Genomic DNA, 57,671 nt, shown 5'->3' with positions numbered 1-57,671 from the left:
CCCCGCGCACGATGCCGGCCGCCGACGCCGTCGGCACGCCGTCCGGCCGCTCGCCGTCGCCGTCGCCGCAACCCTGTTCCTGACCGTCGCCGGTACGCCCGCCGAGGGCGCTCCCGCGAGCACCACCGACGTCGTGCGCATCCCGAGCGCCACCGACACGGCCGATACCACCGGCGACCGGCAACTGCGCGCCGACCTCTCCGCGTTCCTCCCCGAGGCCACGGCAGCCCTGGTGGAGGTCCGCACCGACGCAGACGTGCGCAAGGCCGCGGTCGGCCGCGCGGATCTGCGCACCGGGGCCCCCGCCCGCGCCGACGGCCGGTTCCGGATCGGCAGCGTGACCAAGTCGTTCGTCGCCGCGGTCGTGCTGCAACTCGTCGGCGAGGGCCGGATCGCGCTCGACGCCCCGATCGAGCGCTACCTGCCGGAACAGCGCGTACCCCGCGGCGACCGGATCACCGTGCGCCAATTGTTGAACCACACCTCCGGTCTGCACGACTACGCCGACTTCGACTTGAGCGATCCCGTCGACCTTCGAGACTGGATCGTCCGCGACCGGTGGATCGAGCACTCCCCACGCGACCTGCTCGACCGGGGTTTCGCGGGTGAACCGTACGGCGAGCCGGGCGAAACGGTGCACTACTCCAGCACCGACTACGTCCTCGCCGGCCTGCTGATCGAGAAGAGCACCGGCCACTCCTACCCGGACGAGATCCGGCGGCGGATCCTGCGCCCGCTCGGCCTTCGCGACACGTCGCTTCCCGGCCGCACGACGGACATCGCCGGACCACACGCCCGCGGCTACGCGCCGCTCTTCGGCCGCGTGTACGACGTCACGGCGGAGAACATGAGCTGGGGCTGGGCCGCCGGTGACATCGTCTCCACCACTGCCGACGTGAACCGTTTCCACGCCGCGTTGTTCGGCGGGCGGCTGCTGCGACCGGCCGAACAGCGTGAGTTGACGTCCCGGGCCACGACCACCGACGGCACCCTCGCCGGCGGGCTCGGCGTCGGCGTCGCCACGCTCTCCTGCACGACGCTGTGGGGGCACGACGGCGGCGTACCCGGCTACGAGACGCTCATGGTCGGTTCGGTGGACGGCAGGACTCGACTTGCGCTGTCGTACAACCCGTTCGGCGACGCCGAAGGGCTCCCGAACCTGGCGCGCAACACCAAGTCCCTGTTGGAACACACCTTTTGCCCAACTTCATGAAACCGATCCGCGATCGGCTGCGGGGGCAGCGGTCTGTTCGGCGGAGCCGCGGTTTTCGAGTCGTGCGGGAAAGTCTGTTGGTAGCTTTGTCTCATGAATTTCCGTCATCTTGGAAGCAGTGGTTTGATCGTCAGTCGGATCGCGTACGGAAACTGGTTGACCCGGAATTCCTCGAGAAACGAGGACACGGAAGTCGCCTGTGTACGAGCCGCGCTCGACGCCGGAATCACCACCTTCGACACCGCCGACATCTACGCGGACGGCGGTGCGGAGGAATCCCTCGGCCGGGCGCTGAAAGGAGAGCGTCGGGAGGGGTTGGAGATCCTCACGAAGGTGTTCGCGCCCGTCGGGCCGGGTCGGAACGACCTCGGACTGTCGCGCAAGCACATATCCGAGTCGATCAACCAATCCTTACGCCGACTGGGCACCGATCACGTGGACGTCTACCAGGCGCACCGGTTCGACCCGTCCACCCCGCTGGAGGAGACCATGCAGGCGCTGGCCGACGTGGTCCACGCCGGCAAGGCGCACTACATCGGGGTCTCCGAGTGGAGCGCCGACCAGATCCGGACCGGGCACGCCCTGGCGCGCGAGCTCAAGATCTCGTTGGTGGCCAACCAATCACAGTACTCGGCCCTGTGGCGCGTACCGGAGGTCGAGGTGATGCCCGCCTGCGCGGAACTGGGCGTCGGGCAGATCGTCTGGTCGCCGCTGGCCCAAGGGGTGTTGACCGGCAAGTATGTGCCCGGCCGGGACTGGCCCGAGGGTTCTCGCGCGACGGATTCCAACGACGGCTCGTCGGTGCTCGCGGACTGGCTGACCGACGATGTCCTGGACCGGGTGGGGCAGTTGCGGCCCCTGGCGGCGGATCTGGGGCTGACGCTCGCCCAACTCGCGCTCGCCTGGGTGCTGCGGCACCCGAACGTTTCCTCCGCCGTGCTCGGCGCGTCCCGTCCCGAGCAGATCACCGACAACGCCAAGGCCGTGGACGTTCGGTTGGACGAGGAGAGCGTGGCCCGCATCGACGCGATTCTCGACCCGGTCGTGAGCCGCGACCCGGCCGCCACCCGAGAAGCCAGTCCCGCCGACCCGGCCTGGCGGCTCGCCTGACGGCACGCACACACCGCAGGGGCCGCTCCGCAGACGTGGTGAACGTCTGCGGAGCGGCCCCTTCGACCTGCCCGCGGTCGCGTGAAATCACCAGGTGACCGGCAACCGCAACAGGCTGCGAACCTGCATACCGTCCTTCCATTCCAGCGATTCCACGGGGAGCGCACACCGCAGCTCCGGAAGACGAGTGAACAGTGAATTCAGGGCAATCGACAATTCGAGCCGGGCAAGCGGCGCGCCTACGCAGCGGTGGATTCCGTAACCGAAGCCCAGATGCGGATTGTGCTCTCGCGTCAGGTCGAACCGGTCGGCATTCTCGAATACCGATTCGTCGCGGTTGGCCGACGGGATCGCCGGCAATACGGATTCGCCCGCGCGTACGACGGTGCCGCCCACCTCGATGTCCTCGGTGGCATAGCGCGCGAAGGTCACGTGCGAGATGAGCGGCACGTAGCGCAGCAACTCCTCGACCGCGCGCGGCATCGACTCGGGCCGACTCTTGAGCCACTCGAACTGCTCGGGATGGGTGAACAGGACGTACAGCGAGTCGATCAGCTGTGCGGAGACCGTCTCGTGCCCGGCTATCAGCAGAACGCTCGCCAGTTCCACGAGCTCCGTCTCGGAGAGCTTGTCCTCGTCGTCACTGGCCTTGACCATCGCGCTGATCAGGTCGTCCTGCGGGTTCTCCCGACGGCTGACCATCAGATTCCGGATGTAGTCGTGCAGCCGCTCGGTATCGGCTTCGACCTCCTCCTCGGTCATGACGGTCGTGGCGGAGAAGGCGTCGAGCCAGCCGCGGAACTGCTCGCGGTCCTCGAACGGGACACCGAGCAGGTCACACACCACGGTGCCCGCGAACGGCACGGCGAAGCCCTCCATCAGATCGCCCGGCGCGCCCTCGGCGACCAGCGCGTCGATCAGTTGGTCGGCCTCCTTCTCGATGCGCGAGCGCAGGAGTTCGACTCGGCCCGTGGTGAAGACCTTGGTCAGCATCCGGCGCAGCCGGGTGTGATCGGGAGGGTCCATCCCCAGGATGCTGGTGTGGATGGGCAACGGGGTGAGCCGCGACTCGTCGTGCTCGGCGGCCCGGGCCCGGCTGAACCGGGTGTCCCCGAGGATCGTCTTCATGTCCGCGTACGTGGTCACCAGCCAGGCGTCCTCGCCGAACGGGCAGCCGACCCGGCTGACGGGATCCTCGACGCGCAGTTTCGCGAACAGCGGGTCGACGTCCAGGGCCACGGCTTCGTTGAACGGGTATCCGGGGGGAGTCGGTCGGTCGTTCATGCGGACTGAACCTCCGGGAGTCGGTGGTGGGCGACGAGGCTCTTGGGGCGCATGTCGGTCCAGTTCTCGTCGATGTACGCGAGGCACTCGTGGCGCGTGGCGGGGCCGCGAACGGCCGTCCACCCGGCGGGAACCGGGCTGAAGAACGGCCACAACGAGTGCTGTCCCTCGTCGTTGACCAGCACCAGGAAGGTGCCCTCGGTGTCGTCCCAGGGGTTGCTCACGATGTCTGTACCCTCCGATGGATGTGGTGGGCATGCCGGGCCGAGCCGCCCCGGCACGGTGGTGGGCCCGGCGCTCAGCGCGGGGCGGGAGGCGGGAAGAACCCGGACGCGACGAACCAGTCGGTGTAGCGGCGGATCAACGCGCCGTCCAACGGCGGGAAGGCCGGCCCCGAGTCCGCCAGTCCGGTGTCGGTGTTGGTCCGGTCGAGGTGGATCCGGCCCAGCCTGGCGAGCACCGGCAGCGTGTCGGTGAGCAGTACCGCGGCGTCCAGCACCGCGGAATCCGGTCTTGCGGTGCCCGGTCCCGCGGGGTCCGACGAGGGCGCACCCGTCGCGTGCGCCACCCCCGCCGCCGCGTCCGCGCGCGCCCGCAGCGTGCGGATCCAGTCGTCGAGATCCACGGTGTCCACGTGATACCCGTAGTCCCGCAGATGGCCCAGGACCGTGTCGAAGGGGAGCGGGGCCGGGCAGGTGAGGTGGTGCGCCAGGCCCCGGCTGCCCGGTCGCCGGGAGAGGTGGACGACGGCGGCGGCCGTGTGGTCGACGGGGATCAGGTCGACCACGGGCGGCGGGTCGGTCGCGTCGGCCGGGCGCGGTGCGGCACCCAGGACGAGCATGGCCCGGACGAGCTGCCAGAACACGTCCCGATCGGAGCCCGCCCCGCTGACGGTGTGTCCGCTGATCCGGCCGCACCGGTACACCGTGACCGGGAGGCCGCGGTCGGCCGCCGCCCACACCAGTTGCTCGGCCACCCACTTGCCGGCCGTGTAGCCGTCCGGCGGCACCGCCTCCGGGCGGATCCGGCGGGACTCGGCGACGGTGGCCGAGTCCTCGTCGACGCCCACCGACACGGCGGCCGTGGAGATGTGGTGCACCGGTGTGGGCCTCGACCGGGCGGCCAGCCGCAGCACCTCGCGAGTGCCGCCCACGTTCGCCGCCTTGAGCCGGGCGTACGGATCGACCGCGCTGACCCGCGCGCCGCAGTGGTAGATCGCGTCGAGCAGGCCCGCCAGGTGGTCGAAGTGCTCGGGGGTCAGGCCGAGCAGCGGCCGTTCCAGGTCACCGGGAACGGCGATGACACGGCTGCCGTCGCGGTCGTTCCACAGCCCGTACTCCGTCAGGCTCCGACGGATGCGCCGAACCGCCTGCGCGGTGTCGTCGGCGCGGACCGGACAGTGGATGTCCGCGTCGGTGCGATCGAGGAGTTCGCGCAGCAGGAACGAGCCGAGGAAGCCGGTGGCGCCCGTGAGCAGGATGTTCTCGCGGCCGGTCCGGTTCGGGGCGGGGGCCCGCTCCGGTCGCCGGGGGGCGACGGTGATCCCCGGGTCGAGCACGGCGTCCGCCGCGAGGTCCGCCGGCGTCGGCCCGTACGCCCCCGGGGCGACCGGCCCGTTCGGGTCGTCGACGGCCGCCAACAGCGCGACCACCGACTGCCGTTCGAAAAGCACCCGGACGGGCAGGTCGACCCCGAGGCGGCGGTTCATCGCACTGATCAGCCGGGGCGCCAGCAAGGAGTGCCCGCCGAGGGCGAAGAAGCCGTCGTCGATGCTCACCCGAGCAACATCCAGGACTTCGGCGAACAGCTCGCACAGGACGCGCTCGCGCGAATCCCGGGGCGCGCGACCGGCCGACTGCGCGCCGAAGTCCGGCGCCGGGAGCGCGTCCCGGTCCACCTTGCCCGCCGCGGTCGTCGGCAGGGCGTCCAGCACGAGCACGACCGCCGGAACCATGTACGCGGGCAGGAGAGCGGCCAGATGGGCACGCAGCTCCGGCCCGGTGGGACCCGTCGCGGCAGCCGTGGGTACGGCGTACGCGGCGAGCACCGTACCGCCACGCGTATCCGGGCGCGGGACGACGACGGCCTGGGCCACGTCCGGATGGGTGCCCAACGCGGCCTCGACCTCGCCCGGTTCGATCCGAAAGCCGCGGATCTTGACCTGGCCGTCGGCGCGGCCGATGAACTCCAACTCGCCGTCGGTGTTCCAGCGCACGGTGTCGCCGGTCGCGTACATCCGCGTCCCCGGCGCGCCGAACGGGTCGGCGACGAACCGCTCGGCGGTCAGCCCCGGCCGGCGCAGATATCCCCGGGCCAACCCGGCGCCCGAGACGTGGAGTTGCCCCGGCACGCCGGGCGGCACCAGGGCCAGGTCGCGATCGAGCACATAGGCGCGCGCGCCCACCGTGGGCCGGCCGATCGCGGGAGTGGCGCTGCCCGACAGCGGCGAACTGAGCGTGGCGCACACGGTCGTCTCGGTGGGGCCGTAGCCGTTGAGGAAGGAGCGCCCGGCCGACCATCGGCGCACCGTCTCTCCGGAGGAGGCCTCCCCGGAGACGATCATCCAGCGTAACGACGGGAGATCGCCCGGCTCCATCACCGCCAACGCGGACGGCGGCAACGTCGCGTGACTGACCCGATGCCGCGCGATCAGCGCGGCCAGGTTCGGGCCGGGGGCGGTGAACTCGGGCGCGGCCATGACCAACGCGGCGCCGGTCAACAACGCCCCGCACAGCTCCCACACCGCGGAGTCGAAGCTGTGCGAGGCGAATTGCAGGATCCGGCTCGCGGTCGTGACCCCGAACCTGCGCAGTTGCGCCTCGGCGACGGCGGACACCCCGGCGTGGGTGACGACGACACCCTTGGGGCGACCGGTGGACCCGGACGTGTAGACGACGTACGCGCAATGCCGGTACGTCAGCGGCCGCGGCCGCTCGGCGTCGGTGACATCGTCCGACCGGCACCGGCCGACGGCCCGCCGGGTCTCCTCCCGGTCCAGGACGACGTGCCGCAGGCCGGCCGGGTCGGGCAGCGACCGGGCCGTGGTGGAGTCCGTCAGCAGCAGCGCCGGCCGGGCGTCGTCGAGCATGAACTCAAGGCGCTTCGGCGGATATTCGGCGTCCAGCGGAAGATACCCGGCACCCGCCTTGAGCACGGCGAGCGTCGCGACGACCGAGTCGACCGTCCGCGGCAGGGCGATCGCCACCAGCCCCTCCGGCCCCACGCCGCACCCGAGCAGGTGGCGGGCGAGCCGGTTCGCCCGCGCGTTCAGCGCCCGATAGGTCAGGGTGCGCGTTCGCCCGGCGCCGTCGTCGTGGATCAGCGCGGTCGCGTCCGGGGTCCGCCGCACCTGAGCCTCGAACAGCTCCGGCAGCGGCAGCGGGGGCACGCCCCGATCACCCCCGCCGCTGCGCGCCAACAGCCGCTCGCGTTCGTCGGGCAGCAGCACGTCGAGGGTGCCCAGCCGTTGCCCGGGGTCGAGGGTGACCGCGTCGAGCAGTCGGCGGAAGCGTTCCACGACGCGCTCGACGCCGTCGCGGTCGAACAGGTCCGTGCTGTACTCGACGACCCCGTCCATGCCCTGTGGGCGCTGCTGCCCGTCGTGGTGTTCGCGCAGGCTGAGCGAGAGGTCGAAGCGGCACGTCCCGGTTCCCACGACCCGCTCCCACGTGGTCAACCCCGGCAGCTCCGGAGCGCCGCGCGGGGCGTTCTGCAACGCCAACATCACCTGGAACAACGGGTGGTGGGCAAGTCCGCGCACCGGGGCGAGGACGTCGACCAGCCGCTCGAACGGCACGTCCTGATGGGCGTAGGCGGCCAGGTCGGTCTCCCGCACCCGCACCAGCAGATCCCGGAAGGCGGGGTTCCCGGAGGTGTCCGTGCGCAGGACCAGCGTGTTGACGAAGAACCCCACCAAACCGTCGAGCGCGTGGTCGGTACGGCCCGCGACCGGGGTGCCGATCACGATGTCGTCGCCCGCGCCCAGCTTGGTCAGCAAGGCGGACAAGGCCGCGTGCAGCACCATGAACGGGCTCACGCCACACCGTGCGGCCAGGTCCACGACGCGCCGATGCAGATCCGCGTCCACGGCGAAGTGCAGGCTCTCGCCGCGTTGGGAGCCGATGCGCGGCCTGGGCCGGTCCAAGGGCAGCGCGATGTACTCGGGCAGCCCGGACAGCACGTCGGTCCAGTAGGCGGTTTGGCGAGAGCTCAGGCTCTCGGGGTCGTTCTCGTCGCCGAGCAGTCGGCGCTGCCACAGGGTGTAGTCGGCGTACTGAACGGGCAGTGGCGGCAGTTCGGGCGCCTTCAGGGCGCATCGCGCGGTGTAGGCGGCGGCGAGGTCTCGCCACAGCGGCGCCAGCGACCAGCCGTCGCACGCGATGTGGTGCACGACCAACGCCAGGACATGCCGTTCGGGGCCCGTGGCGAACAGGTGGGCCCGGACCGGGATCTCGGCCGCGAGGTCGAAGGGCCGACGGACGAAATCGGCCACCACCGCGTCCGGTTCCGCGGTGGCGATCTCGGTGACCTCCAGGGCCGGTCGCGCGGCGGCGCCGGTCAGGACGAGCTGTCGGGGCACGCCGGCCATCTCGGGGAAGACCGTCCGCAGGCTCTCGTGGCGCGCGACCAGATCGGCCAGCGCCGCCCGAAGGGCCGCCCGGTTCAGCGCGCCGCGCAGTTCCAGGACCAGGGGAACGTTGTAGGCGGCACCCGGCCCCTGGAGGCGATCGAGGAACCACAGGCGGTGCTGGGCGAAGGACAACGGCACTTGGTCAGGGCGATCCGTCGGCACCGGCGCGGGCCGGTCCGCGGCCGAGGCGTGTCGCACGGCGTCGGCCAGGCCCGCGACGGTCGGCGTCTCGAAGACGGCGCGCACCGGCAGTTCCAGGCCCAGCGACGAACGCAGCCGGGTGCTCAGACGGGTGGCGGAAAGGGAGTGGCCGCCGAGAGCGAAGAAGCTGTCGTCGATGGTGACGTGGGACACGCCCAGAATGTCGGCGAACAGCGCGCACAGCAGTTCCTCGAGCGGATTGCGCGGCGCCCGCCCGTTCTCGACGGAGCCGGTGTCGGGCGCGGGCAGGCGGCGCCGGTCGACCTTCCCGTTCGGTGTCAGGGGCAGCGTGTCGAGCACCACCAACGCGGCGGGCAACAGGTATTCGGGTATCCGTTCGCGCAGGAAGGAAAGGACGGAGGAGACCAGCGCGCCGGTGTCACGGGTGGCCGCGGGGGAGTTGACCAGGGAGGAGAGCGGCACTGCGGTGGGCCCCGGGGCGTCGCCGGGCGAGGTGCCGGGGCGGCGCGCGGTCAGCACGACGTCCAAGGCGTCCGCGTCGGTGGCGGACCAACTGTAGGAGGCGCGCAGGCCCAGCGTGCGGGCGAGGGCGTGCAAGCCGTCCGGATCGACGGAGTCGGCGTCGTCCCGGACGGTGGGCGGGTGTACCCGGCCGGGGTTCGCATCGCTTTCGTCCAGCGCCCGCAGGGCTTCGCGCACGGATGCTGTTCGGCGCTCCGGAACCCCGGTCACGCGAACGTCGGCCGGGCGGCGCAGGTCGGCGAAGCAGGCCGCCAAGTCCGACCCGGCCAGGTCCTGACGCCACCTCAGTTCCCGGATGGGCGGGGCGGGTTCGTCCTCGTGCGGCGATTCCTTGCGCAGAACCGCGTCGTAGCGGTAGCACGTCAACTCGTTGACGTGGCGACCCTGTTTGATCCGTACCTCGCTGCCGCCCAGCCCGGGCACCCGGTGCGCCAGTTCGGCGAAGTACGCCGGGTCGACGAGCAGTTCCTTCTCGCGGACCATGCCGTGCTCGATCGCCGCGCGAACGACGGCGGGGTCCGCGGACAGGTCGGGCCGGCGCAACCGGATGTTGGCGTGGAAGGGGCGCAGGAGCCGCAGATTGCGGATGTCGCCGACGAAGACCGAACCGCCGGGGACGACGAGGTCGACGGCCTTGGCCAAGACGTCCGTCAGGTAGTGCGCGTCGGGAAAGTACTGGGTCACCGAATTGATGACGACGGTGTCGAAGAGGCCGGTGGGCAGGCCCTCGACGTCGTCGGCGGCGCGGGCGCGCAACTCGACCCGGCCGGCGAGCGAGGGGTCCTCGCGCACCAGCCCGCGCAGCGCCTCGACGACCCGGCCGGACAGGTCGGTGCCCCAGTAGGCGGCGCAGTCCGGGGCCAGTCGGGACATCAACAGGCCGGTGCCGACGCCGATCTCCAGGATCCGCCGGGGGCGCAGTTCGCGGATCCGCTCGACGGTGGCGTCACGCCACTCGCGCATCTGCTCGGCGGGGATGGGCCGACCGTCGTAACTGCTGTTCCAGCCGGAGAAGTCCTCGCCGAAGGGCTCCTTGGCGACATCGCTGTAGAGCGCGTCGTAGATCTCCCGCCATTCGCCGACGACGTCGGAGCCGTCCGCGCGCGGTTGGGCACCGCGCTCCAGGGTTCCGTCCGCCCGGGCACCGGTTTGCCGGCCACCGGCCTGCGGGTCCTGGGACCGCTCGGCGGGAACGACGTAGCCCACGAGCCGCTTGTCACCGGGCCGGTCCTCGCGGACCACGACCGTTGCCCGCCCGACGCCGGGGTGTCCGGCGAGCACGGCCTCCACCTCACCGGGCTCGACCCGAAAGCCGCGAATCTTGACCTGGTCGTCGTCGCGGCCGACGAACTCGAGGAGCCCGTCCGGCGTCGACCGCACCAGGTCGCCGGTGCGAAACAGCCGGGCGCCGGGTCGTCGGCCCGACGGGTCGGCGACGAACCGCTCGGCGGTCAGCGCCGGTCGGTCGCGATATCCGCGCGCCAGGCCCGAGCCGCCGACGTACAACTCGCCGACCCCGCCCGGCGACACCGGCCGCAGATCCGGGCCGAGGACCTCGACGCGCATCCCGGCCATGGCGGCGCCGATGGGCACGACCGTGCCGAGCGCCCCGGCGTCGCCCACCCGGTGGCAGGTGGCGAAGGTGGTGGTCTCCGTGGGTCCGTAACCGTTGACGACCACCGTGCCGGGGCAGGCCCGCAGGACGCGTCGTACGGCCGGCGCCGAGACCACGTCCCCACCGGTCCACACCTCGCGCACACCGGCGAAGCAGCGCGGGTCCTCCTCGGCCAGCACCGCGAACAGGCCCGCCGTCACCCACAGTCCGGTGACGCCCGCGTCGGTGACGGCCGAGGCCACGCCGCGCGCGTCCAACTCTCCCGGGGGCGCCACCACGACCGTCCCGCCGCACAGCAGCGGCGCCCACAGTTCGTAGGTGGAGGCGTCGAAGGCGTGCGGCGAGTGCAGCAGCACGCGCTCGTGCGCTCCGCTGCGCCAGGTGGGATCGCCGACCAGGCCGACCACGTTCTCGTGGGTGGCCTCCACGCCCTTGGGCGTACCGGTGGAGCCGGAGGTGAACATCACGTACGCCACCTGCCGCGGGTCGGCGGGCAGGTCCGGGGCCGGCAGGTCGTCGTCGAGGCCCGACGCGTCGAAGGTCACCGGCAGGAGCCGAAGTCCGGCGCTGGGCTCCGTGCCGTGTGGGGCACCGGTCGTCAACACCACCCGGGCGCCCGTCCGGGCCAGGATCCACTCCGACCGGGAGGCGGGCAGCCGCGGGTCCAGCGGTACGTAGTGGCCGCCGGACTTGACGATCGCGAGCACCGAGACGACGAGTTCGGCCGAGCGGTCCATGCGGATCGCCACGGGGGTGCCCGGCGTCACGCCCTCGGCGGCCAGCCGCCGGGCCAGGCGGTTCGTGTGGGCATCGAGTTCCCGGTAGGTCAGCGAGATCTTCGTCGCCCCGGGTGTCTCCCTCAGCGTTCCGGCCACCAGCGCGGTCGCCTCGGGGGTGAGCGTCACCTGACGGGCGAACGCCTCCGGAAGCGTGGCGGGGATGGCGGCGCCGGCGCCCGCGGCCGGGGAGTTCATCGGGGTACCTACCGGGGTGCCTACGGCGGCCTGGGCCGGGACTGGGGCTTGAGCGGAGTGGTGCTGTGCGTGCACGCGTCAACAACTCCTCTGCGCAGGGTCCTTGCAGCACGACGATGCCAACACTCAGGCTGGTTACAACGCTTGAGTTGGTTACAAATGGCCGGACGGATCACCGGTCCGGCACATGCGCCCTCGAACAATGCGTGCAGATCCTGTCACAGCACGTGGCTCCGCGGTCTGCCCTCCTGCCTGTTTTCGGCCGTTCTCGGGTCATTATCGATCAACCGAGCCCGCCACAGCGGACGACACGGGACACAGTGTCGATTCGGGATCGCTTCCTTTTGCGACTCGGTCGTTTCACCCGGCAAACGGCGGTCCGAGGTCGGGTGGCCGTCCCTCCCGGCCCCGCCGAATCTTTGGCCGGAACACACACCGCCCGGCGAGTCCACGGGCACTTGTCACGTAAAGCGCTGACACGGCTACCGTGCCGATGAGACGATCGCGGCCGGCCGTAACCCTCGCTACGCACCGGGAGTCTCGATGAATGCCGCAAGCATCGGTGCCGGCGGTCAACCCCCTTTGCCGACCGCCGAGTTCCCGCCCGACACCGGGGTCGTCGCCGAGATGGTGGGGCGCCCACTGCGTTTCGAATCCGAGCGCTACGCCTCGACCGACAGCTACGCCGAGGTCGCCTGCGACCGGGTGTGGCGCGCCTACGAGAGCCTCGGCCTCACCGGCGAGACCCGCGCATCGATCGGCGTCCTCCTGCGGGAACTGACCGGCACGTGGGGCGAACTTCCGGTCGGCACCCCTCCCGAGCGCGCGTGCTGGGTCTCCATCGACGGCATGCCCTGCGAAGCGTCGGTCACGTGGCAGGACGGCAAGGCCGAGGTGCGCATATCGCTGGAGTCCCCGGGCGACGGCACCGCGCGGTCACGGGTCGAGGACGGGATGGCCTTCACCCGACGGCTGGCCGGCCGACCCGGTGTCCACATCGACCGCGTGCTGCGGATCGAGGACCTGTTCACCGTCGACGATCCGCAGGGATTCTTCGGCATCGCGCACGCGGTTGCCTGGCGCACCGACGGCCCGCCACAGTACAAGATCTTCCTCAACCCGGCCGTCGTCGGTCGGGAACAGTCCGCCGCCCGCGCCGAGGAGGCCATGCTCCGCCTCGGGTTGCAGCACCAGTGGCGCGCCCTGGCCGACCATCTCGGGGGCACTTTTACTCCGGCGCACGAGCCCGTCGCCCTCGCCCTGGACCTCGTCGGTGACGACGACTTCCGAGTGCAGGTGTACGTGGCGCACTCCGGGGTTTCCCCGGAGGACATCGACGCCAAGGCGGCCGTCGCCCGTGACCACGTGCCGGGCCTGTTCGCCCGCGCCCTGCGAGAGATCAACGGCCCGCACCAAGCGCCCGCGTGGCAACGGAAGCCGCCCGTCACCACGTTCACGCTCGACTCCCGGCACGACCTGCCGAGCGCGAGCATCTACGTTCCGCTGATCCCGGTCCACGACAACGACGCGGCGGCCCGCGATCGGGTGGCGACCTTCCTGCGCGCCGAGAACGTGGCCGCCGCCGAGCCCTACGTCCGCCTCCTCGACGCCCTCGCGGACCGGCCCCTGACGCGATCACTGACCCAGAACTTCATGTCCTATCGAGGCGGCGACGCGCCACGCTTCAGCGTCTACCTCGCCCCGGGCACCTACCACGCGGCCGACGGGCCCACTCGACCCGCCGACATCGGCCGGTGACGTCGGCCGGTGACGAGCACCCGAGGATGCCCGGCCGGCCGTACCCGATCGGCGCGACACCGGAGCCGGGTCGAGACCCTAGGGTGGACCGATGGCGTCGATCAAGAAGTTCCAAGTCACCTTCGATTGCGCGGAACCCGAGCGCGTCGCCCGGTTTTGGTGCGAGGTGTTGGGATACGTCGTGCCACCGCCGCCGCAAGGCTTCGCCACCTGGGACGAATTCGACCGCTCGCTGCCGCCCGAACGTCAGGGCGCGGCGTTCGCGTGCGCTGATCGCACGGGGGAGGGCCCGCGCTTGTTCTTCCAGCGCGTTCCCGAAGGCAAGGTCGCCAAGAACCGACTCCACCTCGACGTGCGGGTCGCCACCGGACTCGTGGGGGCGGAGCGCCTCGCCGCACTGGAGGCCGAATGCACCCGACTGGTCGCGCTCGGCGCGGCACGCGAGCGCCTGCTGCCTGCCGACGAATACAACGAGTCGTGCCTCGTGATGCGCGACATCGAGGGCAACGAGTTCTGCCTCGACTGAGCCGAGTGTCGGGCGCGCCGCGCGGGCCGGCGCGCTCGTGCGCGGCGCCGGCTACCGCGGTTCACCGACGTAGGGGTCGTCTTGGGGCCGAGCCGTCCTCGCGTCCTCTCGAAGCGAGCGCTGGTACTGACCGGGGGTCTGCCCGACGAGTGTCGTGAACGCGTCGATGAAGGCGCTCGGGTTCGCCCATCCGCAGGCGGTCGCCGTGTTGATCACCGAGACCTCGCCCGCGAGCAGCAGAAGTGCGTGGTGCACGCGAAGCTGGGTGCGCCATTGGGGAAAGCTCATTCCCGTCTCCTGCCGGAAGAGCCTGCTGAGGGTGCGCTCGCCGGCGCCGACTCGATGTCCGAGCCGGCCGAGCGTGAGAGGGCTCGACATCTCCTCCTTGACCAGGGCGACCACGGCGCGCAGTCGGTCGTCGTGAGGCTCGGGAAGATGTAGCGGTTGTTCGGGCGCGGTGGTGACGTCGTCGATGATCACCCGCCGCAGACGTGAGCGCGCGCTCGCGGAACGGCGCTCGGAGCCGGTCAGGGTCAACGTGGCCTCACGCGCGAGCGGCGTCATGACGAGCACCGCGGGATGCGCGGGCAGCAGCACGGCCAGGCTCGGCGCCAGGAAAACGATGCGCATGTCGGTCCGACCGTGAGCGCGGTGCCGATGTTCGAAGCCCGCGGGAATCCATACGACCCGATTCGACGGGGCGATCCAGGCACCCACCGAGGTCACGAGCGAGAGCACGCCGGTAGCCGGATACACCAGATGTCCGCGCGCGTGCGTGTGCTCGGGAGTTCGCTCGTCGTGCCCGAGCAGGAAGACGTGTTCGCGGAGGGCCTGTTCGGGTCGCATCGACGCGTGGCGGGTTTTGGGCATCTCTCGTCAGATTATCAGTTGGTCGCCTCGGTAGTCCTCGGATGAACTGTGGGTGTAGCTCGGCGCCGCATTCCCGGCGACGACCTCGCGCTACGCCACGCACCTCCCCGGGCGATCCGGGACCGAAAGGACGACCAACGTGACCGATCTCCTCCAAGAGCCGAAGCCGCGAACACGGCTTCGGACAGGCGCCCGCGGCAGGCTCGGCAGCGTCGTGCCGGCAATCGGTCTCCTCATGGCCGCGTTGAATCTGCGCATCGGTGTCGCCTCGGTAGGCCCGGTGCTCTCGGACATCCAGGACGGCCTCGGCCTGTCCGAAGTCGTCGCCGGCCTGCTCACGACCATTCCTGTCGTCGCGTTCGGCGCCTTCGCATTCGTCACCCCGGCGCTGAGCCGACGCCTGGGCCTGCATCGACTCCTCGGCGCGACGATGCTCGCGCTCGCCGCCGGCATCGTCATGCGTCTCCAGCCCAGCCTGGTCGGCCTCTTCGCCGGCACCGTCGTCATCGGTGCGTCGATCGCGATCGCCAACGTGATCATGCCCGCCGCGATCAAACGGGACTTCTCTCACCGAGTCGGCTTGATGATGGGTCTGTACTCGACCGCGCTCTCGGTCGGCGCCGCCCTCGCCTCGGGCACGACGGTGCCGTTGCTGTCGTGGGTCGGTGGCGATTGGCGGCCCGCTCTGGCGCTGTGGGCGATCCCCGCCCTCCTCGCCTTCCTGGTCCTCGTCCCGCAGTTGCGGCACACCCCCGTCCGCGACCCTCGCACTCACGACGTCGCCGATGCCCCCTCCGATGCGGGGGAGCCGTCCGTCCGCGCTCTGACGCGCGATCCGGTCGCCATCGCCGTGACCGCGCTCATGGGTCTCCAGAGCATGAGCTTCTACGCGGCCCTGACCTGGATTCCAGCCATGTTCAAGGACGCGGGTATGGACGCGGACACGGCGGGCTGGATGCTGTCGTACTCGGCCCTCGCCGGTATGGCCGCCTCACTCGTGACGCCCGCGCTCGCCAAGCGCGCTCGTCCGACGTGGCTTCCCGTCGCGGTCGCCGTCGTGTCGACCGGTGTCGCCTTCGGGGGTCTGGCCGTTGCCCCCATGCCGGCGCAGTACGTGTGGATGACGATGCTCGGGCTCGGCCAAGGGGCTTCCCTGAGTTTGTCCCTCACCTACATCGTCTGGCGCTCGCCCGACGCCAGGCACACCGGCCACGTCTCCATGATGGCCCAAGGATTCGGCTATCTCGTGGCCGGCCTCGGCCCCGTGGGCCTGGGCGCACTCCACACCGCGACGCACGGCTGGCGCATCCCGCTCACGGCGCTCATCGGCCTGCTCGTCCTGCAGATGTGGGCCGGCGCGCTCGCGAGCCGTGAACGCCACGTTCTCGACGGCCACCACTGAGAGACGACAGGGCCGCCCAGGGGTCGGTGCCCTGCGCGCGACGGCGCTTCGAGCTGTGATCTTCGACGTGTGATCCGCGGCCGGTGATCAGTGGCCCTTGTTCTCCGAGCTCCGATCTCCGATGCGGAACGTGCCCGGCCACGGCGGGAGTTGCGGCACGCCGCGTCGGAGGTCTCGGCGACTTCGAGCGCCGCGCGCCGGCCGCTGTCCGGCACCGGCGGAAGACGCTCGGGCCGCCCCGATAACATCATCCGACTTACGATGAGCGCCCTGACCGCCACCCTTCGCCGATAAACACATGAATCCGGCATGAAGAGTGATTTATTTACTAATCTAACAAAACGGCCAAAAACTTGACATCCATAATATCGCGCATATTCCCGCGAACAAGCAGCGACGCACCGGTCGCCCAGCGGCCTCGGTCGCGGGCGATCGTGTGGGTCACAGCGGGTGTGGCGGCCCTCGGCTTCCTTGTCACCTTGGAAATCGTCGCCCGCCACCATGGTCTGCCGGGGCCGATCACCAACCAGACGCGAGAGGTGATCCTCGCTCCCCACTCGGGGCCGCTGCTGTACGCCGGCTTGGCGTTGACGATGGTGGTGCTCACCTGGCGGCAACGGGCCGTCGCGGCCGGCGCCGCGATCGCCATAGACCTCGTCTTCTGGCCGGTGCGGTGGGTGTTCGACGCCAGGATGAACTTCGGCAACGGTGCGTTGTGGGTGATCCTGGGCTGTGTGGTCGTCGCCGTCGTGCGCCGCACCGGCAGCGAACGAGTCCTGCTGTTGAAGGGCGCCGGGCTGGGACTGCTGCTGGTGGCAGGCCACAAAACGGGCGACACCTGGCTGCACATCACGTCGGTGACCCGCCCGGACGTACTCGACGAGTACGTGGCGACCGCCGATCACGCGCTGGGCGACCCGTCGTGGCTGGCAGGCCGACTGGTCGAGGCCACCGACCCGATCGGTGGCCATGTCCTCGGCGTCGTCTACGGTCAGCTGCCCTTGGCGGCGGCCCTCGTCGCGCTGTACCAACTGCGCCACGTGGCGGTCGAGCGCCGCTTCCCGAGCCATCACCTGGCACGGACGTTCCTGGTCATCGGCCTGCTCGGGCCGGCCGTCTACATGATCTTCCCGGTGGTCGGACCGATTTTCGCCTTCGGCACCGACGGCGGGCACTGGGCGGTGGCCAACCTGTGGCCGGACACACCGCCGCGGTTCGACACCCCGGGTTCGATCCGGTTCGACGACATCACCCCTCGCAACTGCATGCCCAGCCTGCACACGGCGTGGGCCACCACGATCTTCGTCCACTCCCGCAAAGGCTCGCCGCTGTTGCGATTCGCGGGAGCGTTCTGGCTGATCGGCACGCTCGCGGCCACGCTGGGCTTCGGCTACCACTACGGCGTGGACCTCGTGGCCGGTGTGGTGTTCGCACTCACGGTCGAGGCGGCCATGCGCTCGTTCGCCTGCGGCTGGGATCGGCGGGCGATCCTGCTGGTCGCCCACGGCGCCGCGGTCTTCGCCCTGCTCCTGCTGTCGTACCGCTACCTGCCGACGACGATGGCCGACCATCCGTGGCTGTTCGGACCGCTGCTGCTGTCGGCGATGGGCTCGGTCGTCTACGACTACGTGCGGACCATCCGGCTGCGGGACCCCAAGGTCGTACCGGCGGAGCAACCGGAACCGCGCCTCCTGCCGGCGTGAGCGCCGACCGCGGCCCGGTACGGGGGTGGCGTGCGGCCGAACGGGTGGGAGGGGGTTCTCCGACGAGTGAGCTTCGGCCGGGCGGTTGGCTGCGGTCGTTCGGTTCACGGTTTCCTGGCGGGTGACCGGCGGTACGCGGGGTGCGCGCCGGCATCCGGACGATGGAGCACTTCCATGAGCAGGATCGCGACCGTGCTGTGCGCTCTGGCACTGGCCGGGGTGGCCGCGGCGCCCGCGGCGAACGCCGGGCCGACGGGACCCAAGACGGAGGTGCACAGCAAGTGCGGCACCTATGTGTGTGTCCACACCGCCCACCTCGGCAGGTACGTGCGAGACATCACCGTCGAGAGCAAGGACGGAATCAAGGGGGAAATGCACACCTGGTGGGGCAACTACGATCCCGCGCACCAGAACACGACCAGGGGATACTGGGAGCCGAACCGGGAACAGACCGGCTCCAACGCGAAGTTGGTGTGCGGCGAGATGCTGCGCGGCGGCAAGCGTGTCGAGTACCACTGCGTCAACCTCGACCAGTGAGGGGCGCCGCGAGGGACGAGCCACCGCCATCGCCCGTCGACGACTCGACCGAACCTCGCGGCACCGGCGCTTGAGCCACGTCGGGGCGGGAGCCGACCGCCGGGTCCCGCCCCGACATCCGGAAGTCCTGCGTCCGGCCCGACCCGGATCCCGGGCGGACCGGACCCGGGAGACCCGGCCCCAGCCGTGAAACGATGGGATCCGCTCGCCCGGACGAGGTCAGAGCAGACGGGTGATCTCCACCGCCAGTGGGCCGCTCGCCTCGGTGAGGCCGACCTCGGTCGCGCACTGCGGCTTCGGCAGCGGAGACAGGGTTCGGGTGGTGATCGTCGTGGCGCCGGCGAAGCGCCCGGAGCGGATCTCGCCCTTGAAGACCGCCGCCCGCCCGCCGCCGACCGGGCTTTCGACGCCGCCGGACTCCTCGAGAGTGCTGCTCCCACCGTCGTCCCAGGTGATGGTCGTCGTGCGGGTGCGCGCGCCCCCGCTGCAGCTCATCTCGCCCGACATGGTGGAGGTCACGCGGCCCGAAGCAGGCAGCGAATCGCCGAACGGCAGGCACGAGGTCAGCTCGCCGTTGCCTTCACCGGCGACCTGACGCAGCGTCGAGTTCAACCCCGGGGTGAAGGTTTCGCTCTGGAAGCCGGTGCAGGTCTGCACCACGGGCACCGGCAGCGCGTGCGCGGCGAATCCGACGGGACTCGCCGTGCCTGCCGCGACGAGCGCCAACAGCACCGGCAGACCGGCCGGTCCCCTGCCGAGGAGTCGCGTGCGCTTCATGGGTCGACCTCGCAAACGGATGTGGCGGTCGCGGCGACGGGCGCGGAGAGGCTCGGCCGACCGTTCCCGACTTCGGTCGAGGACTCGTGGGCCCTCGGTTCGCGGCAGACGCCGCAATCGTCCAACGACACGGGCGTGCCCGGAGGTTACGGATGTTCACCCGAAAGGAGACGAAGCAGGGCGACAGGCCCCGGAAAGCGGGGGCGCGCACCTCGCCGGGTGGGTCGTGCTCGGCGAGGTGCGCGGCCGGTGGCCGGCGTGTGATCGGCTTCGGCCCCGAGCCGGCGCTCGGAGCCGCGAGCGTGCCGGCGTGGGTGGCCGGATCAGCGGCAGCCCAGGATCCAGGCTCCGGACGTCTCCGCCGGCAGTAGGTCGGCGCCGGTCGTCGCGGTGCGCTCGGGTGGCGAAGTCGCGGGTGACGGCGACGGTTCGGGCAGACCTGCGGCGGGTTTCGCGTCGTCGCCTGTCGGAGTCGTCGCGGGTGCGGTGGCGAAGAGGTGGTCCAGCACCTCGGTGCCGAACGCGAGTGCGGAGAGCGGGACGCGCTCGTCCACGCCGTGGAACATGCCCGCGTAGTCGAACGCTTCGGGCAGGCGCAGGGGCGAGAAGCCGTAGCACCGCATACCGAGGCCGGCGAACCACTTCGCGTCGGTCCCCGCGGACAGCAGGTACGGCGCGGTCACCGCCTCGGAATCGGCACTGCGCAGGCTGACCTGCAGCGCGTGGTAGAACTCGCCCTCCGGTGCGGTCTCCACGGCCGGACTGTGCCGAAGGACCTCCAGGTGCACGTCGGGCCCGGCCAAATCGCGCATCAGGGTGTCGAAGGATTGCGCGTGACCGGGCAGAAAGCGACCGTCGATGGTCGCCTGCGCGTAGTCGGCGAAGTGTCCGGGGCGCACCGGCGAGGTGGTGACGATGGTGGGGGCCGCGGTGTCGGTGAAGTCCAGGGCGGCCATCGGCGCGAACGTCGGTAGCAGGGCCCGGAGTTCGTCGATGCTCCGGGGCCGGCTCGGATCGAGGTCGCGACCGGTGTGCAGGGAGAGGGCGTCGAGGAACGCCCGACTGGCGGCGGGGACGTCACGGGGGAGGGAGTGGGTCGCCATCCGGGTGATCGCCTCGCTCACGGTCAGCACCGGATTCGGCCGGCCCGGGCCGCGGCGCGCGCTGACCCGGATCCAGTGCACCCCCTTCTCGCCGATCTGGATGGGATACAGGCGTCGTCCGTCGGGGAGGGTACAACTGAACGCCCCGATCTCGCCGATGGCCTCGGTGCAGTCGGCCAACTGGTCGCGGTGCCGGGTGACCAGGTGTCGGGCACCGTACTCGCCGCCGGACTCCTCGTCGGCGACGAAGGCGAAGACGATGTCGCGGTGGGGGGAGCGGCCCGTGCGGGCGTACGAGCGCGCGACCGCGAGGGACATCGCGACCATGTCCTTCATGTCGATGGCGCCGCGTCCCCACAGGCAGTCGTCCCGTACTTCACCGGAGTAGGGGTCCACGCTCCACTCGCAGGCGTCGGCGGGCACCGTGTCCAGGTGCGCGTGCACGAGGAGGGCCGGGGCGTCGGTGGATCCCGGTAAGCGGGCGAGGACGCTCGCGCGACCCGGCGCGCTCTCGGTCAACGTCGCCGCCAGCCCGACTTCCTCCAGGCGTGCCGCCACGTACTCCGCCGCCGGACGCTCCGGATGCTCTCCGTCGTTGCACGTGTTGATCCGGAGCAGGTCGGCGCACATCGCGACGGCGTCGCGGGCGGTGTGTTCCCGCTCGGTCGTGGTCGGGGCGGGGGACTGTGCGTTCATGAGCTTTTCCTCGGGGAGGCTGGGGACGGACCGGCATCGGCGTCTGTCCTGACAACGGGCATCGGTGTCGGTCCCGACGACGGGCCCGGGATCACCGGACGGAAGCGACGCGAGGGGTGAGCGCCCCGCGCGTGGTGCCCCGGCACCGTCGCCGGGGCACCACGCGCGAGCCGACTGCCGCCGTCCGGTGCGAAGGGGGGAGCCGCGTGGTCAGTCGGTCCACCACGTGCCGGAGTGGATGCGCGTGGTCCAGGTGCGGGCGTCGAAGATCGCGTAGCCGGGCTGGATGGGCACCGGGGTGACATCGGGGATGTCCATCGCCTCGAAGGCGACCCGCTCGACGAGGACGCCCTCGCACAGCGGCGGGGTGCCGCCGTAGATCGGGACGGTGCGCTCGTCGACCCACCACTGGTCGAACATCTGCGGTGAGACCAACTGCGGCCGCTCGGGCATGAATCGCTCGATCAGTTGCCGCACGTTCCGCTCGTCGAGTTCGACCCCCTTGGGCAGGCCGTAGACCTCTTCGATGGGCATGGAGTCGTGGGTGTACCTGAACACGTAGGCCGCGTGCCCGATGGTCAGGACGGTCAGCACGGACCGGACGCGCTGCGAGCGGCGGAACGCCTCGTGGAGTGCGTAGTGGGCGTCGACGGCGTAGACGTCGATCTGGTCGAGGATGATGTCGCAGCCTTCGACGAAGGCGTCGGCGGTCTCGTCGGTGAGGCCCTGCGGGAACACGTCGATGTCGACGTCCTCGGTGAGTTCGAACGCCATCTCGCCCACCACCTCGGCCTTGTTGCGACCCAAGTGCTTGATGTCGGCGCCGACTTGGCGCTGGATGTTGCTGACGTCGAAGCTGTCGCAGTCGGCGAGCTTGAGGTGGCGCACGCCCATCCGGACCAGGCGCAAAGCGGTGGAGCCGCCGATCCCACCGGTGCCGGCTATGCCCACGACACAGTCGCGAAGCTTCACCTGCCGGGCGCGTTGCTCTTCGAGGGTGTCGCCGAGCCAGCCGAGGTTGCGGTCGACCCGCTCCCAGTAGAAGTCGTCGTCGTAGGTGCCTCGGTGGGTGATGATTTGCGGCGTGGACATGGTGTTCCTTTCGCAGGGGTGGGCAACCACAAGGAGCGCAACCGAAGGGTGCGCGAACGGGGTTCGGGAGATACGGGCCGGCGGAACGCCGCAGCGGTCGTGCGGTCGCGGGTCCGCGCCGGTCAGGCGAGCCGTACGGGGGTCGGATCGGCGACCGCCCAAGCACACGACTCGGTTGCGTCGGCGGTCAGTGACTTGACCAGTGCGCTCCCGGGATGGCGCAGGAAGCGACGGGGGCCGGCGATCGGCGGGGTGGACGTGTGTCGATATCCGTGACGTTGGTAGAGGCGCACGGCCGGGTTGCCTTCGAGGCAGTACAACAGGACGGCGCGGTGGCCGGTGCGGCGGGCGCCGTCCTCCAACCGGCCGACCAGTTGCTGCCCCAGGCCCCGCCCGCGCAGTGCCGGATCGACGACCAGGCTGTGCAGTTGCGCGGTATCGGCTGGCAGGGGCGCGCAGACGAGGGACTGGAGTTTGGCGTAGCCCCCGACGAAGGTCAGTGCCGCGTTGGTGCCCAGGAGCGCGCGAGCCTCGCGAAGGACGGGACCAAGCGGCGTGGGACGACGCTGGCCGGCGCCGGGGGACAGGGCGCCGTAGCCCACGACCGATCCGTCTTCCTCCTCGAGGATCAGGCCGTTGCGCACGACGGTTTCGTCGTGCCGGATCAGCCGGAACAACAACTCGACTCGGGCGTCGTCGCCGCCGCGGAGCATGCGCGGCGTCTCCGCTTCGTACAACCGGGTCAACAGGCGTGCCACATCGCGCAGATCCGCGGGGTGGGCCGGGCGGATCCCACCGGGGGGATGATGTCGGGCCCGCGCTGTGATACGAGGCGTCGTGACACGAGGTGACTGCGTTTCACGATTCATGGCTTCATGAAATGCGTTTGTGTCGGCTGGGTCAAGGTGGGGGTAGGAACCGCTTCGCGGATCCGGCCATGGTCATCCGACACGTGTGCAGTTTCGATCGGTGGTCGGTCCGCGAACGTGTGAGATCACCGCGGGCGGACGGACGCGCTCGCTCGGATCGACGCTGTGGTGGCGCGTGTTCGAAATGCCTTGACGTTTGCGTGTCGGAGAAGGGTGGACCGATGAACGTGGCTCCGGCGTTGTGTCTGCGCGAGGGCGACCGAGATCGTCTGGAGGCGTTGGCGAGGATGTCGACCGCCCCGGCCGGGCTGGTGACGCGGGCTCGGATTCTGTTGCTCGCCGCGCGGGGACTGCCCAACGCGAAAATCGCCGAACACCTGGGAACATCGCGTCCGACGGTGGTCAAGTGGCGTACTCGGTATGTGAGTTCCGGCCTCGATGCACTGGGGGATCTGCCCCGTCCGGGTCGGCCGGCCTCGGTCGACGACGTCGCGGTGATGGTCGCGACGTTGGCCGATCGGGGGGTGCCCCCGGCGCGTTTGGCGGCCTCGCGCTGGTCGTGCCGGCTGTTGGGGCGGGAGTTGGGGCTGGCCCACTCCAGCATCGCCGGCGTCTGGCGCAGGTGGAACGTTCGCCCCCGGTATCCGGAGACGTTCAGGTTTCCCACGGACCCGCCGCTGGGCCCGTGGATCGGCGAGGTCGACGGGCTGTACCTGACCGCGCCGTACAACGCGGTCGTGGTCGGCTGCGACAACGGTGGTTCGGCCCTCGGAACCGACCGGGTACGCGTCTTGCCGGTCGGGTATCGGCCACCCCGCCCCACCGGCGACGACGAGGGAGCCCGATCGTTGTCGACGGCCTTGACGGCCGGCGTCGCTGCCGCTTGCGGTCGCCCCGACGGCGAGGGCCTCGTCGGCTTCCTCGAACAGGTCTCCCGGGCCCGCCCGTACACGTGTCTGCACGTGGTGACCGACGATCGTGGCGCGGCCGAACTCCCCGAGGTCAAGGCCTGGTCGGCGGGTAATCCACAGGTGACCGTGCACCGGACCCGCGTGTCCGGCCGCTGGCTCCACGTCGCGGCGATACTTCTGGGCCTGGGCACCCGCCCGGACCCCGCCGGATCCGATACCGCGCCCTGGCCTCGCCCGGACGTGGCGATGCGCGCCCTCGTCGCCGGACATCGCGTCCACGGCACATCCTTCGCCTGGACCAAGGACGCGTCGGCCGACCCGCGCGAAAGCCGATCGTCAACGGAGTTCGTGCACATGTTGCGAGCGGAGCGCTCCGGCGTACGCCCGGTGCGCTGTCCGCGCGCCCTTGCGCCGGTCGCCGACAGCGCCGGAAAACTCGCGTCGAGGGCTTGGTCGCCGTCGTCGCGCCGCGACGGACAACAGCCGAAACTCGTCCCTGGCGACGGAGTCGGGGGCCGCGCCTTCCCGGATGAAAGGGAACCGGGGGACCGGCGGGGCGGACCGGACTGACGGTCGACCGGGCGCATCCGAGGCCGCTACCGCGACGAACGGCCGCGCTCGTCAGGCGCCGGCCTCGCCGGTGCGTATCCGGACACCCAACAGGTTCGAGAATTCCCTGTGCCCGACGACCGTCACCCGCATGGCCCGGGTACCGCGCTCGCCGGCCAGTAGTTCGCGTGCCACGAGCGCGTCCAACAAGGCGACTCCCAGAACGCCTCCGAGGTGCGGCTGACGCTCCGTCCAGTCCATACAGGCGAACGCCAGACGACGGCGTCCGGGCCGCAACGCGTCCAGGTCGACACCCACGGACGAGAACACAGTCGCCGCCCGGGGACCGAAGAGGACGTCCGCGCGAACGCCCTCCGGGGCCAGGAGGGCCTCCTCCTCGACCAGGTGACGCAACAGGGCGACGCCCAACCGACCGGCGAGATGTCCGTAGCACGAGCGGGCCTGTGCCAACGGCGACAGGGCGGGCGGTACCCGGTGCGGGGCCGCCGCCGGAGCCTCGGTGACCACCATGCGCAGGCTGGCGAGCGCCTCGCCGATGTGCGGACCGGCCAACTGGTAGATCGCGTGCCGGCCACAGCGCTCGACCGTGACCAACTTGGCGGAACGCAGCCGCGCCAGGTGGTTTCCCACCCGCGATCCGGTCATCTGGAGCGCCTCGGCGATCTCCGACATGGCCTGCGGTCCCTCGACCACGAGCAGATCCAAGATCGCGAAGCGGGTCGGGTCGGCGATCTCCCGGGCGAACGCGGTTACGCCGTCCGACATTCGCTGCACAGCCCGGCCTGATGCCTCGTCAGCCGCCATGGCCGCACCTCCTCGTTGGTCGGTAAAGAATACCTAAAGTCAATCATCCATCACAATCCCCTGAAACGTGATGCATACTTGTGACGGTCACGTCACTCGCCGCAGCATCCGGATCGGCTCCCGATCACCTCGCAGCACCCGAAGCACCCACATCGCCTCGCGCGTGAGTCCGCCTTCGACGAGGAAGAGGCATGAGCCCCCCACCGCGCAACACCGCAGCAACGACCCGACGTTCCCCCGTCGCCTTCGCGGCGACCGCATACGTGCTCGCGGTCCTGTTGGTCGGCCCGAACGTCCCGACCCCGCTCTACCCCACCTACCGGCAGGCGTTCGGCTTCAGCCCGCTGACCGTGACCCTGATCTACGCGGTGTACGCGGGCACCCTGATTCCGTCCCTCCTGCTCTTCGGCCCCCTCTCGGACGCCCTCGGACGTCGCCGAGTCCTGTACTGGGCCCTGGCCTTGGCCGCCGCCGGCGCCGTGCTGCTGGCCTACGCCCAGGGCACGGGCTGGTTGTTTCTCGGGCGCATGTTGCAGGGCGTCTCCATCGGGGCCGGCTCCGGGGCCGCGTCGGCGGCCCTACGCGAGACCGAACCGTCGGACAACCGCACCCGCGCCGCCATCGCGGCCTCGGCGGCGATGGTGGGCGGCAGCGCCGTGGGGCCCGTACTGGCCGGCGTTCTCGTCCAATACGCCCCCGCTCCCCGGCACTTGAGCTACCTCGTCTACCTGGTCCTGCTCGGCATCGGGGCCGTCGCGCTGTCGGCCCTGCACGAGCCTCGGCCCACCCAGACGTGGAAACCCCAACGTCCCGGCGTCCCCGCGCACATGCGGGTGCCGTTCGCCATCGCGGGGGCCACCGCATTCCTGGTGTGGGCCGTCACCGCCCTGTTCCTCGCCCTGATCCCCTCGTTCGTCGCCGGCGTCCTGCACACGCCCAACACCGCGGTATCGGGCGCCGTGGTGACCGCGATGCTCGCCGGCTCGGCCCTGGTGCAACTGTGCGGGCGTTCGTGGCCCGCCCTGCGCGTGCAGATCACCGGCCTGGTCGTCGTCGTCGCGGGCTTGGCGGTGCTCAACGCGGCCGGCTACCGCGCGTCGGTGACCCTCCTGCTGGTCGCCGCCGTCGTCGCGGGCGTCGGACAGGGCATGGCCTTCCTGGGCGCCATGAAGGAAGTCAACCTCAACGCCCCGCCCGCCCGCCTCGCCGAGGTGATCTCCGGCTTCTACGTGGTCGTCTACCTGGGCGTCGGCGTACCGATCATCGGAGTCGGCGTGCTGGCCACTCACGTGGGACTGCTCACCGCCGTACGCGAGTTCTCGCTGGCGGTGGGCGTCATCGGAATCGCGCTGGCCGCGGTACTGGCCCTGTACGCGCGCCGCCGCACCGCGCATCCCGCGTCGTCGGACCCGGACGAACGCACCCACGTACCACCCCCCGACACATCCATTCCACCCCTCAAACACGGAGGTTGAGCACATGAACGACGGCATTCGCCCCGACCACGGCCACGACGGCGCCACCGTGACCCTCGCCGCCGTAGGCGACGTCTTCCTCGACCGACCCGACCCCCACGCCGCCTTCGAACGAGTGGCCCCGATCTTCGCCGAGGCCGATCACGTCTTCGGCAACTCGGAGGGCATCTACGCCGATCGGTACGACCGCGCCCCCAGCGCGGGCGTCGCGATCACCGCCCCCGCCGCCCACGCGGCCCCACTGGCCGCGGCCGGATTCTCGGTGCTGTCGGTGGCCAACAACCACATCGGCGACGGCGGCCACAGCGGCCTGCTGGAAAACGAGCGAATACTGCGCGGACACGGCATCGCCCTCGCGGGCGCGGGCGCCGACCTCGACCGGGCCCGCACCCCCGCCATCCTGCGCCACCACGGCGTGCGCACGGCCGTCCTGGCGTACTCCTCGACGTTTCCCTCGGGATACGAGGCCCGACAAGACGTACCGGGCCTCGCCCCCCTGCGCTCACACAACCTCTACCGCCCGTACGAGCACGGCGAGTGGAGCCCCGGCCTGCTGCCCCAGGTCGTCACCATGCCGCACGAGCAGGACCACGCCCGCCTGACCGAGGACATCGACCACGCTCGTCGACAGGCCGACGTGGTCGTGGTCAGCGTCCACGCGGGAGACTTCACTCGTCCCTACGTCCTCACCGACCACGAACGACGCACCGCGCGCTTCGCCATCGACGCCGGCGCCGACCTGGTCCTGGGCCACCACCATCACCTGCTGCGCGGCATCGAGTTCTACCGGGGCAAGCCGATCCTGTACGGCCTCGGTCACTTCGCCTTCGACCTTCCCGACCTCGACACCCGCCTGGCGGCCGAGGGTTACCTGGGCGAATCCAGCCCGGAGGACTCACTGGCGGCCCGCCGACGCGCCGGCGAATACCGCCTGTGGCCCCAGCCCGGCTACCCCCTCCTGCCGTTTCACCCCGACGCCCGGATGTCGATGATCGCGGTACTGCGGCTGCACCCCACCGGTGACACTCGGGTGGGCCTCATCCCGTGCACCCTCGCCCCGGACGGCAAACCCGTCCCGCACTCCGCCGCCGACCCGGACGGCGCCAGGGTGCTCGACTACCTCGGCCGTTGCTGCGCCGAAGAGGGCCTGCCCGTGCGTTTCGAACCCGACGCCATGGGCAAGCTCGGCGGCCACCCGATCACCGCGGTCCTCCCCACGAACTAGGCGAACGCGTACGTGGGGTCGACGTTGCGAGGGCGGCCCCCGTTTTCCGGCGGCCGCCCTCGGCCCGAACATCGCAGCCCGTCGCCGCCACAGCACGCGTACGAGGCAGGGGCGCCGCCGACCGGTAGGGCGCGGGGTTTCCTCCGAACCGCGCGGCGATGCTCGGCACGCACAGTCACCCTCCGAGTACTTCACGGTCCTCCCCCTCTCGTGTCACAAACGTGTCTTGGCCTCTCACGCCCGGCAACCGAAACGGCGGCACTTGTGTCAAAAGATGCGAGAGCCCGCTCGCCCGGAGCGGTACCCGACCAGACTCGGAGGACAGCACCATGCGCGTTCGGAAGATTTCGGTGTTCACCCTGGCCACTGTGGCTGCCGGCCTGGCGCTTACGGCTTGCGACAACGGCGGCAGCGACAATGCCTCGTCTTCCACCACCAGTTCGTCCGTCGCCACCGGCACCCCGCAACCCCGGACGCCCGAAGCAAACACCGCCCCCGGCTCCAGCCACACCGGCACCCCTTCCGGCTCCCCCCGCGGCACGTCCTCGGGTACACCCGTGAAGCCGGGGGCCAAGTGCACGGACCAGGTCGACTATGCGGGGGATCCGCGGCCCAACGCGGACATCAACTCGATCGGCCAGAAGACGGGCTTTTGCCCGGCGCCGGAGAAGGCCGGCGCGTCGTCGGGTACGCCCGTGAAGCCGGGGGCCAAGTGCACGGATCAGATCGACTACGCGGGGGATCCGCGGCCCAACGCGGACATCAACTCGATCGGCCAGAAGACGGGCTTTTGCCCGGCGCCGGAGAAGGCCGGCGCGTCGTCGGGTACGCCCGTCAAGCCGGGGACGAAGTGCACGGACCAGATCGACTACGCGGGGGACACCAGGCCCAACGCGGACATCAACTCCATCGGCCAGAAGACGGGCTATTGCCCGCCGGTCGAGCGTCGGTGACGTCCAGCCGACACGTGGCGCCGATGACACGACAGCAACTCCTACGCGCCCGTTCGTGCCGCGCTCTCGATGTGGACGCGTTGCAGCGGAGCCGGGGACAGGACCGGGTGGGCGCGTAGGTACGCGGTGAAGGCCGTGCGATCCGTGTTGCCGCGTACGGCGTTCGTGAAGTCGCCGAAGGAGAAGCCGTCGTTGCCCAGGGCCGTGTACGCGAGGGCGGCCACCCGGTAGGAGCGGGTGGGGACGAGCGATGCGCCGTCGACGACTACGTTTGCGATGCGATTGCCCAATGCGCGGGTGGGGTCGTAGGAGTAGGACGCGTTGCGGGAGACGGCGAGCGGCACTCTGAACTCGGTTCCGTCGTCTGCGGTGCGCCACTGCTGCTCCAGGATCGCCTTCAGGCGAGCGCCGGTCACGGTCACGACAAGTACCGGATTGCCGTAGCCGTAGGCGTCCCACGCCTCGCCGAACAGGATCCGGCCGTCGGCGTCCTGCGGGTGAGGGCCCTTCGCGTACAGCAGATCGCCGCCGATCGCGCTCTCGGCGGGGCCCGGTGGATCGGCCACGAGGGCGAGGTCGGGCTTGCCCGCGGGGGTGCGGTCGGCCTCCCAGTACTGGACATCGGCGAAGAGGTCCGCGGCGGTGCTCTCACCGGCTTCGTTCGGTGTGCGCAGGAAGTCCCCCGTCTGCTGGGCCAGTTCCGACAGGTATCGGGAACTGCCCTGTGCGTTCCAGTAGTCCACGATCCGCTGCATCGCCGGATCGGCGACGACGTCGCGAGTGACGGGATGGTTGACCGAGCGGGTGCGCTCGCGCACGACCTCACCGGTTCCGGGATCCAGCGACAGGTCGATCTCGTTGATCAACGATCCGTGGTTCCCCGCTTCGACGACCGGCCGGGGCACACCGGCGGGATCGTCGATCATGCAGTTGAAGTGAGCGTGCCAATGCCCGGTGACCACGACGTCCACATCCGACGAGACCTGCCTGGCGATATCGACGGCGGGGCCGGCCACATTGTCGCAGTTGTCGTAGGGGGCTCCCGCCCCGCTCTGCGGTTGGGCGCCTTCGTGCATGTTGAGGACGATGGCCCGGACACCGCGGGCGACGAGTTCGGCGGCGTACTTGTTCGTCGACTCCACGATGTCCAGCGCGCGCAGGGTCGGCTGGTACGACGTGGAACCCACCGGCGTGCTGGGGACGGTCATGCCGATGAACCCGACCGGGAAGAGTCGGCCGGCGTCGTCGGCCACCCATTCGACGTGGTACGGGGAGACGACAGGTTTGCCCGAGTCCGCGTACACGATGTTGCCCGATTGGTAGTCGAAGTCGGCCCCGTGAAAACGCGCGCCCGTGGAGTCCGTGAAACAGCTGTCCCGGCCGATCGTCCCGAAGCACGCTCCGTTTTCCATGTGATCGATCAGGAAGGAGGGCGAGACGTCGAGTTCGTGGTTGCCCAATGCCGAGAAACGCACACCCAGGGCGTTCAGCACCTCGACGGTGGGCTCGTTCGCGTGCGCCGCGACCTCGAACGGCCAACCGGAGAAGGCGTCCCCGCTCGCGTACAGCAGCGAGTTCGGCCGGCCCGCCCGCAGTCGTTGCACGTGCGTCGCCAGGTAGGCCGCCCCGCCCACCGTCACCAGGTCACCGCCCGGACCGGGGATCACGCCGTCGTCGCCGGGACGGGGAGGGTTGAGGTAGCCGTGGAAATCGGTGATGCCCAGGAGCTGGACCGATACGGGATCCGCCGTCACGGCGGCGTGCGCGGGCAGCGGAGCCATCGCCACGAGCAACGCGGCGAACGCCGCGAACGCGGCGAACGCGGCCGGAGTGACGGTCCGAAGGAAGGGACGCCGCACGGATGAACCTCCTTGGCGATGTGGGCGTGCGGACGTCGACCCTCACCATGCGAGGCCGGCGCACCGACGAGGTCCGCTCGTCCGGCGATTCCCCGGCAGGCGGATCCGAGCGAAGGGCCCCGATTCAAGACGCGGCTTCGTGGGTCGGTGAGAGCACTGGTGGTGATCATGTTGCCTGGCGATGCCGTGGCAGCCCGCACCGACACGTCGACATATTAGGATTTTCCGACTTATGCACACCGTAGCTCGGCCGACCCCGAGGCCGACGCGACCCGCAGCGCGGTGGGTTTCGTCGTCACCCACGCGCGGCGGCCTCCCCACGCGCTGTCCGCGAAGGCCACTCACCCGCCCCCTTCGACCTCTCGTAACCACGCGAGGAGGCGCTGCCGCCGCAGCGTGTGTACGAACGTGAACGCCGGCCGCCATGACCGTCGGCCTTCTCGTCGACGTTGCGGCGGCAGGGGCGCAGATGTGCCCGAGGAGTCCCGGTGCGCGGTTCCAGGCGCGGCGTCAAGCGAGAGACGGAGGTGTCAAAAACCGATATTTCCTGCAAGGGAAAACTGAATCCCGCCAACGCCCGAAATCCTATCGAGAACCGGCAAGAAGTTTGACCGAGAGACTAATCGGGGTCGGTTGAACGGCGTTCTCGCAGAACGCGAAAAGCAGCCGAGAAAGGCCGACGAGGCGCTCGCCCGCTCGTGAGCCGGCGGGAATGGCCACGTCTGTCCTCGGCCCCCAGCGCTGCGTGGTCCCATGAGGCCGTAGAGTGACCGGAGTCAGCCGAGGCCGGGTCGACGCCTATTGTATTTCGAAGCATGGGAAGCATTCGTGTCTGGCACCACAACCGCCACAGAAACCGATGACACTGCACGCGGAGACTCGAAATCATCCGTCGATGACTTGAAATCGCCGTCAGCCTGCCCAGCCTTTCGTTGGAACGTCACTTTGACCGTGTTACCGGCCTTCGCCGTGGCGGTCATGGCCTGGCGGCACCGGGCACTCACCGACGACGGCACGATCTTTCTGCGGACCGTGCGGCAGATCCTGGCCGGGAACGGCCCGGTGCTCAACATCGACGAACGAGTCGAGGCCAACACGAGCACACTGTGGCAATGGCTCCTGGTGCTGCTGGGCGGGGTGTTCCCCGGTGACCTGGGGTACATCGCGGTCGTCACCGGCGTACTGCTGACCGCCGTCGGGGTGTTCATCGCCTGCGACGCCACCCGCCGCCTGTACACGTCGCGACGAACCGGACGATGGACCGCTCCGGCCGGCATGCTCGTGCTGTGCGCCGTGCCACCGTTCTGGGACTTCGCTTCCGGTGGTCTGGACTCGGGGTTGGGCACGTTCTGGCTGAGTGTCTGTTGGTGGCTGCTCGTACGCTCACAGGGTGCTTTGCGGCAACACGAGCGAACGGCCCACGCGTTCGTCTACGGCCTCGGCGTCCTGGTCCGTCCCGACCTGTTCATCGTCACCGCCGTCTTCTTCTGCGCCACGGTGATCCTGCACCGTCCCACTTGGCGGCAGACGGCCGCGCAACTCACGGCCTTGGCGGCGCTCCCGCTCGCCTACGAGGTGTTTCGGGCCGGCTACTACGGCTTGCTCACTCCGATGCCCGCACTCACCAAGGAAGCCGGACAGACCGAACTCGGACCGGGGTTGCGCTACCTGCGCGACTTCGGGGTTCCCTACGCGCTGTACGTACCCGCTGCTTTTCTGGTGCTCGCCGCCGTCGCGCTCGCCCGGCGCCGACCCATCGGTCGACTCCTGATCCTGCCCGCAACCCCGGTGATCGCCGCGACCGCGATGACCATATATGTCGTCAAGGTCGGCGGCGACTACATGCACGCCCGCATGCTACTTCCGGCGATGTACCTGGCCCTTCTTCCCGTCCTGCTGCTGCCCGCCACCCGCCTGCTGATCCCCGTCGCCGCGACGATCGGGATCTGGACCGTCGCAGTGATCGGGCCCTGGAACCCGGCCGCCTACCACTCCACTTCGTCCTCGACCACCCGGGTCCGCGACGACGACATCGGACTCACCGGCGCCCACAATCCCGACGACACGCGCGACTGGACCTCGGCCTTTCCCGGGCTCGAGGACAGTCTGAGCGCCGCCGACGCGGCCGGCGCACCCGTCCTCCTGCGCCTGCGCCCCTCCGACTTCGGCCCCGACCTGCTGATGCCCCTCAACCCGGCCTACCAGGACACCAGGGTCTCCGTCCCCGGCTGGTATCTCGGTGTCACCGGCGAGATCGTGCCCTTGGACCAACGCATCGTCGAGATGTGGGGTTTGGCGAATACGTTGGGCGCGCATCTGGAGTACACCCCCGGGTGGGAGGCGAAACTGCCCGGCCATCGCAAGTTGATCGACGATGTGTGGCTTCTCGCCCTGGACCTCGACCCACGGATCGTCGACCCACCGCCCGGCGCCATCGCGGTGACCCGTGAGAACCTCGCCGCCGCCCGCCACGCGCTGTCGTGCGGTGACCTGAAGGGCCTCATGGACTCCACGCGCGCGCCGCTCACCGCCGGTCGCTTCCTCGACAACCTGACGGGCGCCTGGAAACGAACGAAACTGCGCATCCCACGAGACCCGTTCACCGCGGAACGCCGATTCTGTGATCGATAGCGCCAATCACGCCCGTCACCGCGTTCAGGGGTTCGCTCCCGCTCAAGCCGAGCGGGACCAGCGTGCCGCCACCCTTGCCCGAGTCGTCCTGCCAACTGCGCTCGGGCTTGGGGAATGCCGCGATGTCGTGCCGGAAGCGGCGGGCGTTGCCTCGACCGACGGCAGTCCGGATTTCCGTCGCCCGGGTTCCGCCATGCGTCGCCCCGTTCCCATGGCGACACTCGATCCACCGGTTCGATCACCTCGTCGATCGGAGCCCGTACTCGGTAAGCCACCCGAGCACGTCTTGGCGCGAGGTTTCGACCAGGCGCCCGCCGGTGAAGCGGATGTCGTCGGTCACCTCTGCCACGCACTCCGGAGGGGGAACGAACGACTGCGCCTCCTCGTCGGTGGCGAACTCGGCCTCGCCGAGAACCAGCCCTCGCAGGGGCCCGTCGAAGACGTCGACGCCGAGGGGAGGCACGCTGAAACGCGTCTTGGACAGTGTCGAGGCCGGCAGCGAGGCGAGCAGGTCGTACTCGGCCGGTGACAGGTACGTATTCGTGATCAGCCCTTGGACACCGCCGGGACGAGGGATCGGCACCTTCTGGGTGAGCTTGAGTTCGCGCTCGCCGTCCGGGAGTTCGGCGCGACGCAGCCGCAGACGTGTTCCCACCAGATACCGGTCGGTGATCACGCGGGAGACCGTCACCGAGGACAGTGCCGGCGGTTCGGCCAGCAGGAACCGCCTCTCCCGCTCGACGCGTGCGTACTTTCCCGGGCGAACCGCCCGCCCCTGAACCCCACCGGTCTTGTCCGTCGTCATGAGGACAGCATCACAGCCGCTTCCCTCGGTTCGCCCCCGCCAAGACGCCGCAGAACAAACAACCGATCGAGAGGACCGACGACACGTGCTGCAGCCCGGGGTCGGCGAGCTGTTCCAACGAACCGGATGCTCCACCCGCCGCACCGCCACCATCGTCCAGGCCGTCCACGCCCCCTGATCCGCACGTGTTCAGGACCGAAACGGTTCAGTGCTCGCAGAGGGAGAATTCTCGTTCGTAGAGCTGCTCGTTGTGTTCGTCGACGAAGAACTTGCGTTCCCGCATGAGCTGTTCGCGGTACTCCCTGGCCTGTTCGAGCGTCATGGTCGAGGTGTCGAACCACGGCTGTTGCGGCGGTACATCGGATGTCGAGACGATCTGTTCCGACGGGTCGACCAGGAAGAACGCGAGGATTTTTCGATGCCCCGGGCGGGTGGGGTCCGCAAGGCGGAATGAGCCGACGCGGTGTTGCAGGATGTTCGGGAACGCCAGGCAGCGGCCCGCCGGGGTCGATGTCGATCCCAGCATCTGGTTCAGTGCGTCCTCGTCCTCCAGACCGTAGACCTCGCGCAAACCGTTGTCGTCGTTTTGTTCGTAGGACGGGTCGTCGAGTGCCGCCCGGAAAGCCAGCCGGCTTTCGGTGATGTTCTCGCTGTCCCAGTAGTGGATGGCGGTCGACACGATCCGCTCGTTCAGCATCCCCTCGACATGCCAGGAACCGCCGGGGTACTCGGGCTTGTCCGGGGTGAGCCGAATGGTGGCAAGCTTGACGATGACCTGGAGACGGCGGCCGCGCAGGTCGACTCGGGCGGATTCGTCGGGCAACGCGGGAGGGGTGAAGGCCGGGGCGTCCGGGACGGTCGGACGGCGGTTCTCCCACCAGTCGTCCTGGGCCCCTTCCCACGCACGGACGGCTTCTGCGTAGACCTCGTCGTCAGGGTATGAGGTTTTGTTCGGATATTCCGGCTCCGAGTCGTACCAGCCGAAAGGATCGGCCCGGATCCGCGGGGGTCGGGGGTGGCGCAGGTCGGTGAGCACGTTTTCCAGCAGCGGACGCAAGCGCGCGAACACGTCCGGCAGGACGCACGCCAGTTCGCGATGAGTCTCGGGGTGGAGATTGTTGACGTACGAACGGAACGCGACATCGCCGTCGTCACCGACGTCGACGTCCGTGGGCAACCACTGGAATCTCTCCGAGAATTCGTACCGCGAGTAACGGGTCGTCGGGTTTTGCCAAGCCCGCTCGGGCGCACCGCTCACCTCTCGCACCAGGCAGAACAACGAGGGGTGCAGCAGATCCAATACCTGGCCGTCGGATCCGGGATGCCAGTCCTGTTCGGCCTCGGGGACCTGCTCCAGGACCCGAACCGCCGCGCGCAGCCGGGATCCGAGCCGGTCGTCGATCAGCGTGTCCGACTGCCACACCCCGTCGACGGCGGACACCTCGATGCCGGTTCGGGCGTCCCGCAGCGCGGCGTAATGCGAGAGTTCGGCAATTACGTATCGAACCTGCGCTTCGGTGAGGCCCTGGGCGACGGCTTCTCGCGTCCATCCGGCGACGATGTCGGCATCGTTCATCTTGTCGAACCACCGCGGCTTCGCCCGAATGTGGGAGCTGCACTGCATCATCCGAAGCTCACCCAGCGTTCGGGGGGTCGCGAACGATATGGAACGGGAAGCATGAAAGGGCAGCGGGAAAGCGGACAGGCCGGTCAATTTTCTTGGTCCTCCCAAGTCGGTACGCGGTGGCGAGAATACGGCAGCAGACCGACACCGCAGCCGTGCTCCCGGTCGTCACCGGTCCGGAAGCCAGGGCGTCGACCGATCGTCCCCGACCGGGGTCGCGGCGGGCCTCACGAAGTGGCGTCGCCGTTTCGGGACTGTTCACTGCCGGTCAGGCGCTTGCCGATCAGGTCCCGGCACACCTCGACCGAGAAGGCCATCAGCGCGCCGGCCTGGGCGTCGCGGAAGTGCCGTTGGATCGGGGAGGATCGCAGGAAGCCCGAGCCGCCACCGACCCGAAGCCCGAACTCCGCGATCTCCTTGGCCACTTGATTGGCGTAGAGCTTCGCCTCCACGGCGGCGTCGAGGGCGCCGGGCGCGTTCCGGTCGGCGAGCCACATGGATCGTTCCGCGAGGACGCGTGCCGCCAGGAGCTTCACATGGGCGTCCGCGGCGTCGAAGTGGACCCATTGCATGTCGCCCACCGGTCTGCCGGTGCTCGGCACGACGCGCTTGCGGGCGTGCCCTACCAGCGCGTCGAGCGCGGCTTCGGCGACGCCGATCGACAGCCACGGCAGGCCGAGCGCGATGATGTTCGGCGCCGTCGGATCGGCGATCCGGCACCGGTTCTCGTGACGCAGCACGGTGTTGCGGAAATTCACCAACTGGCTGCGGGTGCCGCGCAGGCCCATCGAGTCCCAGATCGACACCGTCTCGATGCTGTCGTCCCGGCTCACCCCGAAGAACGCCGGTCCGTCGTCGAGCAGCGCGTTGACCAGGAAGTGGTCCGCGATCTCGCATCCGGACACGAACCGCTTCGCGCCGTCCAACGCGAATCCGCCGTCCACCGGTTCGGCGCGCTGGAGCGGCATCAGGAACAGGTTTCCGCCGGTCGGCTCCGACAGCGCGTTCGCGAACCGTTTGCCCGCCGCCAACTCCTGGGCATACACCGGCGGTCCGTGGCCGACCAGCACCTGCGCCGCGCCCAGATGCATCGTCCAGACGCACGCCGTCGACGGGCACGCCTTGCCGACGATGCGAAGGATCTCGCCGAGCGCCTGGTACGACAGCCCGGAGCCGCCCCGCTCCCGGGGCATCGCCGCCATGTCCAGGCCGGCCTCGTGCAACGCCTTCAGGTTGGCGACGGGGAGGGTGGCCTGATGATCGTGCTCGTCCGCAGTCGCCGCGAACTGCCGGGCCAGATCCCGCGCCGCGTCGACGAACCGCTGTTCTGCCCTGGGAACCGCAAACGGTGTAGTCACCGGCCCAGCCTAGAAGTCCCGTACGAACCCGGGGGCCTGTTCCCGCCACCCGAAACGGCGGCACCGAACGCGTCGTTCCGACAGCCGACCGCACGCCGCCGAAGCGGGCATCGCCGGTGACCGCCGGCCATGGGTTCGGGGCCGCGTACCGAATGCGGCGAAGGCCGAGGACGCCGTACACGCCGGCGTGCGCGCGACGGGACCGGATCACCCGGGAGAACACGGCGGGCGTCAGGACCCGGGAGGAGCACCTCGCCGCCGAGGCGACCCGCCGAGCCCCCGAAGACGGCTCGCGGTTGCCCGGCCTTCCCTCACGCGCCGGCATCGCTCGTTTCCCTCAACGGTTCCGAAATCGCACGCGGGGTCGGTAACGTGCCGACGTGGGCGGCGAACCCCGGGGCCACGACGGGTCGGGCGGGCGGCGCCCACGAATACCGAGCACTGCCGATGAACGCGTCGTCGGGGAGGCAGCCGACCAGGCGATGCCGGGCGGCGAACCGCTCGTACCGACCGCCGCCGCAGGGCACGTCGCGCACCGGAAGCGACCGCCGCTGCGCACCCGTTCGACCAGCCGTTCACCGGCCGCCCGTCGACCGTCCGCGCCAGAGCCAAGGAAGGGTCCCCACGATGACGAACCCAGCCGGTCTCCCGCACGCCCGCCACTACACAGCCGGTCGGTGGAGCGACTCCCGCACACACGGAGAGTCCCGCAACCCCGCCACCGGCGAGTTGCTCGGTACCTACGCCGATGGCGGCGCCGAGGAGGCCAGGGCCGCGATCTCCGCCGCCCGCCGGGCCTTCGACACCACCGACTGGGCCCGGGACCGCCACCTACGAGCCCGGGCCCTGTCCGAGATGGCCGACCAACTCGCGCTACGTCGAGAGGAGTTCGTCCGACTGCTGGCCCGCGAGAACGGCAAGATCCTCGACGAGGCCGCCTTCGAGATCGACATGAGCATTCCCAAACTGCGCTACTACGCGGCACTCGCCCTCGCCGACCACGGCACCGCCGCCGAGGTCCGGCCGGGCCTGTACTCCATGACCTTGCGGGAGCCGGCCGGCGTCGCCGGTGTCATCGTGCCGTGGAACGCCCCGGTCGTGCTCGCCGTCCGCTCCTTCGCCCCGGCCCTGGCCGCCGGGTGCACGGTCGCCGTGAAACTGCCCGGCCGGACCGGCCTGATCAACGGACTGCTCGCAGAGGTCGTCGCAGCCACGACCGCCCTGCCGGCAGGCGCGCTGAACATGTTCACCGAGTCCGGCAACGCAGGCGCCCCGCTCCTGGTTTCCTCCGCCGAGGTCGACGTGCTCAGCTACACCGGATCGACCACGGTGGGCCGCACGATCATGGAGCAGGCCGCGCCCACCCTCAAAACGCTGTCCCTGGAACTCGGCGGCAAGACCCCGATGCTCGTCTTCGACGATGCGGACCTGGCCGCCGCGGTGCCCGTGCTCACCAAGGCCGTCACCACCTTCGCCGGACAGTTCTGCATGGCGGGCAGCCGCATCCTGGTTCAACGAGGCATAGCCGACGAGCTGCGCCGGCGGCTCGCCGCAGCGTTGGAAGCGGTCGAGGTGGGCCCGGGCGACGACCCGGCCAGCGAGATGGGCGCGATGATCGACGAGCGCAACGCCGAGCGCGTCGAGCGCATCGTGGCCGAGGCCGCCGACTACGCCGACGTCGTGGTGCGCGGCGAGCGCAAGGGCGCCTTCATCCGGCCCTCCCTGGTCGAGGTCACCGACGTCACCGCGGCCATCGTTCAACAGGAGGTGTTCGGCCCCGTCGCCACCTTCGAGGTGTTCGACACCGAGGCGGAGGCCGTCGCGCGCGCCAACGCCACCGAGTACGGTCTGTCCGCGTCGATCTGGACGCGCGACGTGGACCGGCCGCTGCGCGTCGGCCGAGAGCTCAAGGCGGGCACGGTGTGGACCAACACGTGGGCGGTGGTCCACGACCAGTTCGAGGAGGGCGGCTTCAAGCAGTCCGGCATCGGCCGTCTCAACGGAGTGCGCGGCCTGGAGGAGTTCCAGGAAACGAAGCACCTGGTCCACCTCGCCCCTCGCGCCTGACCCGATTCCGGACGGGACCGGACGGAGCGGGCGCGTCGGCTGTCGGTCCACGCGCCCGCTCCGCGCGAGGAACCCACGTCCTGTTCGTTCACCGACCGGCGCAGACGCCCGGACGCTTCGACCCGGCCGAACCCGTCGATCGGCTCGGGTACTGGGGACGCGCAACGCGTCCTAGGGGGTGTGGTCAGGGGCTGCCAGGACGCGTTGGGATCAGTAGTTTCGCGAGCACAGAACTGCTGAATCGCCGAGCGAGATACGAACACTCCCGGTAAGGGGTCGCGGGGTGTGTCCCGGTCGCTCCATGCGGCCGGTCCTGGCAGCGAGGGAGTTTGCATGAGAGTCCTCATCGTCGGCGCGGGGGTCAGCGGCATCGCCGCCGCAGTGGCCTTGCACGCGGACGGACACGAAGTAACGGTCTTCGAGCGGGCGGAGCAGTTGCGCGCGTCCGGCAACGGCGTGTTGGTCTGGCCCAACGGCACCGCCATCCTGCGCGATCTCGGGGTCACGCTGCCCGAATTGGGCAGTCGAATCGACGAGGCGGACGTCCTGGCGTTCGACGGAACGCCGCTGATGAAAATGGACCTGGCGGGCGCCGCCGAAAAGTTCGGCGCCCCGACCATCGGCGTACTGCGCGGTCATATCGTCGAGCATCTCGCCCAGTCGTTGCCGGCCGGCACCATTCGCTTCGGGAAACAGTGCAGCGACATTCGCGCCGTACGACGGGATCGCTCCACGGGCGTGCGCGTCACCTTCGACGACGGCACGTTCGAGGACGGGGACGTGCTGGTCGGTGCCGACGGCTATCGCTCCATCGTGCGGCACCGGTTGTTCGGGGACGTGGCTCGGCACACCGGTTTGGCGTCCTGGTACGGCTTGGCGAAGCTACCGCCCGGGTTGCGCTCCGAACACGTCGTGCCCACCTACTACGACAAGCTGCGGCTGTGCACGATGCACCCGGTGGGCAAGGGGTTGGTGCACTGGGCCGTCGAAGTGCCTTGGCCCAACGAGGACTTGGATCGTCAAGGCAAGCCGACCGCGTGGCTCGACCTGGCCCAGCCGCCCGATCGGTTGGCCCGGCTGCGGCAGTGGTTCGGCGACTGGGCGCAGCCGGTGGCCGAACTGATGGCGAGCCTGCCCGAGGACGAGATCAACGTCTATCCGCACGTGACGCACCGGGTGCGGCGATGGTGGGGGCGGGGGCCGGTGACCCTGGCGGGCGATGCGGCCCACGCCGTGACGCCGCGCGTGGGCTGGGGGGTCAACCAGGCGCTGGAGGACGGTTGGATGTTGGGACAGGTCCTGTCGCGGCCCGGCGACCCGGTGTCCCTGTTGCGCGAATACGAGCAGGTGCGACGCGGCCGAGCCCGGCACGTACGCCGGTTGGCGAGCGTGGCCCGGCGAAGCAACCGGCCGTTGATGCTGTTGCACCGGCTGCCCCGCGCGGTGCGTGGGGACGGTTTCGTCTCGCAGGCCCTGATGTCCAACATCGACAGTTGCAGCAACTACGTTCACGAAGCCACCGGTTGAACCGGTACCGAGGCGAGGACTCGGTGAGTGAGCGACGTCGGCTCGGGTCGACGCGGTGGCGTTCGAGGGCCGCGTCAGGGGAGGCCGCGCTCGTGGTGACGTTCCGAGGGGCCCGGTGCGGTGCCTTTCGCCTGCCGTGATCCGGGCGCCCACGGACGTAGGGGTGGTAAGGCCGTACCCGCGGCTGTGGCGATCGCATCTTTTGTCACATCGACCGAACGACGAGGAGCAGTCCCATGAAAGAGATACCCGATCGGCGCCGGCAACAGGTACTGGACATACTCTTCCTGGTCACCCGGGTGGTACTGGGCATCGTTTTCATCGCCCACGGCAGACTCAAGGCCAAGGACATCTCCGGCACCATCGACGGCTTTCGGGCGAGCGACATTCCGCTGCCCACGCTGTCGTGCTGGTTCACGCTGATCGTCGAATTCGGCGGTGGGGCGGCGATGATCCTGGGGCTCGCGTTGCCGCTCACCGGTCTGTTGCAGGCGGTGATCACGTTGGGCGCGCTCGTCTACGTGCACCGTGAGCAGGGCTTCTACACCCATCAGGGTGGCTACGAGTTCGTCTTGGTGCTCGCGGCGGTGAGCTTGACCATCGGTGCGACCGGCGGTCGATTCGCGGCGGACGAACTGATCGCCGCACGCTCGCGAACATGGGCGCGACTGACCGGACGTCCGCACGCGAGTGCGTCCCGGGAGTCCGTATCCGTGTGAGCTTCGGTATGTCGGTGTCGGGATGAATCCGGCCGGCGAGTGCGGTGGTCCGCACTCGCCGGCCGGATCGGTTCATACCGTCTCCACGGTCCGCAGGCGTAGGGCCGTGGTGATGTCGGATCGTCGGGTGATTCCGAGCTTGCGGTAGGTCCGGGTGAGGTGTTGTTCGACGGTGCTGATGGTGACGTACAGCTTGTCCGCGATCTGACGGTTGGATTGCCCCAGACCCGCCAGGGATGCCACTCGACGTTCCGCGGCACTGAGTTCGTCGGTGAGGGGAACCCAGGGCGTCCGGGGGGCTTCCGCGATCTCGGTGCCGTCCTGTGACCCCGGCTCCGGCTGGGGTTGTCGCCCCCTGCACTCCTTCTCGATGCGCCGGCCGTGGCGGATGACCAACTGGGCCTTGCCGTCGTCGCCGAGCGCGTGGTGGGTTCGGCCGAGGTCGAACAGGGCCCGGGTCAGGTGAAAGCGCGCGCCGGATTGGGTGAACGCCTCGACCGCGGCGTCCAGTAGGGGTACTCGTTCCGCAGGGGGCACGGTCGCGGCGAGTGCCAGCAGCGCGAGACCCGCCGGTCGCGAGTTTCGCCTGGGCGAGAGCCGCAACTGTTCCTCGGCCAGTTCCCGCGCGTGGTCGTGCTGACCGAGAGCCAGGTGGGACTGCGCCGCCGCGGAGCGCCACGCGACGATGTTGGGCTGGTCCATGCCCCATCTCGACAGCAGGTCGCCGCATGCCTTGAAGTCGCTCAAGGCCGCGTAGGGACGATCGACCGCCTGGTAATACTGGCCGCGTCCGAAGAGGTAGTGCAATCCGAAGCGGGACTCGAAGAGACCGTCCGGTAGCGGCTGTCGGAGCTGTTCGGCCGCCTTGTCGTACTCGTCCATCCGGGTGTGTGCCACCACCAGCAAACCGCGGATCAGGCCGATGTTCACGCCCCAACTGGGTGCCGGCAGGATGCCGAGCGCGGCATGCGCGTACTGCACGGTCTCGGCCATGTACCCCTCGCGCATGGCGATGTCGGCGCGTACCGCGCCCAATACCGCGGCCCAGGTCGGTGCCCGACGCTCATGGGCCCGTTGGATGAGTTCGTCGCACCACGGCCTGGCAAGATCCAACCGGTCCACGTAGGTGAGTGCGATCAGCGCGGTGGCCAGCGTATCGAGGGTGTCCTCGTCCAGCGGACAACTCTGCAGGATCTGTTGGGCGCCGATGACCACCCGGTCGGGCGGCTCGCCCGCGAACACCTCGCTGACCAACCGCGCGGCGAGCAGGCGCCCGGAACCCACGAGGTCCGGCGTAAGCCCCTCCTGATCGGTGGTTCCCCACAGTCCCGCCGGTATTCGCTCGGCGAGCGCCGGGTACGTATGTCGCAGCGACCATTCCAACGAACGCGTCTGCTCCTTGGCGGGGTCGCCGTCGTCCTCGTACAGCGTGCTGACCAGATCACCCGCCTCGGCCACGCGACCGTGCCACAGCATGTAACCCAGTACGACGGGTATTTGGGCATCCGGGAGGGTGCCCTCGCGGATCGCGTTGATCAGCGCGCACAGGTGATGTTCGGCCACGGCGATCGGGCTCGTGCGCCACACCACGGACGCGAGCCGACCGATGATCGCGGCCCGTTGCCGCTCGTCGGCGCAGCACTCGGCGGCCAGTTGCAGACACCGTACGGCGCGGTCGATGTCGTCGACCGCCAGGGCCCGTTCCGCCACGCACTGGAGCAGGCTGACGGCGTACGGTTCGTGGATCTCGCCCGCGGCCAAGAGGTGATCGACGATGTCGTCGATCGTCCCGTCGTGCCGCTGGAGGAAGGCCGCGGCGCGCAGGTGGATCTGGGTACGGTCGGCGCCGGTGAGCCGGGCGAGGACCGCGTCACGGGCGACCGAGTGCCGAAACTCGCCCCGGTACAGAACACCGATGGCTTCCAACGTCGCCTCCGCGGCCGCGAGTTCGTGCTCGTCGAGGCCGACCAGCTCGGCCAGTTTCCGCGGCGAAGACGGGTGGCCGAGCATCGCCACGACCTCGGCGGTTCGCCGGGTGGCGGCGTCGCTTCGATCGAGACAGCCGAGCACGGCCCGGCAGAACGCCTCACCGACGAACAGGGTGTCCCCCCTCTCCGAGGGAAAGGCGTCGAACTGCGCGGTGTGGTCCTCCAGTACCGCGTCGATCAGCAGACGGTTCCCACCGGTCGCCGCGAAGCAGGCCGCCCCCACCCGGTCGGCCACGGCGCGGCCGAGCCGTTCGGCGACCAGGGTGGCGACGTCGCGCTCGTTGAGTCGGTGGAGTCGAATGCCGCTACCGATGCCCTCGTGCAGCAGCGCGCCGTGGAATCCGTAGCGCGGATCGCTCACGCCGGACCGTACCGCGGCCACCAACAGCACCGGGGTCGCCACGAGTCGTCGGGCCAGGTGAACCAGGCACTCCAGTGACAACGCGTCCCCGTCCTGTAGGTCGTCCACCGCGAGCACCACCGGTCGGTCGGCCGCCAGTACGAGTACGGCTTCCGCGACGCGTTGGGCCAACCGGACCGAGGCGAGGGGCAGATCACCCTGCGCGGGCGGCTCGGACAGGGCCGCGTCCATCTCCCGACGCAGCTCGGGCGGCAGCTCGACCCCGCCGAGCAGCTGGGACATCAGCCACAGCGGAACCTCGCGCGTGGCGGGGTATCCGGTGGTGCTGAGCAGGAGAGTGGTCGACAGACCTCGATCGGACGACGACTTGTCGGCCGCATCCATCAAGAACGCGCGCAACAAGCGGGTCTTGCCGCTGGCGACCGGGCCGCTGACGACCAGAGTGCCCCCCCTTCCGGCCACCAGGCTGTCGAGTTTCGCGGCAAACAGGCGCAAGTGTTCCTCTCGTTGGACAAGCAAAGCAACGACCCCCGTTTTCTGGCAGAATTCAGCTCGCATCCGACGGACGACCGCGATCGCAGGAAGGCGTGACACATCCGTGCGCCACGTCCTCGACGTGCGGTTCATGGGGCCGACACCTCGATGCCGACACCTCCGGAGCCGGGCGCATGGCGATCAGCCGTGCTCCGCGCTCGCTCGGATCCACGCTACACAAGCTCTTACCGGAGACCAGGTCCGGTTTTTTCAAACGAACGATTTTGCGCCGTTTCATGCAGCGTCCGGCACGGCCGTCGTCTCCGGATTATCACGATATTTCGGCACGAACCGAGCGACCCTTTCCGACTTCCGACGTCGGATGAGTGATCGGATGACTTCGATGCGTGCCCGTTGCCACCAAATGGCGTGTATATGGCAAGTGCTTCGGGATGTGCTGCCCGAGAAGCCGACGGCGCCGCGACCTTCACCTCGAATATCGGTGTGAAACCGGCACATCCGGACAGGGTGAGCCGCCACCTGCGGTCGTGTACCCGGATCCCGAGAGAGCACGCCCCGTCGGGCCGGACGGCCTGATGGTCAACACGGCCGGAAGACGTGTCGGTGCCCCGTTCCGCGGGCGCGCGTCCGATTCGATGCCCAACTCGTCGCGTCCCGCCCCAGGTGCCGGTCGATCGATCGGACTCGCGCAACCGGACGAACGACCCTCAAGGGCGCCCGCGAAGGGCACGCCGGCCGCCCTCTGGTGTGCCTGGGCACCTCGCCGGGCACACCGGGGCGCGAGACATTCGACCTCCGCCGAAAACGACGCCGGCCCGACCCACCGACGAGGTGGATCGGACCGGCGTCACGGCGAGGGGCATTCGCCCTCGGTGAACTGCCCTGCGGTCAGGCCGGCTTGGGCACGTTCATGTTGAGGTAGGCGTGATCGGAGACGATGAGCCCGTTCGACAGGGTGAGCACGACGCACCAGAAGGTGTCCTGGGCGGCGGCCTCGCCGTCGGTGGTGGTGCTGGTGACCCCTTCGACCGCCACGACGTCACCGGACGAGGTCACCCGCACGGTGCGGGACGTGCGCCGGATCGTCCCGGGGGTTCCCTTGGTCTCCAACTCCCGTAGCCGGTCGATGCCGAACTCCTCGACGCCGGGCACCACGATCGTCGCGTCGTGCGCGTAGCACTCGTCGATCATGCGTTCGGGGTCGTTGTTGTGCAGGGCTATCCACTTGTCGACGAACGCGAGATTCGCGCGCTCACGGTCGATGGTTTCCTGACTCATGGTCGGGCTCCCTGAGAGTGGTCGGCGGCCCGAGGAGACCGGGCACCGGTCGGCCGGCTCGACATCAGGAAATGCGAGCCGGGATGAGCTTGGTGGTCAGTTCGTGCAGGCGCCGCGCGGAATCCGGGTCGAACGCGGGGCCGGAAAGTTCCAGGGGTTCGCCGGCCATGGACGCGGAGAGCGGCGCGGCGGGCGGGGTGTCCAGGACGGACAGGATCGGCAGGATGCCTTCTTCCACCGGCTTCGCGGCCAGGCGCGCGGCCTCGATCTGCTCGGCCATCACCGGGTCGTACTCACCGGAGAAGCTCGTGCTCACCGCTCCGGGGTTCACCAGTACGTAGCGGATCGGGCCGGGCCGCTGTTGGACGAACCCGACGCCGAGCAGGTCGTTGAGCCTGCTGCCCTGCATCAGGGCGTCGATGCCGGTGTAGTCGCTCTCGCGACCGAGGTCGTCCCAGCGGATCTCACCGAAGTCGAGGCCCGGCCCACACACGTTGACCACGACCGGGGCCGGAGCGGCTTCCAGCGCCTCGGCCAGCTCGTGGCCGAGGATGAAGCGGCTCAGGTAGTAGAGCCCGAACGTGTTCTCGAAACCCTCCTCCGTGACCAGTCGGGTCGAGCGGAAGTGCTGGGCGCACAGCACGAGTCCGTCGATCGCGCCCACGCGGGACCGAACCTCGTCGACCGCCTTGCGGGTCTCGCGGACCAGGCTGAGGTCGGCCTCGATGAAGTGGGCGCGGCCCAACGCGCCCGATTGCTCGGCGGCGGCGAGGAATGCGGCACCTTTCTCGGAATTGCGCCCGATGACGGCGACCGTGTCGCCACGCTGGAGGCGTGCGAGTGCGACGGCCTTCCCGATACCGTCCGTGCCACCCGAGATGACGAACGTTTTCACCGTGGTAACCTCCGCAGAAATGTGGGCAGGCATGCTTGAGCGCCACTCAAGTCATCAGCTGATGACTCGGTGAAGCTATCGAGGGGCTCGTATCATGTCAACCGACGATGACTCAGGAGACGGGGAGTTCGGGTTGGCCGCGACAGGCGATGGTCGGCAGCCGCAGCGCAAACGCGACCGGGAGGCCACCCGGGCCGCTCTGTTGGCTGCGGCTCGGGTCCGGTTCGCCCGCGAGGGCTACACCGGGACCAACGTCCGCACCATCGCCGGGGACGTCGGCGTGGACGCGGGGCTGGTTTTTCGGTACTTCGGCTCGAAGCGCAAGCTGTTCGACGAGGTGTCGGCGGAGGACGCCCGGAAGGCGGAGGCGGTGCTCGCCGGTCCACCGGAACTGTTGCCGCTGCGCCTGCTGGAGACGATCCTCGCCGAGGAAAGCTCGGAACTGGTGGGCGAACATCCGTTCATCGCCATGCTGCGGGCGGCAGGAGATGCCACGGTCCGTGACCAGCTGCGCGATCAGGTGTGCGAGACGTACATCGCCAACATCCGCAAACTGGTCCGCGGGCAGGACGCCGATCTGCGCGCGGAACTGCTCAGCGCGTGGCTGCTGGGGATCAGCGTGGTCCGGTCGGTGATCCGCAGCGAAACCCTGTCGGCTGCCACGGTGGCCGACGTGGCGCCGTACTTCGAGCAGGTCAGGCACGTCCTGCTCGGTGGGGACGACGACGCGGGGCCGTGAGCGGTGACTCGCGCCCACGGCCCGCGTCGAACCGCCTCAGTACACGTACGTCCCGGCCAGCGCCGGAGCGCTCGCGGGCGGGGTGCACTCCAAGGTCGCGCCGACCCACAGCTGCATGACGAACGCACCGGGCGTGAAGGTGTGGAAGCCGGGGGTGGTCGCGGGCACCGAGGCGGAGCCCGGCCCCAGGACCAGCGGTTGGCCGATCGGTACGTTCGTGGCGTTGACCAGGCCGGTCGCGGTGACCTCGCCCGACGCCGCGCCGCCCAGAACGATCTGCATGTCGCCGTCTATCCCGAGGGCGGGGATGTCGGCGGGTGCGGGCTTGGTGGCGGTGACGGTCAACGGGATCGAGGTACCCAACCGGGCCTTCCTCGGCGCCTTGATCGAGACGGCGTAGGTCAACGGGACCTGCGGGGAGCCGGCCTCGGTACACGAGAAGACGATGTTGGTCGCCCCGCCGGTCGACGTGGCCGAGGCGGACGCCGACGAGGGGGCGACGATCATTCCCGTCAGCGCGGCGGCGAGCGACAACGTCAACGTGGTCGATATGCGCTTCATGGACGCGATCCTCCGATGTTCTGCTCGGTTTCCCCGGCCGCCTGGGTCGCTTTCGACGCGGGCAACAAGGCTTGAAAGAGTTTTCCGGTTGTCGGGTTCGCCGCGGTGCGCACCATCATGCGGCGCAGCACGCTCACCGGTCGGTTGGGGGGAAGCAGGAAGTTCTTGGCGAAATGGGCGCTCTTTTGATGTCGTGTGACCACCGGTCGCAGTCGGTGCTCCCACGTGCCGAGCGCAGCCGGAATGTCGTCGCCGTGCTCGGTCAGCAGGGTGCCGAGGAGATCGGCGCCGGCAATGCCCAGCGACGAGCCGAAGCCGGAGTAGAGCGTCAGCGCCCACGCGGAATCGCCGAGCAGGACGACCCTGCCACGACTCCAACTGCTCAGATGGATCTGGCAGATCTGATCGAAGAGCGTCGACTCGGCCCGGTCGACGGCGTCGAGCAGTTCCGGCACCACCGATCCCTCGAAGTCGCCGTAGACCTCGCGTAGCGCGACCGTGGGTTGTTTGCGTGCCTCCGCGGCCGGCCACGGATGGCAGTACAGGAACATCGCGACCGGATCGTGGTCGTGGAAGGCGTTGACGGCCACCGATCGACCCACGTCGACCACCAGCAGATTGTCGCCCTTGCGCACCCCGCTGAGCGGGCGGTCGAGCAGGCAGGCGGCGATCACCTGATTGAAGTCGCGGCGGTAGAGGTCCTCCGGACCGAATACCTGTTCCCGCACCGCCGAGTGCAGGCCGTCGGCGCCCACCACCAGATCGAAGCGCTCGGTGGTGCCGTCGGAAAGCGTCACCTCGGCGTGGTCGCGGCCCTGTCGGATCGCTGTCGGTTCGGTACCGAACCGAATCTCCACCAAGCCGTCGAGAGCCTCGAACAGCACCTTCTCCAGGTCGCCGCGCAGCACGCTGTACGACGTCGAGACGGGCATCATCGCGGACGGGTTGATTCCGGGTACGAACTTGCCCCGTCGATCCATCTCCAGGAACCGGGCGTTGGGGTTGGCCCGGTCGCGGATGCTGCCGAAGATGCCGAGGCGTTTCGCGGGTTCGAAGCCGTCACCCATGAAAACGGTGAAGTAGCCGCCGGTCCGGCGACCGGGGGCCCGCTCGACCAGGAGCGGCTCCCAGCCGATCTGCTGCAGCCGCAGCGCGGTCGCCATTCCGGAAATTCCCGCGCCCACCACCAGGGCACGTTTCGTCCGCACCGGTATACCGGTGTCGTGTAATGCATTCATGTGGACGATCCTCCGGACCGGCCGAGATCGGCGCGTCGATTCGTTTTAGGGTCGCTCCGTCACGCTACCCCACGACACGGCGAGAGGCACCCTTTTCCGAAAGGGTAGTGGATATATATTCCGGCCCATTCGAATAGGGGCCGGCGAGCGATATTAGGGGCGTCCTGTAGGGGTATGCACGAGCGATCCTCGCCACGTACGTTCGAGCGGGCCCGGAACGTTCGATAACGGGGTGGATCATGAGCGAGGATCAGAAAATCGTCGAATACCTCAAGAAATTGAGGGTCGAGCTGCACCGAACTCGTGAGCAATTGCAGCACCTCAAGGGCGAGCTTACGCAGCCGATCGCCGTGACGGCCATGGCCTGCCGCCTGCCCGGGGGAGTGGACACCCCGGAGGGGTTCTGGCGGCTGCTCGCCGAGGGCAGGCACGGATACGGCGCGTTCCCCGAGGACCGGGGCTGGCCCCTCGATCGCATCCACGACAGCGATCCGGACCGGCGTGGAACGAGCTACGTGCGCGAAGGCGCGTTCCTCGACGACGTCACCGGATTCGACGCCGCGTTCTTCAACATCTCGCCACGCGAGGCCGCAGCGATGGACCCGCAGCAGCGGCTCGCCCTGGAGACGGCCTGGGAATGCCTCGAACGCGCCGGACTGGACCCCGCGGCGATGCGCGGCAGCGCGACCGGGGTGTTCCTGGGTATCAGCGGGCAGGACTACGCCGGCTTGGCCGCGCACGCGACGCAGGACGTCGAAGGGTTGGTCGGCACCGGCACCGCAGGCAGTGTGCTCTCGGGCCGGATCGCGTACACGTTCGGCCTGGAGGGCCCGGCACTGACCATCGACACCGCGTGTTCGTCCTCGCTGGTGGCAATCCACCTGGCCGCGGAATCGCTTCGGCGCGGTGAATGCCGTTCGGCGCTGGCGGGCGGTGTGACCGTCCTTTCGACACCGGGTCTGTTCGTCGAGTTCAGCCGGCAACGAGGGCTGGCCCCCGACGGGCGGTGCAAGCCGTTCGCCGCCGCCGCGGACGGCACCGGGTGGGGCGAAGGGGCGGGCGTGCTGCTGTTGGAACGGCTGGCGGACGCGCAGCGCGCCGGGCGCCCCGTGCTGGGGGTCATCCGGTCGAGCGCGGTGAACCAGGACGGTGCCAGCGGCAGGCTCAGCGCTCCCAGCGGGCCCGCCCAGCAACGGGTGATCCGCTCCGCGCTGGCCGCGGCGGGCCTGTCGACCGCGGACGTGGACGTCGTGGAGGCGCACGGCACCGGGACGCGCCTGGGCGATCCCATCGAGGCACAGGCGCTGTTGGCGACCTACGGCCGAGAACGCGAACTCCCGCTGTTGCTCGGCGCGGTGAAATCCAACATCGGGCACACCCAGGCCGCCGCGGGCGTCGCCGGCGTGATCAAGATGATCCTGGCGATCCGGCACGGCTCGATACCCGCGACCCTGCACGTGGACGCGCCCACCCCGCACGTCGACTGGACCACCGGCGGCATCGACCTGGTCACCCGCCCGCGCCCCTGGCCCGACGTCGACCGGCCCCGCCGCGCGGGGGTCTCCTCCTTCGGGATCAGCGGCACCAACGCGCATCTCATCGTCGAACAACCGCCGACCCCGCCCGAGGAGCACACCGCGAGCACACCGTCCGGGCCGGTTCCCTGGATCCTGGCGGCGAAGACCCCGACCGCGCTGCGCGAACAGGCCCGCAGGCTTCGCCTGTACGTGTCCGAGGCGGACCACCCTCCCGCCGAGATCGCACACTCGCTGTCGGCCCGAAACCCCGGCTTCGCCCACCGCGCGGTGGTGTCGGGCACATCCACCACGGATCTGGTCGCCGGACTGAGCGCCGTGGAAGAGGCCACCCCCGCGCCCCACGTCGTCGTGGGCGAGGTGACCTCGGGCGCGCTCGCGTTCGTCTTCAGTGGGCAGGGCAGCCAGTACGAGGGCATGACTCGGTCCCTGTACGCGAAGTCACCGGTGTTCGCCGCCGCCCTCGACGAAGTGTGCGCGCAGGTGAACGAGTTCACCGAAACACCGATCGAAGACGTGCTGTTCGGGGAGGCGTACCTGCTCGACCACACCGGCCACACCCAACCGGCGCTGTTCGCGACGCAGGTCGCCCTGGCCCGGTTGTGCGCGTCGTTCGGCCTGCGGCCGGACTTCGTCGCAGGCCACTCCATCGGTGAACTCGCCGCCGCGCACGTGGCCGGCGTGCTCTCGCTCGAGGACGCGTCCGCGCTGGTGGCCGCGCGCGCCCGATTGATGGCGGCGCTGCCGCCGGGCGGGGCGATGGTGTCCGTGCGAGCGCCCGAAGCCGTGGTGCGCGCACGGATGTCGGCGTCGTTCGCGGACGTGGCGATCGCCGCGGTGAACGGGCCGGAGTCGGTGGTGATATCGGGCGCGGAAGGTGCCGTGTCGGAACTGGCGCAAGCACTGGCCGGCGACGGCCACAAGATCCGACGGCTACGGGTCAGCCATGCCTTCCACTCGCCGCTGATGGACCCGATGCTGGACGACTTCCACGCCGTCGCGAGCACCCTCACCTACTCGGCCCCGATCGTGTCGCTGGTGTCCAACCTGACCGGGGAAGCGGTCACCGCCGAGCAGATCGGCACACCCGAGTACTGGGTGCGGCACGTGCGCGAACCGGTCCGATTCGGCGCCGGCGTCGCCACCATGGCCGAGTCCGGCGTCACCACCTACCTGGAGATCGGCCCGGACGCGAACCTGGTGCCGCTGATCGCAGCCGTCGCGCAGCCTTCCGCGCGCGTGCTGCCGCTGCTGCGCCGAAGCGTCGACGACCTGGAGCAGGTGCTCACCGCCCTGGCCGGCGCGCACGTCGGCGGCGCCGCGGTGGACTGGTCGCCGTTGGTACCGAGGACACCCGTCCGGCCGTTGCCGACCTACCCGTTCGAACGGCGTCGGCACTGGCTCGACCAGGCGAACGGCGTCGGTGACCAGGCCGGCGCAGGAGCCGCTACCGGCCACCCGCTGCTCACCGCCGCGATCGACCTGCCCGGCGGCGGCGAGGTGCGGACCGGCCGCCTGGGCCTGGTCGAGCAGCCGTGGCTGGCGGATCACCGGGTGCACGGTGTGGCCGTCCTGCCGGGCACCGGCGTGACCGAACTCGTCTGGGCCACCGGCGCGGACTCCCTGGCCGAGCTGACCCTGCACGCTCCGCTGGTCGTTCCCGAACAGGGGCACGTCCTGCTGCGGGTGAGCACGTCCGCACCGGACGCGAACGACGTCCGCGAGGTGACGGTGCACACCCGGGCCCGGGAAGGCGGCGAGTGGGTCCTGCACGCGACGGCCGTGACCGACGCGGACCGCGACGAGCCGGTCCCCCTGGACGAATGGCCGCCCCGGGACGCGGTGCCGGTGGCGGTCGACGGACTCTACGCCGACCTGGCCGCCCGCGGCCTCGACTACGGACCGGTGTTTCGCGGCGTTCGAGCGGCCTGGCGCGGCACCACGCACACCTACGCCCACGTCGAAGTGCCCCGAGACGTCGAGGCGGAGGCCGCGCGATACGGCGTGCATCCCGCTCTCCTGGATGCGGCGCTGCACACCCTGGCGCTGACCGGCGTGGAGCGCGCCGACGCGGCGATGCCCTTCTCCTTCACCGGCGCCACGCTGCACGCGGTCGGCGCCGGACGGCTGCGGGTGCGCATCACCGCGACGGGTCCGGAAACCGTGGCGGTGGTGGTCGCCGACGACACGGGCGCGCCGGTCGCCGCCGTTCGGTCGTTGCGACTGCGACCGATCACGCCCGAACACCTGGTGACCGCGGGTGCGCCGACGCCCGAGGCGCTGCACCGAATCGTGTGGAAGCCGTTGCCGAACGCGGACGCCCGGGCCGATGACGCCGGCCACGACGTCATCGGTGACGCGGCGCTCGCCGAGGCCCTCACCCGATCCGGCGGCACGGCGCGTGTGTGGTCGGACCCGGCCGAGTTCGCGGCCGGACGAACCGTCGCGGCGGACCCGACGGCCGTCCTGCTCGCCCTCGTCCCGAGCCGGGCGCAGGACGTGGGCGACGCGGTGACCACGGCTGCCGAACGGCACCTGCGGACGCTGCGCGAGTGGCTGACGGACCCCGCGTTCGAGGAACTGCACCTGGCCGTCGTCACCACGGGCGGCGTCGCCGTCGAGCCGGGGGACGAGGTGGACCTCGTCAACGCCCCCCTGTGGGGGATGGGCCGTGTGGCACAGGCCGAACACCCCGGGCGGATCACCTTGATCGACCTCGCCGCCACCGCGGACGCCGGCCTGCTGCCGGCGGCCCTGCACGGCGCGCGGGCACTGGGCGAGACCCAACTCGCGATACGCGGCGGTGTGCCGCTCGTGCCCCGCCTGACGCCCCTGCACGACGCGGACACGCTGTCGCTGCCCGACGCCGACGCCGCGTGGCGGCTGGCCGGCGACGACGACGGCACCCTGGCCGGGCTGCACCCCATGCTCGTCGAGCCCGCTCCGACCGGCCCGACGGAGGTGCGCGTCGCGGTCCGGGTCGCCGGGCTGAACTTCCGCGACGTCCTGATCGCGCTCGGTACGTATCCGGGTGCCGCGGTGATGGGTGGCGAAGCCGCCGGGGTGGTGCTGGAGGTCGGGGCGGACGTCACGGGCCTGGCGCCCGGTGACCGAGTCCTGGGTGTCTTCGGCGGTGCGTTCGGTCCGGTCGCCACCACCGACCATCGGATGGTGGTGCCGCTGCCTGCGACGTGGTCGTTCGCCGAAGGCGCCGCCGTGCCGATCGCCTTCCTCACCGCCTACTACGGACTGCGTGACCTCGGCGGCCTGCGCGACGGGCAGTCGTTGCTCGTGCACGCGGCCGCGGGCGGGGTCGGCATGGCGGCCGTACAGCTCGCGCGGCACTGGGGCGCCGACGTGTTCGGCACCGCGAGCCAGGGCAAGTGGGACGTCCTGCGCGCGAACGGCTTCGCCGAGGACCACCTCGCTTCCTCGCGCACGCTCGCCTTCGAGGAGCAGATCACGACGGCCACTCACGGCCGGGGCGTGGATGTCGTACTCGACGCCCTGGCAGGCGAGTTCGTGGACGCCTCGCTGCGACTGCTGCCGCGTGGGGGCCGGTTCGTGGAGATGGGCAAGGCCGACGTGCGGGACGCGACGGTTGTCGCGGCGGAGCACCCGGGTGTGGTCTATCAGGCCTTCGACCTGATCGAAGCGGGGCCCGAGCGCATCCAGGAGATGCTGACCGAGGTCGTGGCCTTGCTGGAGGCGGGCGTGTTGCGGCATCTGCCGCGGACCGCGTGGCCGGTACAGCGGGCCCGAGCGGCGTTTCGGCACGTGAGCCAGGCACGGCACGTCGGCAAGAACGTGCTCACCTTCCCGGAACGGCCCGGACCGCAAGGCACGGTCGTGGTCACCGGGGCGAACGGCGCGCTGGCCCGACACCTCACCCGGCACCTGGTCCTCACCCGGGGCGTGCGGCACGTGTTGTTGCTCAGTCGGACCCGCCCGATCGCGTTGGCGGACGAACTCGCCTCGCTCGGCGCCACCGCGTCGGCGGTGGCCTGTGACGTGGCCGATCCGGGACGACTCGCCGACGCCCTGGCCACCGTGCCCGACGAGCATCCGATACGCGAGATCGTGCATGCCGCCGGTATACGCGGCGATGCCACCCTCACGAGCCTTGACCCGGCACGGCTCGCCGACGTCCTGCGGCCGAAGGTCGCCGGCGCGTTGGCCCTGGTCGCCGCGGCACGCGAACTCGACCTGGCCGCGCTGACGTTCTACTCCAGTGCCGCCGCGACGTTGGGCGGCGCCGGCCAGGCGGCCTACGCCACCGCCAACACGTTTCTCGACGCCCTGGCCCACCACGCGCGCGCGGCCGGAGTGCCGGCGACCGCGGTTGCCTGGGGGCTCTGGTCGGGAGAGGCGGGCATGGGGGCCGACCTGAGCGAGGCGGATCTGCACCGCGTCCGACGAGGTGGCGTACTGCCGCTGACACCCGCGCAGGCACTCGCCCTGCACGATGTCGCCCGGGACGTTTCGCAGGCCCACGTGGTCGTTGCCCCGATCGACACCGGCCGCCTCGATGTCGCCGACGCCCACCCGCTGTTGCGTGATCTGCTGCGGCCCACCCGCAGGCGGGCCGCGGCCGCGGAGTCCGGGGGCGCGACCACCCGGGAGCGGTTGTCGACGTTGTCCGAGGCCGATCGACGCCGAGCCGTGACGGACCTTGTCCGTACCCACGTTCGAGAGGTGCTCGCCTACGCCGACGAGGAACTCGACCCGACATCGGCCTTCGTCGAACTCGGCTTCGACTCGTTGACCTCGGTGGACCTGCGCAACCGGCTGACCGCCGCGACCGGGCTGCACCTGCCCGCCGCGCTGGTGTTCGACCACCCGACGCCGGCCGACCTCGTGGCGCACCTGACGGCGGCCCTGGCCCCCGACGACGAACACATCGACCCGGTGGAGCAGGAGTTTCGGGAACTGCTCCTTCGTATCCCGCTCGAACGGCTACGCGCGACCGGGCTCTACGACCGGCTGCTGCGGCTTGCCGCAGGCGAAGCGGACGGTCCCGACACGCCCGATATCGACGCCTTGGACGTCGCGGCCCTCGTGCAGCGCGCCATGGGCGACTGACCACGACGGAGGTCAAGATGACGATCGCGACCGAGCAGATCGTAACCGCCCTACGCAGCTCGCTCAAGGAGAACGAACTGCTGCGGCAGGAGGCGGCACGGGCGACGGAGCCGATCGCCGTGGTCGGGATCGGCTGCCGCTTTCCCGGCGGCGTCTCCTCCCCGGCGGACCTGTGGCGGCTGCTCGTCGAGGGCCGCGACGCGATGGGCGCCTTCCCCGCCGACCGCGGCTGGGACCTCGACACGCTCTTCGATGACGACCCCGACCATCCGGGGACGAGCTATGCCCGGGAGGGGGGTTTCCTCGACGACGTGGTGGGTTTCGACGCCGCGTTCTTCGGCATCTCACCCCGTGAGGCGCTGGCGATGGATCCGCAGCAACGTCTGCTCCTGGAGACCGTCTGGCACGCCGTCGAGGACGCCGGGATCGACCCCACCGCCCTGCGCGGCACCTCCGCCGGCGTGTTCATGGGCATGAGCGGACAGGACTACGCGTCCGCGGACTTCGCCTTGCCGGACGGGCTCGAAGGCCACCTCGCGACCGGCAACGCCCCCAGCGTCCTGTCCGGCCGAGTGGCCTATCTGCTCGGGCTGGAGGGACCGGCGCTCACCGTGGACACGGCGTGTTCGTCGTCGTTGGTATCGCTGCACCTCGCGGCCCGCGCGCTGCGCGCACAGGAAGCGAGCCTGGCGCTGGCGGGCGGCGTGACCGTGATGACCACCCCCAAGGCGTTCACCAGCTTCAGCCGACAACGCGGCCTCGCGGCGGACGGCCGATGCCGGGCATTCTCCGCCGACGCCGACGGCACCGCGTGGGGCGAAGGCGTGGGCGTCCTGGTACTGGAGCGCCTGTCCGACGCGCAGCGAAACGGCCGACGCATTCTCGCGGTCCTGCGCGGCAGCGCCGTCAATCAGGACGGGGCCAGCAACGGCCTGACCGCCCCCAGCGGGGCAGCGCAACAGCGCGTCATCCGGGCAGCGCTCGCCGCGGCGGGCCTGGGAGCGGGCGACGTCGACGTGGTGGAGGCACACGGCACCGGCACCAAGCTCGGCGATCCGATCGAAGCCGACGCGCTCTTGGCCACCTACGGCCGAGAACACACCGCCGAGCAGCCGCTGTTGCTGGGCTCGGTCAAATCCAACCTGGGTCACACCCAGGCCGCCGCAGGCGTGGCAGGCGTACTCAAGACGATTCTCGCCCTCGGCCACGCGGTGTTGCCGCCGACCCTGCACACCGGGACGCCCACCCCGCACGTCGACTGGAGTTCGGGCACCGTCGCCCTCGCCACCGATGCGACACCTTGGCCGCGCACGGACCGTCCGCGCCGAGCAGGGGTCTCCGCGTTCAGCATGAGCGGCACCAACGCCCACGTGATCCTCGAACAGGCCCCCGAGCCGACCGGCCCCGCACCCGATCCGCACGACGCACCCGCGCCCGAGCGCTCGATCCCGGTGCTGTTGTCCGCCCAGTCGGCCGTCGCGCTGCGGTCGCTGGCCAAGGAACTGAGCGAGTACGAGGACCTTCCGCTACCCGCGCTGGCACACGGTCTGGCCCGAGGACGCGCGTCGCTGCGACACCGCGCGGTACTCGTCGCGCGCGACGCCGAGGGGCTGCGCGCGAGCCTGACGGCACTGGCCGAGGACCGCCCCCACGTCGACCTGGTGGTCGGGAGTGTGGGGGGTGATCGTGGTGGTGTGGTGTTCGTCTTCCCCGGTCAGGGTTCCCAATGGGAGGGCATGGGCGCCGAACTCCTGGACACCGTACCCGCGTTCGCGCAGGCGGTCGCGGACTGCGACGCGGCACTGCGCCCGCACACCGGCTGGTCGGTCACCGACGTCCTGCGCCGACACCCCCACGCCCCCACCCTGGACCGCGTCGACGTCGTCCAACCCGCACTGTTCACCGTCATGACCGCCCTCGCCCGCACCTGGCAAGCCCACGGCATCCACCCCGACGCCGTCGTCGGCCACTCCCAAGGCGAAATCGCCGCCGCCCACATCGCCGGCGCCCTCACCCTGCCCGACGCCGCCAAACTCGTCGCCCTACGCGCCCGCGCCCTGCCCACCCTCGCCGGCCAAGGCACCATGGCCTCCATCACCCTGCCCCCCCACACCCTGACCCCCCTCCT

At 70.2% G+C, this 57,671-nt stretch carries 36 protein-coding genes (1 of these 36 running past the window's edge); 18 read left to right on the top strand and 18 right to left on the bottom strand.

The annotated features are described in order from the left end of the window. Together GT354_RS43150 and GT354_RS43145 are read left to right on the top strand one after the other, a co-directional pair. A protein-coding gene (locus GT354_RS43150) for a serine hydrolase domain-containing protein (protein ID WP_161362415.1) crosses the window boundary here: on the top strand, positions 1-1,213 show its 3' portion. The gene continues 32 nt to the left of window position 1, outside the view; 1,213 of the gene's 1,245 nt are visible here — the last part of the coding sequence; its start codon lies off the left edge, out of view; its stop codon occupies positions 1,211-1,213. Positions 1,214-1,306: 93 nt separating this feature from the next. Continuing rightward, positions 1,307-2,323, top strand: coding sequence for an aldo/keto reductase family protein (locus GT354_RS43145; RefSeq protein WP_161362413.1), 1,017 nt, complete (start codon positions 1,307-1,309; stop codon positions 2,321-2,323). An 87-nt stretch (positions 2,324-2,410) separates the two neighbouring features. Here the strand turns inward: GT354_RS43145 and GT354_RS43140 are convergent, their stop codons facing one another. From GT354_RS43140 to GT354_RS43130, 3 genes are all read right to left on the bottom strand, one after another. Then, positions 2,411-3,607 carry a cytochrome P450 gene (locus GT354_RS43140; RefSeq protein ID WP_161362411.1) on the bottom strand — a complete coding sequence of 399 codons (1,197 nt, stop codon included), beginning with the start codon at positions 3,605-3,607 and terminating at the stop codon, positions 2,411-2,413. Beyond that, positions 3,604-3,831, bottom strand: coding sequence for an MbtH family protein (locus GT354_RS55190; RefSeq protein ID WP_161362409.1), 228 nt, complete (start codon positions 3,829-3,831; stop codon positions 3,604-3,606). The genes GT354_RS43140 and GT354_RS55190 overlap by 4 nt, the downstream gene beginning before the upstream one ends. Positions 3,832-3,905: 74 nt before the next feature. Next, on the bottom strand, positions 3,906-11,510 hold the full coding sequence (locus tag GT354_RS43130) for a non-ribosomal peptide synthetase (protein WP_161362407.1): 7,605 nt from the start codon (positions 11,508-11,510) through the stop codon (positions 3,906-3,908). 543 nt (positions 11,511-12,053) lie between these two features. On the opposite strand from GT354_RS43130, the gene GT354_RS43125 reads away from it, so the two are divergent. Both GT354_RS43125 and GT354_RS43120 read left to right on the top strand, forming a co-directional pair. Then, positions 12,054-13,268 carry a tryptophan dimethylallyltransferase family protein gene (locus GT354_RS43125; protein ID WP_161362405.1) on the top strand — a complete coding sequence of 405 codons (1,215 nt, stop codon included), beginning with the start codon at positions 12,054-12,056 and terminating at the stop codon, positions 13,266-13,268. Positions 13,269-13,359: 91 nt separating this feature from the next. Continuing rightward, positions 13,360-13,794, top strand: coding sequence for a VOC family protein (locus GT354_RS43120; protein ID WP_161362403.1), 435 nt, complete (start codon positions 13,360-13,362; stop codon positions 13,792-13,794). Between the two features lie 51 nt (positions 13,795-13,845). Here GT354_RS43120 and GT354_RS43115 read toward each other — a convergent pair whose 3' ends face one another. Next, on the bottom strand, positions 13,846-14,640 hold the full coding sequence (locus GT354_RS43115; RefSeq protein WP_161362432.1) for a helix-turn-helix transcriptional regulator: 795 nt from the start codon (positions 14,638-14,640) through the stop codon (positions 13,846-13,848). Between the two features lie 259 nt (positions 14,641-14,899). Between GT354_RS43115 and GT354_RS43110 the strand changes: the two genes are divergently transcribed. The 3 genes from GT354_RS43110 to GT354_RS43100 all read left to right on the top strand — a co-directional run bounded on the left by GT354_RS43110 (position 14,900) and on the right by GT354_RS43100 (position 18,306). After that, the gene (locus GT354_RS43110) at positions 14,900-16,066 is read left to right on the top strand and encodes an MFS transporter (RefSeq protein ID WP_237536021.1); all 1,167 of its coding nucleotides are present in this window, start codon (positions 14,900-14,902) and stop codon (positions 16,064-16,066) included. Positions 16,067-16,497: 431 nt separating this feature from the next. Beyond that, entirely contained in the window at positions 16,498-17,769 is a 1,272-nt protein-coding gene (locus tag GT354_RS43105; RefSeq protein ID WP_346012440.1) for a phosphatase PAP2 family protein, read from the top strand. 174 nt (positions 17,770-17,943) lie between these two features. Then, positions 17,944-18,306, top strand: coding sequence for a hypothetical protein (locus GT354_RS43100; protein WP_161362399.1), 363 nt, complete (start codon positions 17,944-17,946; stop codon positions 18,304-18,306). Positions 18,307-18,525: 219 nt separating this feature from the next. Here the strand turns inward: GT354_RS43100 and GT354_RS43095 are convergent, their stop codons facing one another. From GT354_RS43095 to GT354_RS43080, 4 genes are all read right to left on the bottom strand, one after another. Beyond that, entirely contained in the window at positions 18,526-19,083 is a 558-nt protein-coding gene (locus GT354_RS43095; protein ID WP_161362396.1) for a hypothetical protein, read from the bottom strand. Positions 19,084-19,406: 323 nt separating this feature from the next. Beyond that, the gene (locus GT354_RS43090; RefSeq protein ID WP_161362394.1) at positions 19,407-20,882 is read right to left on the bottom strand and encodes a M20/M25/M40 family metallo-hydrolase; all 1,476 of its coding nucleotides are present in this window, start codon (positions 20,880-20,882) and stop codon (positions 19,407-19,409) included. A gap of 210 nt (positions 20,883-21,092) precedes the next feature. Then, positions 21,093-21,974 carry a ThiF family adenylyltransferase gene (locus tag GT354_RS43085; RefSeq protein ID WP_161362391.1) on the bottom strand — a complete coding sequence of 294 codons (882 nt, stop codon included), beginning with the start codon at positions 21,972-21,974 and terminating at the stop codon, positions 21,093-21,095. A gap of 122 nt (positions 21,975-22,096) precedes the next feature. Beyond that, positions 22,097-22,732 (bottom strand): GNAT family N-acetyltransferase, encoded by a 636-nt coding sequence (locus GT354_RS43080; RefSeq protein WP_161362389.1) that lies wholly within the window; start codon positions 22,730-22,732, stop codon positions 22,097-22,099. A gap of 332 nt (positions 22,733-23,064) precedes the next feature. On the opposite strand from GT354_RS43080, the gene GT354_RS43075 reads away from it, so the two are divergent. Further along, the gene (locus GT354_RS43075; protein ID WP_161362387.1) at positions 23,065-24,324 is read left to right on the top strand and encodes a helix-turn-helix domain-containing protein; all 1,260 of its coding nucleotides are present in this window, start codon (positions 23,065-23,067) and stop codon (positions 24,322-24,324) included. A 51-nt stretch (positions 24,325-24,375) separates the two neighbouring features. Here GT354_RS43075 and GT354_RS43070 read toward each other — a convergent pair whose 3' ends face one another. After that, positions 24,376-25,128 carry a metalloregulator ArsR/SmtB family transcription factor gene (locus GT354_RS43070; RefSeq protein ID WP_161362386.1) on the bottom strand — a complete coding sequence of 251 codons (753 nt, stop codon included), beginning with the start codon at positions 25,126-25,128 and terminating at the stop codon, positions 24,376-24,378. A gap of 191 nt (positions 25,129-25,319) precedes the next feature. Between GT354_RS43070 and GT354_RS43065 the strand changes: the two genes are divergently transcribed. The 3 genes from GT354_RS43065 to GT354_RS43055 all read left to right on the top strand — a co-directional run bounded on the left by GT354_RS43065 (position 25,320) and on the right by GT354_RS43055 (position 28,781). Then, a complete protein-coding gene (locus GT354_RS43065; protein WP_161362384.1) occupies positions 25,320-26,603 on the top strand; it encodes an MFS transporter in 1,284 nt (427 codons plus the stop codon). A 4-nt stretch (positions 26,604-26,607) separates the two neighbouring features. Next, positions 26,608-27,828: a CapA family protein gene (locus GT354_RS43060; RefSeq protein ID WP_161362382.1), complete on the top strand. Its 1,221-nt coding sequence runs from the start codon at positions 26,608-26,610 to the stop codon at positions 27,826-27,828. Between the two features lie 329 nt (positions 27,829-28,157). After that, entirely contained in the window at positions 28,158-28,781 is a 624-nt protein-coding gene (locus GT354_RS43055) for a hypothetical protein (protein WP_161362380.1), read from the top strand. Positions 28,782-28,822: 41 nt separating this feature from the next. Here the strand turns inward: GT354_RS43055 and GT354_RS43050 are convergent, their stop codons facing one another. Further along, positions 28,823-30,640 carry a bifunctional metallophosphatase/5'-nucleotidase gene (locus tag GT354_RS43050; RefSeq protein WP_346012439.1) on the bottom strand — a complete coding sequence of 606 codons (1,818 nt, stop codon included), beginning with the start codon at positions 30,638-30,640 and terminating at the stop codon, positions 28,823-28,825. Positions 30,641-31,591: 951 nt separating this feature from the next. Here GT354_RS43050 and GT354_RS43045 point away from each other — a divergent pair. After that, positions 31,592-33,271 carry a hypothetical protein gene (locus GT354_RS43045; protein WP_161362379.1) on the top strand — a complete coding sequence of 560 codons (1,680 nt, stop codon included), beginning with the start codon at positions 31,592-31,594 and terminating at the stop codon, positions 33,269-33,271. A gap of 238 nt (positions 33,272-33,509) precedes the next feature. Here the strand turns inward: GT354_RS43045 and GT354_RS43040 are convergent, their stop codons facing one another. The 3 genes from GT354_RS43040 to GT354_RS56865 all read right to left on the bottom strand — a co-directional run bounded on the left by GT354_RS43040 (position 33,510) and on the right by GT354_RS56865 (position 37,058). Continuing rightward, a complete protein-coding gene (locus tag GT354_RS43040; protein ID WP_161362377.1) occupies positions 33,510-34,076 on the bottom strand; it encodes a hypothetical protein in 567 nt (188 codons plus the stop codon). A gap of 205 nt (positions 34,077-34,281) precedes the next feature. Continuing rightward, positions 34,282-35,790 (bottom strand): DUF4246 domain-containing protein, encoded by a 1,509-nt coding sequence (locus GT354_RS43035; protein WP_161362375.1) that lies wholly within the window; start codon positions 35,788-35,790, stop codon positions 34,282-34,284. Between the two features lie 137 nt (positions 35,791-35,927). Next, positions 35,928-37,058: an acyl-CoA dehydrogenase family protein gene (locus GT354_RS56865; protein ID WP_161362360.1), complete on the bottom strand. Its 1,131-nt coding sequence runs from the start codon at positions 37,056-37,058 to the stop codon at positions 35,928-35,930. A gap of 627 nt (positions 37,059-37,685) precedes the next feature. Here GT354_RS56865 and GT354_RS43025 point away from each other — a divergent pair. From GT354_RS43025 to GT354_RS43015, 3 genes are all read left to right on the top strand, one after another. Then, positions 37,686-39,125: an aldehyde dehydrogenase family protein gene (locus GT354_RS43025; protein ID WP_161362358.1), complete on the top strand. Its 1,440-nt coding sequence runs from the start codon at positions 37,686-37,688 to the stop codon at positions 39,123-39,125. Between the two features lie 333 nt (positions 39,126-39,458). Next, positions 39,459-40,652 carry an NAD(P)/FAD-dependent oxidoreductase gene (locus GT354_RS43020; RefSeq protein ID WP_161362356.1) on the top strand — a complete coding sequence of 398 codons (1,194 nt, stop codon included), beginning with the start codon at positions 39,459-39,461 and terminating at the stop codon, positions 40,650-40,652. Positions 40,653-40,888: 236 nt separating this feature from the next. Then, positions 40,889-41,371, top strand: coding sequence for a DoxX family protein (locus tag GT354_RS43015; protein WP_161362354.1), 483 nt, complete (start codon positions 40,889-40,891; stop codon positions 41,369-41,371). A 72-nt stretch (positions 41,372-41,443) separates the two neighbouring features. On the opposite strand, the gene GT354_RS43010 is transcribed toward GT354_RS43015, so the two are convergent. From GT354_RS43010 to GT354_RS43000, 3 genes are all read right to left on the bottom strand, one after another. Next, a complete protein-coding gene (locus GT354_RS43010) occupies positions 41,444-44,278 on the bottom strand; it encodes a helix-turn-helix transcriptional regulator (protein ID WP_272923997.1) in 2,835 nt (944 codons plus the stop codon). Positions 44,279-45,103: 825 nt separating this feature from the next. Continuing rightward, positions 45,104-45,493, bottom strand: coding sequence for a nuclear transport factor 2 family protein (locus GT354_RS43005; RefSeq protein ID WP_161362349.1), 390 nt, complete (start codon positions 45,491-45,493; stop codon positions 45,104-45,106). Between the two features lie 64 nt (positions 45,494-45,557). Then, a complete protein-coding gene (locus GT354_RS43000; protein ID WP_161362347.1) occupies positions 45,558-46,388 on the bottom strand; it encodes an SDR family NAD(P)-dependent oxidoreductase in 831 nt (276 codons plus the stop codon). A gap of 94 nt (positions 46,389-46,482) precedes the next feature. On the opposite strand from GT354_RS43000, the gene GT354_RS42995 reads away from it, so the two are divergent. Further along, positions 46,483-47,127, top strand: a complete 645-nt coding sequence (locus GT354_RS42995) for a TetR/AcrR family transcriptional regulator (protein WP_161362345.1) — start codon at positions 46,483-46,485, stop codon at positions 47,125-47,127. 36 nt (positions 47,128-47,163) lie between these two features. Here the strand turns inward: GT354_RS42995 and GT354_RS42990 are convergent, their stop codons facing one another. Both GT354_RS42990 and GT354_RS42985 read right to left on the bottom strand, forming a co-directional pair. After that, positions 47,164-47,688: a hypothetical protein gene (locus tag GT354_RS42990; RefSeq protein WP_161362342.1), complete on the bottom strand. Its 525-nt coding sequence runs from the start codon at positions 47,686-47,688 to the stop codon at positions 47,164-47,166. Beyond that, the gene (locus GT354_RS42985) at positions 47,685-48,926 is read right to left on the bottom strand and encodes an FAD-dependent monooxygenase (RefSeq protein ID WP_161362340.1); all 1,242 of its coding nucleotides are present in this window, start codon (positions 48,924-48,926) and stop codon (positions 47,685-47,687) included. Before GT354_RS42985 ends, GT354_RS42990 begins: the two co-directional genes overlap by 4 nt. A 239-nt stretch (positions 48,927-49,165) precedes the next feature. Between GT354_RS42985 and GT354_RS42980 the strand changes: the two genes are divergently transcribed. Further along, positions 49,166-55,543, top strand: a complete 6,378-nt coding sequence (locus GT354_RS42980; protein ID WP_161362338.1) for a type I polyketide synthase — start codon at positions 49,166-49,168, stop codon at positions 55,541-55,543. Between the two features lie 17 nt (positions 55,544-55,560). After that, positions 55,561-57,671: type I polyketide synthase (locus GT354_RS42975; RefSeq protein ID WP_161362336.1), on the top strand; the 2,111-nt coding region annotated here is incomplete at its 3' end.

The organism is Streptomyces sp. SID3343, assembly GCF_009865215.1.
In the GTDB taxonomy this organism is placed as follows: Bacteria; Actinomycetota; Actinomycetes; order Streptomycetales; family Streptomycetaceae; genus Embleya.
Note: the sequence above shows the minus strand (reverse complement) of the source record. Positions and strands in the feature narration are given on the sequence as shown.

Excerpts from the sequence above, each read along its gene's own strand:
- GT354_RS42980 (WP_161362338.1), top strand. The coding sequence starts at position 49,166 with ATGAGCGAGGATCAGAAAATCGTCGAATACCTCAAGAAATTGAGGGTC.
- GT354_RS43085 (WP_161362391.1), bottom strand. The coding sequence starts at position 21,974 with ATGTCCACGCCGCAAATCATCACCCACCGAGGCACCTACGACGACGAC.
- GT354_RS43090 (WP_161362394.1), bottom strand. The coding sequence starts at position 20,882 with ATGAACGCACAGTCCCCCGCCCCGACCACGACCGAGCGGGAACACACC.
- GT354_RS43145 (WP_161362413.1), top strand. The coding sequence starts at position 1,307 with ATGAATTTCCGTCATCTTGGAAGCAGTGGTTTGATCGTCAGTCGGATC.
- GT354_RS43070 (WP_161362386.1), bottom strand. The coding sequence starts at position 25,128 with ATGGCGGCTGACGAGGCATCAGGCCGGGCTGTGCAGCGAATGTCGGAC.
- GT354_RS42985 (WP_161362340.1), bottom strand. The coding sequence starts at position 48,926 with ATGAATGCATTACACGACACCGGTATACCGGTGCGGACGAAACGTGCC.
- GT354_RS43110 (WP_237536021.1), top strand. The coding sequence starts at position 14,900 with ATGGCCGCGTTGAATCTGCGCATCGGTGTCGCCTCGGTAGGCCCGGTG.
- GT354_RS43065 (WP_161362384.1), top strand. The coding sequence starts at position 25,320 with ATGAGCCCCCCACCGCGCAACACCGCAGCAACGACCCGACGTTCCCCC.
- GT354_RS43130 (WP_161362407.1), bottom strand. The coding sequence starts at position 11,510 with ATGAACTCCCCGGCCGCGGGCGCCGGCGCCGCCATCCCCGCCACGCTT.
- GT354_RS42990 (WP_161362342.1), bottom strand. The coding sequence starts at position 47,688 with ATGAAGCGCATATCGACCACGTTGACGTTGTCGCTCGCCGCCGCGCTG.
- GT354_RS43140 (WP_161362411.1), bottom strand. The coding sequence starts at position 3,607 with ATGAACGACCGACCGACTCCCCCCGGATACCCGTTCAACGAAGCCGTG.
- GT354_RS43115 (WP_161362432.1), bottom strand. The coding sequence starts at position 14,640 with ATGCGACCCGAACAGGCCCTCCGCGAACACGTCTTCCTGCTCGGGCAC.
- GT354_RS43025 (WP_161362358.1), top strand. The coding sequence starts at position 37,686 with ATGACGAACCCAGCCGGTCTCCCGCACGCCCGCCACTACACAGCCGGT.
- GT354_RS43055 (WP_161362380.1), top strand. The coding sequence starts at position 28,158 with ATGCGCGTTCGGAAGATTTCGGTGTTCACCCTGGCCACTGTGGCTGCC.
- GT354_RS42995 (WP_161362345.1), top strand. The coding sequence starts at position 46,483 with ATGTCAACCGACGATGACTCAGGAGACGGGGAGTTCGGGTTGGCCGCG.
- GT354_RS43100 (WP_161362399.1), top strand. The coding sequence starts at position 17,944 with ATGAGCAGGATCGCGACCGTGCTGTGCGCTCTGGCACTGGCCGGGGTG.
- GT354_RS43095 (WP_161362396.1), bottom strand. The coding sequence starts at position 19,083 with ATGAAGCGCACGCGACTCCTCGGCAGGGGACCGGCCGGTCTGCCGGTG.
- GT354_RS43015 (WP_161362354.1), top strand. The coding sequence starts at position 40,889 with ATGAAAGAGATACCCGATCGGCGCCGGCAACAGGTACTGGACATACTC.
- GT354_RS43125 (WP_161362405.1), top strand. The coding sequence starts at position 12,054 with ATGAATGCCGCAAGCATCGGTGCCGGCGGTCAACCCCCTTTGCCGACC.
- GT354_RS43120 (WP_161362403.1), top strand. The coding sequence starts at position 13,360 with ATGGCGTCGATCAAGAAGTTCCAAGTCACCTTCGATTGCGCGGAACCC.
- GT354_RS43075 (WP_161362387.1), top strand. The coding sequence starts at position 23,065 with ATGAACGTGGCTCCGGCGTTGTGTCTGCGCGAGGGCGACCGAGATCGT.
- GT354_RS43040 (WP_161362377.1), bottom strand. The coding sequence starts at position 34,076 with ATGACGACGGACAAGACCGGTGGGGTTCAGGGGCGGGCGGTTCGCCCG.
- GT354_RS43005 (WP_161362349.1), bottom strand. The coding sequence starts at position 45,493 with ATGAGTCAGGAAACCATCGACCGTGAGCGCGCGAATCTCGCGTTCGTC.
- GT354_RS43010 (WP_272923997.1), bottom strand. The coding sequence starts at position 44,278 with ATGCGAGCTGAATTCTGCCAGAAAACGGGGGTCGTTGCTTTGCTTGTC.
- GT354_RS43060 (WP_161362382.1), top strand. The coding sequence starts at position 26,608 with ATGAACGACGGCATTCGCCCCGACCACGGCCACGACGGCGCCACCGTG.
- GT354_RS43020 (WP_161362356.1), top strand. The coding sequence starts at position 39,459 with ATGAGAGTCCTCATCGTCGGCGCGGGGGTCAGCGGCATCGCCGCCGCA.